The sequence below is a fragment of the Methylobacterium sp. B4 genome (assembly GCF_003201865.1).
Classification (GTDB): Bacteria; Pseudomonadota; Alphaproteobacteria; order Rhizobiales; family Beijerinckiaceae; genus Methylobacterium.
Genome location: NZ_QJJJ01000006.1, coordinates 111,245 through 168,915 on the forward strand (window position 1 = coordinate 111,245; position 57,671 = coordinate 168,915).

Below are 57,671 nucleotides of genomic sequence, written 5' to 3' on the forward strand. Positions count from 1 at the left end.
CTCCGCCGTGGTGCCGAGCGCCCGCATCAGGGCGTGGGCGTTGGTCTTGGTCTCGTCGGAGGTGGCGAAGCCCGGCAGGGTGTAGGCCAGGATGTCCTTTCGCGGCAGCCCGAGCCGATCGAAGGCCTTCGCGACGACGATGAGCGCATGGGTGGAATCGAGCCCGCCGGAAACGCCGATCACCGCGCGCTTGGTGCCCGTGGCCGCGAGCCGCTGGGCGAGGCCGGCGACCTGGATGTTGTAGGCCTCGTAGCAATCCTGGGCGAGGCGGGCCGGGTCGGAGGGCACGAAGGGGAAGCGCTCGACCCGGCGCTTGAGGCCGAGATCGCCCTGCGGCGGATCGAGCCGGAAGCCGATACTGCGATAGGGCCGGTCCCCGCGGTCGCGGGCGTTGTCGTCGAAGCTGCCGGCCTGGAGGCGCTCCTGCGCGATCAGGTCGAGGTCGATATCGGCCAGGGTCACGACCGGACCTTCGGGGAAGCGCGCGCCCTCCGCCAGCCGCACGCCGTTCTCGTCGATGCTGGTCTGCCCGTCCCAGGACAGGTCGGTGGTGGATTCGCCCGTGCCGGCGGCGGCGTAGACGTAGGCGCACAGGCCCCGCATCGAGGCGGCCCGGGTGAGGAGCGCGCGGGACTCCGCCCGGCCGACGGTGATCGGGCTGCCCGACGGGTTGGCGATCACCGTCGCGCCCGCCAGCACGGCCTCCATGCCCGTGGTCTGCGGCACCCAGAGATCCTCGCAGACCTCGATCGCCAGGCGGAAGCGGGGCAGGTCGTCGGCGGCGAAGATCAGGTCGGTGCCGAAGGGGGCCTCCTCGCCGCCGAGGCGGATCGTCTCGCCGGTGATGCCCGCACCGGAGGCGAAGTGGCGCTTCTCGTAGAACTCCCGGTAGTTCGGCAGGTAGCTCTTCGGCACGACGCCCAGCAGCCGCCCGCCCTGGATCGCCAGGGCGGCGTTGTAGAGCCGGTTGCGCCAGCGGCAGGGCGCGCCGACCACGAGCAGGGGCGTGAGCCCGGCGCTCTCGGCGACCAGCCGCGCCACGCCCGCCTCCACCGCGTCGAGCAGCGCGCTCTGCAGCAGGAGGTCCTCGATGGCGTAGGAGGACAGGCAGAGTTCGGGGAAGACCGCCAGCGCCGCGCCGGCCGCGTGGGCCTCCCGCGCGAGCGCCAGGATGTCCTCGGCGTTGGCCGCCGGGTCGCCGGGATGGCTGCGCCCGGTACAGGCCGCCACGCGGGCGAAGCCATGCCGGTAGAGGGAGCGGAAGGCGTCGGGCGAAGGGGGAGTCACCGGGATCTCGAAGCTCGCCTGATGTGGCAGGACAGTCTGCCAGCGCGTTGTGAAAACATCATTTTCCCCGATGCATCCGCGCCGCCGCAGCGGACGCGGCCGGCCCTGCCACCGGGCATCGGGAATGCCGTGCAAAGGTCCAACCGTCCTCGACGATATCCGGTTCGCGCGCCACGTGCACCGCCGGGGCCGGGACGGTCGGAGGAGGGGGAGGGCAAGCGTTCGTTAACGACGATCCGCCTACCGTGAGGGACGAACCGCTCCGCAGGAGCCGGACCTTGTTTCGAGTCATCTCACAGATCATGCGCGCATCGGGACGGCCTCCCTATTCCCATCGTGATCCGTCGCGGCCGAGCCGCGGCGGCGACCGCCTGGACCGGTCGATCGGCGGCTTCGCCCATCGGCTGATGAGTCTGCGCTCCAACCTCGCCCGCCGCATCGCGGGCACGCCCCCGGCCCCGCCGCGGGCGCTCCCCCAATCCCTGCCCCACCCGGCCCTGCCGCAACCGGGCGTCGATGCGTTCGACGCAGGCAGCGTGCCGAGCTGGCTGGTGCCGCCCGGCGCGATGCTCGGGCGCGCGCCCGCGGCGGCGGAGACATGGACCGCAGAGGACGAGCGGGGCCTGTACGCGGCGGGGATGCCGGGCCTCGACCCGCATCAGGCCTTCCCCCCGGAGCCCGCCTGTGACGGGTTGCCGGAGAGCACGTTCGAGAGCCGCATCGACCCCCGGGCCTCCGGCCCCGGCGTCCTGGTGCGCACGCCCCGCCGCCCGGCCGCCATCGCCCCGGAAGCCGGCGCCGTCCCGCTCCACGGGCTGGCCGCGCCGCAGGCATCCCTCCACGCCGCGCCGCAGACGCTTCCCGAGGCGGTGCGCTTCACCCGCACCCCCGACACCGTGCTGATGGAACGCCGCCGGCAGGCGCTGGAGGCCGAGCGCGAGGCGCAGGCCCGGGCCCAGGCCCTGCTCGACGCCCAGGCCGCCGCCGAGGCTGCGGCCCGCGAGGCGGAGCGGGCCCGTGAGGCGGCGGAGCGCGAGGCCGCCGAACGCGCGGCGCAGCTGGCTGCCGAGCGGGCCGAGGCCGCGCGGCTGCGCGCCGAGCAGGCGGGCGAGGAAGTGCCGATCTGGCGCCGCCCCTTCGTGCCGCCGCCGGGCGTCAGCTTCTTCCGCACGCCCGACCGACGCCTGAAGCCCGCCGTTCCGGCGCCGCAGGCCGCGATGCCGGTGGCGGAGCCCGTGATCGAGGCTGCCTACGTCGAGGAGAGCCATGCCGGATCCGCACCGGACGGCCTGCCGCTGACCATGCTGGCTGCCGCGGAATCCGTCCCGGCGATCCTCGGAACCTACGCGCCCTTCATCCCGCCGGTCCCGGCCGAGCCGTCCGACTGGTCGGACGTGCCGGATTGGTCCGCCCTGCACGGCTGGTTCGGCCCCGCCGAATCCGCGGTCGAGATCGCCGAGCCGGTGTCCCGGGCCGCGGCGCAGCCCGCCGCACAGCGCCTCGTGCTGAGCGCCATGGCGGCCCGCGCCGCGATCCGGCCGGCCCGTCCGCTCGTCGCCGCGCCCGCCGCGCAGTCCGCACCCGCGCAGGCCGTGCTGTACGCCGCGCCGTCGGCCCCGGCGGCCGCGCCCTTCGCCGCTCGGCCCTTTACCGCTCAGCCCTTCGCGGCTCGGCCCCCCGCTCCGCCGGTCGCGGCGCAGCCGGTGTCCGTCCCGGCCCAACCCGCGCCGCAGGCCCCCTCCCCTGCGCAGGCGCTGGCGCCGCTGACGATTCCGGCGCGGCCCGTCCTGCTGCGCACCAAGGTCGGTGCCGAGGCCGAAGTGGCCGAGGAGGCCGCCGAGGAGACGGCGCAAGACACTGCGTCCGACACTGCGTCCGACCTCGCGTCCAACTTCGCGCACGACTTCGAAGCCGAGGCTGAGGCCGCGATCGAGACCGTCTCCGCGCAACCCGTCGCGGCAGAGCCCGAAAACCGTCCCCGGGCGATCCTGCCCGAGCGCCCGACACTGATCCCCGCCGGCCGCCACCTGGAGATGTCGTTCGTCGGCAACGCCGACTATTCCCTGCCCTCGCTCGAACTGCTCGCCGAGCCGCCCCTGCCCGACGGCGAGGAGGTCGATGCGGACGAGCTGGAGCAGAACGCCCTCAACCTCCAGCAGACCGTGCAGGATTTCGGCGTGCGCGGCGACATCCTGGCCGTGCGCCCCGGCCCCGTCGTCACCCTCTACGAGCTGGAGCCGGCGCCCGGCACCAAGTCTTCCCGCGTGATCGGCCTGTCGGACGACATCGCCCGCTCGATGTCCGCCGTCTCCGCCCGCGTCGCCGTCGTGCCCGGCCGCAACGTGATCGGCATCGAGCTGCCGAACCCCGTGCGCGAGACCGTGTACCTGCGCGAGCTGCTCGCCTCGGTCGATTTCGTCGAGACCAAGCACAAGCTCGCCTTGTGCCTGGGCAAGAACATCGGCGGCGAGCCGATCATCGCCGATCTGGCCCGCATGCCGCACCTGCTGGTGGCCGGCACCACCGGCTCGGGCAAGTCGGTGGCCATCAACACCATGATCCTGTCACTCCTCTACCGGCTCAAGCCCGAAGAGTGCCGCCTGATCATGGTCGATCCCAAGATGCTGGAGCTGTCGGTCTACGACGGCATCCCGCACCTGCTCTCCCCCGTCGTCATCGACCCGAAGAAGGCGGTCATCGCCCTCAAATGGGCCGTGCGCGAGATGGAGGAGCGCTACAAGAAGATGTCGAAGATCAGCGTGCGCAACATCGACGGGTACAATGCCCGGATGAAGGAGGCGCGCGAGCGGGGCGAGATCATCACCCGCACGGTCCAGACCGGCTTCGACCGCACCACCGGCGAGGCGGTGTTCGAAGAGCAGGAGATGGACCTCTCGGCCCTGCCCTACATCGTGATCGTGGTCGACGAGATGGCCGACCTGATGATGGTGGCGGGCAAGGACATCGAGGGCGCGATCCAGCGCCTCGCGCAGATGGCGCGGGCGGCGGGCATCCACCTGATCATGGCGACGCAGCGGCCCTCGGTCGACGTCATCACCGGCACGATCAAGGCGAACTTCCCGACCCGCATCTCCTTCCAGGTCACGAGCAAGATCGATAGCCGCACGATCCTGGGCGAGATGGGCGCCGAGCAGCTGCTGGGCCAGGGCGACATGCTGTTCATGGCCGGCGGCGGGCGCACCACCCGCGTGCACGGGCCGTTCTGCTCGGACTCCGAGGTCGAGACGGTGGTGGCGCATCTCAAGCGCCAGGGCCGGCCTTCCTATCTCGAGGCGGTCACCGCCGATGACGGCTCGTCCGACCAGCCGGAAAAGCCCGCCAAGGGCTCGAAGGCGGCCAAAGCCGAGAAGGACGACTTCGCGGAGGCCGAGGAGGCCGACGCGCCGGTCTTCGACATCGGCGCCTTCGCGGCCAGTGCGGGCGCGGAGGGCGGCGAGCTCTACGAGCAGGCCATCGCCGTGGTGCTGCGCGACCGCAAGGCCTCGACCAGCTACATCCAGCGCCGCCTCCAGATCGGCTACAACCGCGCCGCCTCCATCATGGAGCGGATGGAGATCGAGGGAATCGTCGGGCCGGCCAACCATGCGGGCAAGCGCGAGATCCTGGTCGAGGGTCTCTCGGGCGCTCCGTCCGGCGGCTACGACGACGAGTAGCACCTGCGATCCCGGTCCCCGTCGCATATTCGCCACAGGGGCCGGGTCTACCCGAACCACGACATCCGGACGCTCCGCCGCAAGGCGCGTCCGCACCGGGGCGGCCCCGGCCCCGCGCGCCCGCAAGCTTTCGGAGATGCCCACACGATGACTGGCCGACGCCTCCGCCCCGCCGCCGGTCCGCTGCTCGTGGTCGCCGCGCTGACGTTCCAGCCGCTTCCGGCGAGCGCCCAGGTCTCCTCGTTCCTCGACGGCCTGTTCGGCCGCAAGGAGGAGCCGGCGCCGCCCCCGGCCGCTGCGCCCGAGCCGGAGGCCGCTCCGGCCCCGGCCAAGAAGGCGGCGCAGAAGCCGGGCAAGGGCACTGAGAAGGCGGCCGAGAAGGGGTCGGACAAGGCCACCGAGAAGACCGGCAGCGTCAAGGCGGCGGCCAAGCCCGGCACGCCCGCCCCCGCGGCGCCGGCCGCGGCTTCCGGCACGCGGGTCGCGGCGGTGGGCGCGCCCAGCCTCGGCGCCTCGCTCCAGGATGCCGACCCGGCCACCATCGTGGCGGGGGCCAACGCCTACTTCAACGGCTTCCAGACCCTGACCGGCTCGTTCATCCAGATCGGCGCGGACGGGCGCCGCATCGGCGGCAAGCTCACGCTGGCCAAGCCCGGGCGCCTGCGCTTCGAGTACGACCAGCCTTCCCCGCTCGAAGTGGTGGCCGACGGCACCTCGGTCGCCGTGCGCGACCGCAAGCTCAACACGCAGGATCTCTACTTCATCTCGCAGACGCCGCTGAAATTCCTGCTGCGCGACAAGATCGATCTCGCCCGCGACCTGAACGTGACGGACGTGTCCAACGATCCGGGCGGCATCCGCATCGGACTGGAAGACCGCTCGACGCTGGGTGGCACCTCGAAGATCCAGCTCTACTTCGACGCCGAGATGAAGACCCTCTCGCAGTGGCGGATCACCGACCCGCAAGGCTACCTCACCACGGTGCAGCTCTCGAACCTGCAGAAGGGCAAGGCCGTCGACGGCGCCCTGTTCTTCATCAATTACGGTCGCGCCGAGGACAAGGCCATGCAGCGTCAGATCCAGAGCCAGAATCCCTGAGCCGAACACCGAGGCTACAGGCGATAACATGGATTGACTTGAACGCTGCGCCGCCGGGCTTTTTCTCGACATCCTATGTTATGGGCGGTGATTATCCTGCAAGAATGTCGGGAATAGGCTCCGAGAGCCGCCGACTTTAAGGATCTGTTGAGGCGGCGAGCGGCCAATGGACGGGCCGTCCACGGGAGGCGGCCCAACGGGACGTTGTCCGGCCGCATGTCCGCCCTCGCCGCTCCATCGCTTCCGGGCCCTTCGCCGTTCGAGGCGGCGCTCGCCGAGATGGCTGCCGCGCTCGTCCTGCTCGACGCGGGCGGCACGGTGACCTTCGCCAATGCCCGCGCGGCGGCGCTGCTGGGCTGCGCCGAACTGGTCGGCCTCCCGATCCGGTCCCTGCCGGCGGCCTGCGGCGGCGCGGAGCCGGAAGGCGCCGCCCTCGCCGAGGCCGTGCGTGCCGGTCGCTCCCTCCGCCTGCACCTCGCGCTCGGCGACGAGCGCCTCGTCGAGACCGCGCTGACACCGCTCTCGACCGGCGGCTTCGCCCTCACCTTCGAGGACGTGACCGAGCATATCCGCGGCGCGGCCCTGGCCCGGCAGGAGCCGCTCACCGGCCTGTGCAATCGCGTCGGCCTGCACGACCACCTCCACGCGGCGCTGGCCGAGGCGGCCCGGACGGGCGCGCCGCTGGCGGTGCTGATGCTCGACCTCGACCGCTTCAAGTCGGTCAACGACACCCTCGGCCACCCGGTCGGCGACGCGCTCCTGCGCAAGGTCGCCGAGCGCCTTCGCCGGGCCACCCGCCGCGAGGATGTGGTCGCGCGGCTCGGCGGCGACGAATTCGCCATCCTCCAGGCTGGCGCCCACGGCGGCGCGGCCCAGCCCGAAGCCGCCGAGGCCCTGGCCCGCCGCCTCGTCGATCTCGTCGGGCGCACCTACGTGGTCGACGGCCACATGCTCAATGTCGGCGTCAGCGTCGGCGTCGCGCTCAGCCCCGCCGACGGAGCCGACGCCGACGACCTCCTGAAGCATGCCGACCTCGCGCTCTACCGGGCCAAGGCCGAGGGCCGGGGCACCTACCGCTTCTTCGAGCCGGCGATGAACGCGCAGATGCAGGCGCGCCGCAGCCTGGAGATCGACCTGCGCCGGGCGCTCGCCCTCAAGCAGTTCGAACTCGCCTTCCAGCCGCAGATCCAGCTGGAGACCGGCGCGGTGGTCGGCTTCGAGGCGCTGCTGCGCTGGAACCATCCCGAGCGCGGCCCCGTCTCGCCGGCCCTGTTCATTCCGCTCGCCGAGGAGATCGGCCTGATCGTCGGCATCGGCGAGTGGGCCCTGCGCGCCGCCTGCCGCGAGGCGGCGGGCTGGACGCAGGCCGCCTCGATCGCCGTCAACCTCTCGCCGGTGCAGTTCCGCGGCGGCCGGCTGGTCGAGACGGTGATGAACGTGCTGGCCCAGACCGGCCTCGACCCGGCCCGGCTGGAGCTGGAGATCACGGAAGGGGCGCTCCTGGAGAACACCGACGGCGTGCTGGCCGTGCTGAACGGCCTGCGGGCGCTGGGCGTCAGGATCTCGATGGACGATTTCGGCACCGGCTACTCGTCCCTGAGCTACCTGCAGAAATTCCCCTTCGACAAGATCAAGATCGACCAGTCCTTCGTGCGCGGCATGGAGGACAACGCCGAGTGCGGCGCCATCGTGCGGGCCATCGCCCGGCTCGGGGCCAGCCTCGGCATGCGCACCACCGCCGAGGGCGTCGAGACGCCCGACCAGCTCGCGGCGATCCGCGCCGAGGGCTGCACCGAGGTCCAGGGCTACCTGACCGGGCGCCCGATGCCCGCGGCGCAGGCCGCCGCGCTGCTCTGCAGACCGGTCGCCCAGACCCCTGTCCGTCCCGCCACTCTTCCCCCTGCCCGTCCCGCCGACACCCTCACCGCGTGATCCGGAGCCTGCCATGAGCCGAGACCTCTGCCGCCTCGTCTATTACAGCCGCAACCGGGTCGCCGGTGCGCCGACGGCGATGGACGAGACGATCCGCGGCATCCTCGCCGTGAGCCGCGTCAACAACGCCCGCGTCGGCGTCACCGGGGCGCTGATGTTCAACGCCGGCTGCTTCGCGCAGGTGCTGGAAGGGCCGAGCGAGGCGGTCGAGACCACCTTCGAGCGCATCCAGCAGGACGAGCGCCACGGCGAGGTCTCGCTGCTCGCCCTCGAACCGGTGGAGGAGCGCCTCTTCACCGATTGGTCGATGGCCTATGTCGGCGCCTCGCAGGCCGACGCGGCGCGATACGGTGACATGGCCGGCGAGAGCGGCTTCGACCTTTCGCGGATGACGGGCGACAAGCTGTGCGCCGTGCTGCACGGCCTCGCTCTGGAGGAGGAGGCCGCCGCCGCGGCCTGACGGTTTGCGAGGCGCGCGGGTTGGGCTAACGGGGCAGCCACCCACGCCACGCTCCGCAGGCAATCCCCGTGCGCCTCACCGTCACGACCTGGAACATCAACTCGGTGCGCCTGCGCATCGAATCCGTGCTGCGCTTCCTCAGGGAGGTGCGGCCCGACGTGCTGTGCCTGCAGGAGACCAAGTGCCCGGACGACCTCTTTCCGCTCAAGGCGTTCGAGGGATCCGGCTACGAGAACATCGTCTTTGCCGGGCAGAAGGGGTATAACGGCGTCGCGATCCTCTCGCGCTTTCCGCTGGTCACCCGCGACGTGATGAGCTTCTGCGAGCGGGCGGATGCGCGCCACATCTCGGCGGCGCTCGGGCGCGAGGCGGGGCCGGCGGCGGGGATCGTGCTGCACGATTTCTACGTGCCGGCGGGCGGCGACCTGCCCCATCGCGAGCTCAACCCGAAATTCGCGCACAAGCTCGATTTCCTGTCCGAGCTGCGGGCCTGGGGCGGGCGGCGCGTCTCCGGCCCGGCGATCCTGGTCGGCGACCTCAACGTCGCGCCGCTGGAGCACGATGTCTGGTCGCACAAGCAGCTCCTCGACGTGGTGAGCCACACGCCCGTCGAGACAGAGGCCCTGGAGACGCTGCGGGGCGAGGCCGGCTGGATCGATGCGGCGCGCCACCTCACCCCGGAGCCGGAGAAGATCTACACGTGGTGGAGCTACCGCTCGCCGGACTGGGCGGCCGCCAACAAGGGCCGGCGCCTCGACCACGCCTGGGTCTCGCCGGATCTCGCCGGCAGCGTGCGCCGGGTCGAGGTCTTCCGCGAGGCGCGCGGCTGGGAGAAGCCCTCGGACCACGCGCCGGTCACGTTGACGTTGGAATTGTGAGCCGGGAACGCCGGGGCCGTTCCGGGCATTGGATCTCCAATCTCGGCTTTCGAAACGGAGTCCCCCGAATGCGCTCGATCCTGCGCCAGATCCTCGTCGTCTTCCTCCTGCCCAAGGCCATTTCCTACCTGCGCCGTCGCTACGGCGGTGGCCGGGCCGCGGGTCAGCATCGCTCGTACTGAGTGCGGGATTCCAAAGGGATCATCCCTTTGGCGGGGGCGCCGGGGCAGAGCCCCGGCTTTCCTTTATCCAGGGCTCTGCCCTGGACCCGCGAAAGGACTCGTCCTTTCGAAACCTGGACTTGCCCCGACCCGCCGCCGGCAATATCCGAACCAGATCGCCAGCCCGAGGCCGAGCCAGACCAGCAGCCGCAGCCAGGTGTCGCCGGGCAGGCTCGCCATCAGGGTCAGGCAGGCGAGGATGCCGAGCACCGGCACGAGCGGCCCGCCGGGCACCCGGAAGGGCCGCGCCCTTCCCGGCTCCGTGCGGCGCAGGATCAGCACGCTGACGCAGACCAGCACGAAGGCGAACAGCGTCCCGATGCTGACGAGTTCGCCGAGGATGCCGATCGGCACCAGGGCCGCCGCTGCGGCGGTGACGAGCCCGATCAGCCCTTGGGCGACGAACGGCGTCCGGCTCGTCTCGCCGATGCGCGCGAAGGCGTCCGGCAGCATCCGGTCGCGGGCCATGGCGTAGCAGATCCGCGCCTGTCCGTAGAGCGCGGTCAGCGCCGCCGTCGTGAGCCCGATCAGGGCGCCGAGCTTGATCACCGTCGAGAACCCGCTCAGGCCCGTCGCGTCCATGGCTTTGGCGATCGGATCGGCCACGTCGAGCTCGCGATAGGGCACGAGGCCGGTCAGCACCGCCGCCACCGCCCCGTAGAGCGCGGCCGTGACGAGGAGCGAACCGATCAACCCCACCGGCGCGTCCCGCTGCGGGTTGCGGGTCTCGCCGGCGGCCGTCGAGACGGTCTCGAAGCCGACATAGGCGAAGAACACCACGCCCGCCCCGCGGAAGATTCCGCTCCAGCCGAACGCGCCGAACGCGCCCTCGTTCTCCGGCACCAGCGGCCGCCACAGCTCGGGCCGCACATGGAGGGCGCCGAGCCCGACGAAGCCCAGGATGATCGCGACCTTGAGCGCCACCAGCACGGCGTTGGTGCGGGCCGCTCCCCGGTTGCCGCCCATCAGCAGGGCGGTGAGGACCAGCACGACGAGGGCCGCCGGCGCGTTGACGAGCCCGCCCTCCCCCGGCGCCGCCGCGAGGGCGGCGGGCAGCCTCACCCCGAGATCGGCGAGCAGGCTCTGCGCGTAGCCCGACCAGCCGACCCCGATCGTCGCGGCGGCCATGCCGAATTCGAGCACGAGGTCCCAGCCGATGATCCAGGCGGGCAGCGCGCCCAGCGTCGCGTGGGTGTAGGAGTAGGTCGAGCCCGCCACGGGGATCATCGCGGCGAGTTCGGCGTAGCAGAGCGCCACCAGCCCGCTCGCCACCGCGCCGAGCAGGAAGGAGAGCATCAGCCCCGGCCCGGCGTAGTTCGCCGCGGCCGTACCCGTGAGCACGAAGATCCCCGCCCCGACCGTCGCGCCGACGCCGATGCAGACGAGGCTGAAGGCCGAGAGATTTCTGGCCAGCGACGGCCCCTCCGCCTCGGCGACGAGGGCGGCGATGGGTTTGCGGGCACCGAGGACGGAACGGGGCATGATCTCTGGCCTGCCTGAGCGGGTCGCGCCCGGCAACGCGAAATCCGCGCCGGGCGTGAGGCCGTGTGAAGCGGATCGGGCCCGGGCGGGCGGCGGCACTGGCGCTTCCCGCGGTTTCGTGTATGGTCCGCGCCGCCTCGACCCGGCTGACGGGCGGGGCTTGTGCCGCTTGCGGCTGACCGTGCTGGACGACATCCCGGCACCGGCCCGACCGCAGGCTTCAAGGCGCCCTGCCCCGTTGCGGGCGGCGCATCCGACCAAACCCCATTCGAAAGGCCTGCGATGTCGATCACGGCAGAGCGCAAGACCGCGCTCATCAAGGAATACGCCAAGGGCAACAAGGACACCGGCTCGCCGGAGGTCCAGGTGGCCATCCTCACCGAGCGGATCACCAACCTGACCGCCCACTTCAAGACCCACGGCAAGGACAACCACTCCCGCCGCGGCCTCCTGAAGCTGGTCTCGCAGCGCCGCTCGCTGCTCGACTACCTGAAGCGCAAGGAAGAGGCGCGCTACCGCACCCTCATCGAGCGCCTCGGCATCCGCCGCTAAGGCAATCCACGCGGTCCCTCGGGGCCGCGTTTTCACACGCAGCGCTCTCAGTCGAAGCGGACTCCGGTTCGGCGTCAGAGAGCGCGGCAAACCAAGAAGGACTGTCCGGGCATGGGGCTCGGCCGGTCCCCCCGGGCGGCTTGAAGGCAAAGGGCGCCAGGGCAGGATCGCGAGACGCTTTCTCTGGAGTGAGAGCGTCTCGCCGTCTTGCCTCTGGCGGCGCCGGGTTCGCCCGAACCGCATGTTCGAAGGCAAGAGACATATGTTCGACGTACAACGTGAAGAGCTGATCTGGGGCGACCGCAAGCTCGTCCTCGAGACCGGCAAGACCGCCCGTCAGGCGGACGGCGCCGTGGTCGCCACCTACGGCGAGACCACCGTGCTCGCCACCGTGGTCGCGGGCAAGGAGCCCAAGGCCGGCATCGACTTCCTGCCGCTCACCGTGAACTACCAGGAGCGCGCCTACGCCGCCGGCCGTATCCCCGGCGGCTACTTCAAGCGCGAGGGCCGCCCCTCGGAGAAGGAGACGCTGGTCTCCCGCCTGATCGACCGCCCGATCCGTCCGCTCTTCGTCGACGGCTGGCGCAACGACACCCAGGTCGTCGTCACCGTCCTCTCCCACGATCTCGAGAACGATCCCGACATCGTCGCGATGGTCGCGGCGTCGGCCGCCCTCACGCTCTCGGGCGTGCCCTTCATGGGCCCGATCGGCGCGGCCCGCGTCGGCTACCTCAACGGCGGCTACAAGCTGAACCCGCTGGTCACCGAGATCGCCGACTCCACCCTCGACCTCGTCGTCGCCGGCACGCAGGACGCCGTGCTGATGGTCGAGTCCGAGGCCAAGGAGCTCTCCGAGGACGTGATGCTCGGGGCCGTGATGTTCGGCCACAAGCACTTCCAGCCGGTGATCGAGGCGATCATCCGCCTGGCCGAGAAGGCCGCCAAGGAGCCGCGCGACTTCTCCCCGCCGGAGAACGCCGACGTGGAGAAGGCCGTCCTCGACATCTGCGAGGGCGAGTTGCGCGAGGCCTACAAGAAGACCGTCAAGCAGGAGCGCTACGCCGCCGTCGACGCCGTGAAGGCGAAGGTGGTCGCCGCCCTCTGCCCGGCCGAGGGCGAGCAGAAGTTCTCGCCTGAGAAGGTCAAGGCCGCCTTCAAGGAGGCCCAATCGAAGGTGGTCCGCTGGAACATCCTCGACACCGGAAGCCGGATCGATGGTCGTGACGTAAAGACGGTCCGCCCGATCGTCTCGGAAGTCGGCGTGCTGCCCCGCGCCCACGGCTCGTCGCTGTTCACCCGCGGCGAGACCCAGGCGCTGGTCATCGCCACGCTCGGCACCGGCGAGGACGAGCAGTTCATCGACGCGCTGGAAGGGACCTACAAGGAGCGCTTCCTGCTCCACTACAACTTCCCTCCCTACTCCGTCGGCGAGACCGGCCGCATGGGCTCCCCGGGCCGTCGCGAGATCGGCCACGGCAAGCTCGCTTGGCGTGCGATCCGGCCCGTGCTGCCGCCCGCCCACGAGTTCCCGTACACGATCCGCGTGGTCTCCGAGATCACCGAGTCGAACGGCTCCTCCTCCATGGCCTCCGTCTGCGGCGGCTCGCTCTCGCTGATGGATGCGGGCGTGCCCCTGCGCCGTCCGGTGGCCGGCATCGCCATGGGCCTCATCCTCGAAGGTGAGCGCTTCGCGGTGCTCTCCGACATCCTCGGCGACGAGGATCACCTCGGCGACATGGACTTCAAGGTGGCCGGCACGGACGAGGGCATCACCTCGCTCCAGATGGACATCAAGATCGCCGGCATCACCGAGGAGATCATGCGGGTGGCGCTCGGTCAGGCCAAGGACGGCCGCGCCCACATCCTCGGCGAGATGGCCAACGCGCTGACCGCGGCCCGTCCCGAGCTCGGCGAGTACGCGCCGCGCATCGAGACGATGCAGATCCCCACCGACAAGATCCGCGACGTGATCGGCACCGGCGGCAAGATCATCCGCGAGATCGTCGAGAAGACCGGCGCCAAGATCAACATCGAGGACACCGGAATCGTCAAGATCGCCTCGTCCGACGGCAAGGCGATCAAGGCGGCCTATAACTGGATCCGCTCCATCGTCGCCGAGCCCGAGGCCGGCACGATCTACGACGGCACGATCGTCAAGATCATGGAGTTCGGCGCCTTCGTGAACTTCTTCGGCGCCAAGGACGGCCTCGTTCACATCTCTGAACTCGCCGCCCAGCGCGTCGCCAAGGTCGGCGACGTCGTGAAGGAGGGCCAGAAGGTCAAGGTGAAGTTCCTCGGTGCCGACGAGCGCGGCAAGATCCGCCTCTCAATGAAGGTCGTCGATCAGGAGACCGGCGAGGACCTCACCGAGAAGCTGAAGGCCGAGCGCGCGGAGCGCGGCGAGCCGGAGCGCGAGGAGCGCAGCGACCGTGGTGATCGGGGCGACCGCGGCCCCCGCCGCGACCGCGGCGAGCGCCGCCGGGAATCGTCGGGCGAGTAAGTCGCCTCCGCCTCACGGCAATCACGACAAGAAGAGCGCGGTCCCCCGGGGCCGCGCTCTTTTCATTTGGCGGCCGGGCCGCGACGGGCACCCGCCTTACCGTGCCGGCTGAGCAGCCGCTCCACTTGCCATTTTTCAATAAGGATTTTTCTCTTTTGGAATAATCAAAATCTATGAAGAGGAGCCTCGGATTACGGCCAAGCTTCCCCCGTCTATTCTAATAAAATAAGGGGGGAATTTTATGAGTGATGCCCGCGGGAGCCGTGGCGTTCTTCTGTTGCGATTGCTTGGCTCGGTCGCCTGCGCGAGTCTCTGCGCCGCGTTCATCCATCCCGCGCAAGCACAAGTCAGCGACATCAACACCGGCCTTCCGACCGCCCAGGCGGTGCATCACCTGCCCCCTTCCGCCTCGGTCCAGGGCATCACCCTCGACATGATCAGCGTGGCCGGCTCCGGCCTCGGGCGGGGCGTCGTGGTCGACAGCTCCGGCTCACAGGTCGGCTATGTCGCCCAGCGCCTGCGCTCCGCCACCAAGACCGATACGCCGCTGATCGACACGCCGCAGGCGATCTCGGTGGTGACGCAGGCGCAGATCCGCGACCAGAACGTTCAGAGCATCGGCGAGGCCCTGCGCTACGTGCCCGGCGTCGCCATCGCCCAGGGCGAGGGCCACCGCGACGAGATCCTGATCCGCGGCCAGCGCACGACGGCCGACTTCTTCGTCAACGGCATCCGCGACGACGCGCGCTACTTCCGCGACCTCTACAACACCCAGCGCATCGAGGTCTTGAAAGGTCCCAACGCGATGATCTTCGGCCGCGGCGGCGGCGGCGGCATCGTCAACCGCGTGCTCAAGGAGGCCGACGGCTCCTCCGTCCGCGAGGTGCTGGTGCAGGGCGGGCAGTTCGCGAACAAGCGCATGGCGGTCGATCTCGGCGACCGCGTCTCCGACACCGTCTTCTTCCGCATGAACGGCGTGTTCGAGGACACGGCGACCTACCGCGACTTCATCGACATCCGCCGCTACGGCGTGAACCCGACGATGACCTTCCTGCTCGGGCCGCAGACAACCCTGCGCCTCTCCTACGAATTCTTCTCCGACAACCGCATCGCCGACCGCGGCATCCCCTCGCAGTTCGGGCGCCCCTGGCGCTATCGTGAGAACACCGGCACGCTGTTCGGCGCGCCCTTCATCTCGAACGGCTTCGTCGATGCCCATATCGGCAACGCGCAGCTCGACCACGTCTTCGAGAGCGGCGTCGTGATGCGCAGCCAGACGCGGATCGCCGACTACGCGAAGTACCATCAGAACGCCTACCCCAACAGTCCGGTCAGTGCCGACGAGACCTCGTTCGTGATGCGCGGCTACGGCAGCCAGACCGACCGCACGAACACCTTCAACCAGACCGACTTCACCTACAAGTTCAACACCGGACCGCTTACCCACACCGTGGTGGCCGGCCTGGAACTCGGTTTTCAGGAAGGGATCGACTTTAGGCGCGACTTCATCTGGAATTCGACCGGCACCCGCGATCTCCTCGTCAATCCCTTCGCGCCGACCACGACCGAGGGGGCGACCCTCCGAAATCTCGCTTCGGGTCGAAACAACACCTATCGGCTCGGCGTCTTCTCTGCCTTTGCCCAGGACCAGATCGAGATCGACGAGCATCTGCAGTTCATCGTCGGCGCGCGCTTCGATCGCTTCGATTTTCAATCGCGCGACCGACGTCCCGACGCCGCGACCGGCCTTCCGGCCCAACCGAACAGCCGCATCGACAATCTCGTCTCGCCACGGGTCGGCGTCGTGGTGAAACCGCTGCCCAATCTGGCCTTCTACGGCAGCTACTCGGTGTCCTTCCTGCCGAGCGCGGGTGATCAGTTCCGCGTGCTGGATCCGACAACCGCCTTGTCCGCCCCTGAGCGGTTCGAGAACGCGGAAATCGGCGTGAAATACGAGATCACGCCGGCCTTGATCCTCACCGCTGCGCTGTTCAACCTCGATCGCGACAACCAGCCGATCCCGTCATCCACCGAAGCGGGCTTCTCCGCCGGCCCGGGCAAGACGAACACCCGGGGCGCCGAGATCGGCATCACCGGCTATGCGACCGACTGGTGGCAGATCTCCGGCGGCTACGCCTATACCGAGCCGCGCATCGTCGCCGACATCGATGACGACGGCGACGTGATCCGGGCCGGCAACCTCGTCGGCGGCGTTCCGCTCAACACCTTCAGCCTGTGGAACAAGTTCGACATCGGCGAGCGATTTTCCGTCGGCGTGGGCTACCTCTACCAGGACGCCAGCTTCGCATCGTCGGACAACTCGGTGCGCCTGCCGAGCTTCTCGCGCTTCGATGCCGGCGTGTTCTACGAGTTCAGCGAGAGCATGCGCGCACAGGTCAACATCGAGAACCTGTTCGACCGGCGCTACGTCATCTCCGCGCATAACAACAACAACATCCTGCCCGGCGCGCCGCGCACCGTGCGCTTCCAATTGATCGCGCGCTTCTGAGGGCCGAGACTTCCTCGGTCGCGCGCCCTCGCCTAACACCGGGACGACGCCCGCCGCGCGGGTGCCTCGCCCCGGAGCCCGCCGATGTCCGACGACCTCGTCTTCTATACCCACCCGATGTCCCGCGGCCGGATCGTGCGCTGGATGCTGGAGGAGGTCGGCGCGCCCTACCGCACGGAAATCCTCGGCTACGGCACCTCCATGAAGGCGCCGGCCTACCGGGCGATCAACCCGATGGGGAAGGTGCCGGCGCTGCGCCACGGGGAGACGGTGGTGACGGAATGCGCCGCGATCCTCGCCTATCTCGCCGACGCCTTCCCACAGGCCGGGCTCGCCCCTGAGCCGGGCTACCGCGACCGCGGTCCCTATTACCGCTGGCTGTTCTTCTGCGCCGGCCCGCTCGAGGCGGCGGTGACGAACGGGGCGCTCAAGGTGAGCGTGCCCGACGACCCGCGCATGCAGGGCATGGTCGGCTACGGCAGCCTGGAGGCCGTGCTCGATGCGCTCGAAGGCGCCGTCTCAGGCGTCGCGTTCGTGGCCGGGGACCGCTTCGGCGCCGCCGACCTCTACCTCGCCGCGCATCTCGGCTGGGGTATGCAGTTCGGCACCATCCCGAAGCGGCCCGCCTTCGAGGCCTATGCCGGGCGCCACGCCGCGCGTCCCGCCGCCGTGCGGGCGCGGGAGATCGACGATCGCCTGCTCGCCGAGGCCGGAACCGCTGCTTGATACCATTCGGCCGGGAAGCCGCCCGAGGGTCGGCTTCCATGCGTCCGGCGGACGCCCGCCGCCCCGCGTGCGTGGGGGCAACCGGCGATGAGGGCTCATCATCGCCGGTCGGTCCGAGCCGCCTTTGCACGGAACGGCGCCGCCCGCCCCGCGTTCGCCCCGCGAACCCGAACGGGCGTCAAGAAGGAACCCACTTCCGTGAACGAGATGATCGAGGACATTTTCTCCGGCGAGCCGAACCTGAGCATGACCGAGCGGGCGGTCTCCGTCGCGCTCGGGCTCGGCATCGCCGCCGCGGCGGCCCAGCCCCGGCCGAACAAGCTCCTGAGCCTCGCTGCCCTGGTGGTCGGCGTCGGGCTGGCCGTGCGCGGCGCCACCGGCCATTGCGCCGTGAAGGCGGTCACCGCGGGCGGGCGCGATCTGACGGGCTGAGCCCTGAAGCCGGCCGCAACGATCGGCGGGGCTTCGGCTGCCGCCGATCGGCAGAAGATTGAACGAAGAAAGGGCGCTCCTCGCGGAGCGCCCTTTCTTCGTTGGAAGGTTTTCGAGGATCAGAGCGAGCGGCTGCTGGTCCGGCCGGCGATGAAGCCGTAGATCGCGAGCACGACGCAGGCGCCGACGATGGAGCCGATGAAGCGTGCGCCCTCGTTGGGCCCGTACCAGCCGACCGCCTGACCGATGAAGGTGGCGACGAAGGCGCCGACGATGCCGAGGATCGTCGTCATGATGAAGCCGGCGGGCTCCTTGTCACCGGGCATGATGAACTTGGCGATGACGCCGGCCACGAAGCCGATGATGATGGTCCAGAGAATTTCCATGTGGCTCCAACCCCGAAAAGCGTCTTCGACCTGTAAATCAGGCCGGAAGACTTGGCCGTATTCGTGGGACAAACGCGCGAGTGACGAAGCCGGTTGCCTCGCGAATCGTGCGAAGACGCAAAAAATGCGCACGCGCGGCGTCAGCCCACGGGGTCCGACGCGGGCAGCCATTTCACCCTCTTTACGCGGAACCGTCCCCGGCGGCAGAAGGGTCCGCCTTCCAACGAATCGAGACCAGCACCCCATGACCATCGAACGCTACGAGACCGGCCCCCGCATGAGCCAAGCGGTGGCCCACGGCGACCTCGTCTTCCTGGCGGGACAGGTGGCCGCCGACGTGGTCGGCACCGGGGTGACGGCCCAGACGCAGCAGATCCTGGAGCAGATCGACCGGCTGCTGATGCAGGCGGGCAGCGACAAGTCCCGCATCCTCTCGGCGACGATCTACCTCGCCGAGATCGGCGGCTTCGCTGAGATGAACGCGGCCTGGGATGCCTGGGTCGACAAGGAAAACCCGCCCGCCCGCGCCACCGTGGAAGCCCGGCTCGTCGCGCCGGAATACCTCGTGGAGATCGCCGTCACCGCCGCGCGAGGCAAATCGTGATCCGGCGGCGCCTGCTGGGAGGGCTCGCCGCCCTCCCCCTCCTCCTCGCGGCTTTCGGCGGCGCGAGCGCTCAGGAGCGCGTCGTCAACATCTACAACTGGTCGGACTACATCGACCCGAAGGTGCTCGACGACTTCACGAAGGCGACGGGGATCAAGGTCGTCTACGACACCTACGACAACAACGAGATCCTCGAGACGAAGCTTCTGGCCGGCAAGTCCGGCTACGACATCGTCGTGCCGTCGGGCCCGTTCCTGCAGCGCCTGATCAAGGCGGGCGTGTTCCTGCCCCTCGACAAGAGCAAGATCCCCAACCTCAAGCACGCTTGGCCCGAGATCAGCAATCGGCTCCAGGCCTACGATCCCGGCAACACCTTCGCCGTCGATTACATGTGGGGCACCACCGGCATCGGCGTGAACGTGAGCGCCGTGCGCGAGCGCCTGGGAGCCAACGCGGCCCTCAACAGCTGGAGCCTCGTGCTCAACCCGAGCTCCATGGCCAAGCTCAAGGAATGCGGGGTGATGCTCCTCGATTCCCCCGAGGACCTGATTCCGTCGATCCTGCCCTTCTACGGCTACAAGTCCGATTCGAAGCGCTGGGACGACATCACCTCCGTGACCGACGCGCTCTACAAGGTCCGCGGCGCGGTGCGGAAGTTCCACTCCTCGGAATACGTCAACGGGCTCGCCAACGGCGATCTCTGCCTCGCGGTCGGCTATTCCGGCGACGTGATGCAGGCCAAGAAGCGCGCCGAGGAATCGAAGAACGGGGTCGAGGTCGCCTACTTCATCCCCAAGGAGGGGGCGCTGATGTGGTTCGACGCCTTCGCGATCCCGAAGGACGCGGCCCATCCGGGCGAGGCCCACGCCTTCATCGACTACATGATGCGACCCGAGGTGGCGGCAGCCAACACCAACTTCGTCTCTTACGCCAACGGCAACCTCGCCTCGCAGAAGTTCGTGAAGCCCGAGATCATGAGCAATCCCGGCATCTACCCGGACGACGCGACCCTGCAGCGCCTCTCCGTCAACACGGCCTGGAACGACTCGACCCAGCGCTTCGTCACCCGGGCCTGGACGCGGGTGCGCACGGGCCGGTGAACCGGAACGGGATCGCCTGGACTGAGGGCGCGATCCCGATCGTCGGCTCAGGGTGAAACGCGGGCGCTGCGAGGCCGGCCCGCAAGTTCGCGGTACGGCGGCGCGTCGAGGGCTCCGCGCTCCACGAAAAAGGCCCCGGCTCTCGCGAGCCGGGGCCTTTTTCGTGTCCGCCCTCCCCGCCCGCGAGCGCGGACGGGTAGGGATCGTTCCAGAGCTTACTCGGCCGCGGCCGGGGGCAGCTCGCTGAGTCCGGCGGCGTTGGCCGCGTTCTCGGCGGAGCGCTGCTGCAGGATCAGGTTGTCGCGGCGGCGCGCGATGGAGCGGATGTCCGCCGCGAGCGAGCCGGTGCCGGCCGGGATGAGCGAGCCGACGATGACGTTCTCCTTGAGGCCTTCCAGCGTGTCGACCTTGCCGTTGACCGCCGCCTCGGTGAGGACGCGGGTGGTCTCCTGGAACGAGGCCGCCGAGATGAACGACTTCGTCTGCAGCGACGCCTTGGTGATGCCGAGCAGAACGGGGACGCCCTGGATCGGCTTCTTGCCCTCGGCGAGGAGCTTCTCGTTGAAGTCGGCCAGTTCGGTGCGGTCGATCTGGTCGCCCGTGAGGATGTCGGAATCGCCGCCGTCGGTGATCTCCACCTTCTGCAGCATCTGCCGGACGATCACCTCGATGTGCTTGTCGTTGATCGACACGCCCTGGAGCCGGTAGACCTCCTGGATCTCGTTGACGAGGTAGGCAGCAAGCTCCTCCACGCCCTTGATCGCCAGGATGTCGTGCGGTGCCGGGTTGCCGTCGACGATGTAGTCGCCGAGCTCGACCACGTCCCCGTCCTGCAGGTGGATGTGCTTGCCCTTGGGGATCAGGTACTCGACCGGGTCCGAACCGTCATGCGGCGTCAGCGTGAGCCGGCGCTTGTTCTTGTAGTCGCGGCCGAACTGGATCGAGCCGGACTTCTCGGCGATGATCGCCGCGTCCTTCGGACGACGGGCCTCGAACAGCTCCGCCACCCGCGGCAGACCGCCGGTGATGTCGCGGGTCTTGGCCGAATCCGTCGAGACGCGGGCCAGCACGTCGCCGGCCTTCACCTTCGCTCCCGGATCGAGACCGATGATGGCATCGACCGGCAGGTAGTAGCGGGCATCCGAACCGCGCGGCAGCTTCACCGGCTTGCCGTCCTGATCCAGCACGAGCATGGCCGGCTTCAGGTCGGAGGTGCGGGACGAACCGCGCCAGTCGATGACGACGCGCTTGGCGATGCCGGTCGACTCGTCGGTGGTCTCGGTGATGGACTGGCCATCGTAGAGATCTTCGTAGCCGACGATGCCGTCCACTTCGGCCACGATCGGACGGGTGTAGGGATCCCACTCGGCGATCCGCTGGCCGCGCTTGATCGTGTCGCCCTCGTCGACGCGCACCTTGGCACCGTATTGCAGGCGGTGGACCGCCCGCTCGGCGCCGTCCGGCCCGACGATCACCACCGCGACCGAACGGCCGGTGGCGATGAGGTCGCCGTCGGAGTTCTTGGCCAGCGACCGGTTGCGGATCTTGATCGTGCCCTCGAAGCTCGATTCGACGAAGGACGAATCCGCGATCTGGGCCGCGCCGCCGATGTGGAAGGTGCGCATGGTGAGCTGGGTGCCCGGCTCGCCGATCGACTGCGCCGCGATGACGCCGACGGCCTCGCCCATGTTGACGGGCGTGCCGCGGGCGAGGTCGCGCCCGTAGCAGGTGGCGCAGACGCCGCTCTTGGTCTGGCAGACCAGCACCGAGCGGATCTTCACCTCCTGGATGCCGGCGGCGTTGATCGCCGGCAGGTGACGCTCCTCGATCGTCTCGTTGGTCTTGACGATGACGGTGCCGTCCTGCGCCACCAGATCCTCGGCCGTGGCGCGGCCCAGGATGCGGATGGAGAGCGGGGCCACGACCTGACCGGCATCGATGATGGCGCGCATCTTGATGCCGTTGGTCGTGCCGCAATCCGTCTCGCGGATGACGGCGTCCTGCGCCACATCGACCAGACGACGCGTCAGGTAGCCCGAGTTCGCGGTCTTCAGCGCCGTGTCCGCGAGGCCCTTACGGGCGCCGTGGGTGGAGTTGAAGTACTCGAGAACGTCGAGGCCTTCCTTGAAGTTCGAGATGATCGGGGTCTCGATGATCTCGCCCGACGGCTTGGCCATGAGGCCGCGCATCGCCGCGAGCTGCTTCATCTGGGCCGGCGAACCGCGGGCGCCCGAGTGGCTCATCATGTAGATCGAGTTGACCTGCTTGTCGGCTCCGTTGTCGTCCTTCTGGACGGCGGAGATCCGGCCCATCATCTCGGCGGCGAGCTTGTCCGAGCACTTGGCCCAGGCGTCGACGACCTTGTTGTACTTCTCACCCTGGGTGATCAGGCCGTCGTTGTACTGCTGCTCGTAATCCTTCACGAGCGCGCGGGTGTCGTCGACGATCGACCACTTGTTCTCCGGCACGACCATGTCGTCCTTGCCGAACGAGATGCCGGCCTTGAACGCGTGGCTGAAGCCGAGCGCCATGATGCGGTCGCAGAAGATCACCGACTCCTTCTGACCGCAGTGGCGGTAGACGGTGTCGATCATCGCGGAGATCTCCTTCTTCGTCATCAGCTTGTTGACGACGTCGAAGGGGACCTTCGGGTGCAGCGGCAGCACGCCGGACAGGATCACGCGGCCCGGGGTCGTGTCGTAGATCTTCGACACGGGCTCGCCATCCGGCCCGAGGCCGCGCCAGCGCCACTTGATCTTCGAGTGCAGCGACACGGTCTTGGCCGCGAGCGCGTGCTCGAGCTGACCGATATCGCCGAACACGCCCTGCATCGGGTTGTTCTTGTCGTCGGGCTTGTGCGCGCCCACCGCGCCGTCGGCGACGATCGACAGGTAGTAGAGGCCGAGCACGATATCCTGCGACGGCACGATGATCGGCTGACCGTTGGCCGGGTGCAGGATGTTGTTGGTCGACATCATGAGGACGCGCGCTTCCAGCTGAGCCTCGAGGCTCAGGGGCACGTGCACGGCCATCTGGTCGCCGTCGAAGTCGGCGTTGAACGCGGCGCAGACCAGCGGGTGCAGCTGGATCGCCTTGCCCTCGATCAGCTTCGGCTCGAAGGCCTGGATGCCGAGGCGGTGCAGCGTCGGCGCCCGGTTGAGCATGACGGGATGCTCGCGGATCACCTCGTCGAGGATATCCCAAACCTCGGGCTTCTCCTTCTCGACGAGCTTCTTGGCCTGCTTGACCGTGGCCGAGAAACCCTTGGCGTCGAGGCGCGCGTAGATGAACGGCTTGAACAGCTCCAGCGCCATCTTCTTGGGCAGGCCGCACTGGTGCAGCTTCAGCTCGGGGCCGACCACGATGACCGAGCGGCCCGAGTAATCGACGCGCTTGCCGAGCAGGTTCTGGCGGAAGCGGCCCTGCTTGCCCTTCAGCATGTCGGCGAGCGACTTCAGCGGGCGCTTGTTGGCGCCCGTGATGACGCGGCCGCGGCGGCCGTTGTCGAACAGCGCATCCACCGCCTCCTGAAGCATACGCTTCTCGTTGCGGATGATGATGTCCGGCGCGCGCAGCTCGATCAGCCGCTTGAGGCGGTTGTTGCGGTTGATGACGCGGCGGTAGAGGTCGTTGAGATCGGAGGTCGCGAAGCGGCCGCCGTCCAGCGGGACCAGCGGGCGCAGGTCCGGCGGGATGACGGGCACGACCGTCAGGATCATCCACTCGGGCTTGTTGCCCGAGAGCTGGAACGCCTCGATGATCTTGAGGCGCTTCATCAGCTTCTTGGGCTTCAGCTCGGAGGTCGTCGTCGCGATCTCCTCCTTGAGCGAGGTCGCGATCCCTTCGAGGTCGAGCTCCTGCAGGATGCGCCGGATCGCCTCGGCGCCGATCATCGCCGTGAACGAATCCTCGCCATACTCCTCCTGCGCGCGCAGGTACTCCTCCTCCGAGAGGAGCTGACGCTCCTTCAGGGGGGTGAGGCCGGGCTCGATGACGACGTAGGATTCGAAGTACAGGATCCGCTCAAGGTCCTTGAGCGCCATGTCGAGCAGGAGGCCGATGCGGGAGGGCAGCGACTTCAGGAACCAGATATGGGCCACGGGGGCGGCCAGCTCGATATGGCCCATGCGGTCGCGGCGAACGCGCGCAAGGGTGACCTCGACGCCGCACTTCTCGCAGATGACTCCCTTGTACTTCATGCGCTTGTACTTGCCGCACAAGCACTCGTAATCCTTGATCGGCCCGAAGATGCGTGCGCAGAACAGGCCGTCGCGCTCGGGCTTGAAGGTCCGGTAGTTGATCGTCTCGGGCTTCTTGATCTCGCCGTAGGACCAAGACAGGATCTTCTCGGGCGAGGAGATCGAAATCTTGATCTGGTCGAAGCTCTGCGGCTGGGCCTGCTGATTGAAAAGGTTCATGACCTCTTGGTTCATGATCCGCTCCTTGCTCGCCGGCTGCCCCGCGCCTGGGCAGTCACGGCTTGATCCTCATGGCGCCGCGCCCGTCCGGAGCGCCGCTGGCCGTCTTCGTCTCTCGGAAGGCCCCACCCCTTCCCGCTCGACCGCGGCGGCACCCGGTGAGGGGCGCCGCCGCGGGAGGTGATGCGGGTCGTTACTCGGCGGCGTCGGCCGGCGGCTCGATCTGGTCGTTGGCCGCCTGCTGCTGCTTGGAGGAGGTGAGCTCGACGTTGAGGCCGAGCGAACGCATCTCCTTGACGAGCACGTTGAAGGATTCGGGGATGCCGGCCTCGAAGGTGTCGTCGCCGCGGACGATCGCCTCGTAGACCTTGGTGCGGCCGGCCACGTCGTCCGACTTCACCGTGAGCATCTCCTGCAGCGTGTAGGCCGCGCCGTAGGCCTCCAGCGCCCAGACCTCCATTTCACCGAAGCGCTGGCCGCCGAACTGCGCCTTGCCGCCCAGCGGCTGCTGGGTGACGAGCGAGTACGGGCCGATCGAGCGCGCGTGGATCTTGTCGTCCACGAGGTGGTGCAGCTTCAGCATGTAGATGTAGCCCATGGTGACCTTGCGGTCGAAGGGCTCGCCGGTCCGCCCGTCGTAGAGCGTCGACTGCGCCGAGCGGTCGAGCCCGGCCATCTCCAGCATCGTCTCGATGTCGGCTTCCTTGGCGCCGTTGAACACGGGCGTGGCCATCGGCACGCCGCGCCGCACGTTGTTGCCGGCCTCCGCCAGAGCCTCGTCGGAGAGCCCCTCCAGCTCGGACGGGGAGTAGATCGCTTCCATCTCGGTCCGCAGCGGCGCGATGTCCTGATTCCTCAGGTAGGCATCGACCGCCTTGGAGACCTTGCGACCCAAGCCCGCAGCCGCCCAGCCCAGGTGGGTTTCCAGGATCTGGCCGACGTTCATGCGCGAGGGCACGCCGAGCGGGTTGAGCACGATGTCGGCATGCGTCCCGTCCTCGAGGAACGGCATGTCCTCGATCGGCACGATGCGCGAGACGACGCCCTTGTTGCCGTGGCGGCCGGCCATCTTGTCGCCGGGCTGGATCTTGCGCTTCACCGCCACGAAGACCTTGACCATCTTCATGACGCCGGGCGGAAGCTCGTCGCCGCGCTGCAGCTTCTCGACCTTGTCGAGGAAGCGCTGCTCGAGGCGCTTCTTCGACTCGTCGTACTGCTTCTGCATCGCCTCGATTTCCGTCATCAGACGGTCGTCGACTACGGCGAACTGCCACCATTGCGAGCGGGGATACTCGCTGATGATCTCGCGGGTCAGCGTGGTGTCCTTGCGGAAGCCCTTCGGGCCCGCCACCGGCGACTGACCGATCAGCACCTCGGCCAGACGGGCGTAGGTGTTGCGGTCGAGGATGGTCTGCTCGTCGTCGCGGTCCTTGGCGAGACGTTCGATCTCCTCGCGCTCGATCGCCTGGGCGCGCTCGTCCTTGTCGACGCCGTGGCGGTTGAACACCCGGACCTCGACGATCGTGCCCGTGACACCGGGGGGCACGCGCAGGGACGTGTCGCGCACGTCGGACGCCTTCTCGCCGAAGATGGCGCGCAGGAGCTTCTCCTCCGGCGTCATCGGGCTCTCGCCCTTCGGCGTGATCTTGCCGACGAGGATGTCGCCGGCATGCACCTCGGCGCCGATATAGACGATGCCGGCCTCGTCGAGGTTCTTGAGCGCCTCTTCCGAGACGTTCGGGATGTCGCGGGTGATCTCCTCCGGACCCAGCTTGGTGTCGCGGGCCATCACCTCGAATTCCTCGATGTGGATCGAGGTGAACACGTCATCCTTCACGATCCGCTCGGAGAGCAGGATCGAGTCCTCGAAGTTGTAGCCGTTCCAGGGCATGAACGCGACGAGCACGTTGCGGCCGAGCGCGAGCTCGCCGAACTCGGTCGAGGGACCGTCGGCGATGATCTCGCCCTTCTTCACCGGCTCGCCGACGCGCACCAGCGGCTTCTGCGTGATGCAGGTCGACTGGTTGGAGCGCTGGAACTTCTGCAGGCGGTAGATGTCAACGCCGGGCTTGGTCGGGTCGGTCTCTTCCGTGGCGCGGATGACGATACGGGTGGCGTCCACCTGATCGACGATGCCCGAGCGGCGGGCGGCGATGGCAGCACCCGAGTCGCGGGCGACCACGGCCTCCATGCCGGTGCCGACGAAGGGCGCGTCGGCGCGAACCAGCGGCACCGCCTGCCGCTGCATGTTCGAGCCCATCAGCGCGCGGTTGGCGTCGTCGTTCTCGAGGAACGGGATCAGCGCGGCGGCGACCGAAACGAGCTGCTTGGGCGAGACGTCCATGAGATCGACGCGGTCGGGGGCGACCACGATGACCTCACCCGCGCGGCGGCAGACCACGAGGTCGTCCGTCAGCTTGCGGCCCTCGTCCATGCCGGCATTGGCCTGGGCGACGTAGTACTTGGCCTCCTCCATCGCGGAGAGGTAGGCGACCTCGTCGGTCACCACGCCGTCCTTCACCCGGCGGAACGGCGTCTCGATGAAGCCGTACTTGTTCACGCGGGCGAAGGTCGCCAGCGAGTTGATCAGGCCGATATTCGGGCCTTCCGGGGTCTCGATCGGGCAGATGCGGCCGTAGTGGGTCGGGTGCACGTCGCGCACCTCGAAGCCGGCGCGCTCGCGGGTCAGACCGCCCGGGCCAAGCGCCGAGAGGCGGCGCTTGTGCGTCACTTCCGAGAGCGGGTTGGTCTGGTCCATGAACTGCGAGAGCTGCGACGAGCCGAAGAACTCGCGCACCGCCGCCGCGGCGGGCTTCGCGTTGATGAGATCCTGCGGCATCACCGTGTCGATATCGACCGACGACATGCGCTCCTTGATGGCGCGCTCCATGCGCAGGAGGCCCAGGCGGTACTGGTTCTCCATCAGCTCGCCGACCGAGCGGACGCGGCGGTTGCCGAGGTGGTCGATGTCGTCGATCTCGCCCTTGCCGTCGCGCAGGTCCACCAGCGCCTTGACGACCGCGAGCATGTCCTCGCGGCGGAGCGTCCGCACGGTGTCGGCGGCGTCGAGGTCGAGGCGCATGTTCATCTTCACGCGGCCGACCGCCGAGAGGTCGTAGCGCTCGGCATCGAAGAACAGCGAGTGGAACATCGCCTCCGCAGTGTCGAGCGTCGGCGGCTCGCCGGGGCGCATGACGCGGTAGATGTCGAAAAGCGCACCCTCGCGGGCCGAGTTCTTGTCCACGGCCAGGGTGTTGCGGATGTAGGGGCCGACATTGACGTGGTCGATGTCGAGCACCGGGATCTCGGTGACGCCGACATCGTCGAGCGCCTTGAGCATCTTCTCCGAGATCTCGTCGCCGGCCTCGGCCCAGATCTCGCCCGTCTTCATGTTGACGAGGTCCTCGGCGATGTACTGGCCGACGAGATCCTCGTCGGTCGCCTTGAGGAACTTGGTGCCCTTCTCGCCGATCAGGCGGGCGTTGCGGGCGTTGAGCTTCTTGCCGGCCTCCAGCACGACCTCGCCGGAATCGGCGTCGATGAGATCGACGGAGGCCTTGAAGCCCTTGAGACGCTCGGCGTCGAACGGCACGCGCCAATCCGCCCCGTCACGCTCGTAGGTGACGCGGTTGTAGAAGGTCGAGAGGATCTCTTCGCCGTCGAGGCCGAGCGCGAACAGCAGCGAGGTGACCGGCAGCTTGCGCTTGCGGTCGATGCGCACGTGCACGATGTCCTTGGCGTCGAACTCGACGTCGAGCCAGGAGCCCCGGTAGGGGATGATGCGGGCAGCGAACAGCAGCTTGCCGGACGAGTGGGTCTTGCCCTTGTCGTGGTCGAAGAACACGCCCGGCGAGCGGTGCATCTGCGAGACGATGACGCGCTCGGTGCCGTTGACGATGAAGGTGCCGTTGTCCGTCATGAGCGGCATGTCGCCCATGTAGACGTCCTGCTCCTTGATGTCCTTGACGGACTTGGCGCCCGTGTCCGGGTCCACATCGAACACGATCAGGCGCAGCGTCACCTTGAGCGGGGCCGCGAAGGTGATGCCGCGCTGGCGGCACTCGTCGACGTCGTATTTCGGCTGCTCGAAGGTGTAGCGCACGAATTCGAGGAGCGCGGTCGAGGCGAAGTCCGAGATCGGGAAGACCGACTTGAAGACGCTCTGGAGGCCCTCGTCGCCGCGCCCGCCCTCGGGCTCGTCCACCATCAGGAACTGGTCGTAGGACGCCTTTTGAACCTCGATGAGGTTCGGCATCTCGGCGACTTCCCGGATCTTGCCGAAGAACTTGCGAATGCGCTTGCGACCGACCAGCGTATTGGCCATGAGACCTCGCTCCACCACCTCAGCGTAGGGTGCCCGGGGAAGGCGGACCGCCTCCCATCACCGGGCTCGAAGGGCCGTCCCGCCGGACGATCAGCCCACCCGAACCGAATTCGTCTCCGTTCGCCGCCCATTCCCGCCCTCAGGAACGACGGCCGCCCGAAGCAGCGTTAGCCCGCGAGCCGGAGCCCGCGGGCGTCTGGCCGGCGCAGCCCCGGGGGACTGCGCCGGATCCGATGGGCCGGGAAACGGCCCATCGACGGATTACTTGAGCTCGACCTTGGCGCCGGCCTTCTCGAGCTGGGCCTTGAGCTTCTCGGCCTCGTCCTTGCTGGCGCCTTCCTTGACGGGCTTCGGGGCGCCCTCGACGAGGTCCTTGGCTTCCTTGAGGCCGAGGCCGGTGATCGCGCGGACCTCCTTGATGACCTCGATCTTCTTGTCGCCGGCCGAAGCGAGCACGACCGTAAACTCGGTCTGCTCCTCGGCGGCGGCGGCAGCGCCACCACCGGCGGCCGGGCCGGCGGCCACGGCGACGGCAGCGGCGGCAGAGACGCCCCACTTCTCTTCGAGCATCTTGGCGAGGTCGGCGGCCTCGAGGACGGTCAGCGACGAGAGATCGTCGACGAGCTTGGCGAGATCAGCCATGTGTCAGTTCCTTCACGTATATCGGTTTGAACGGGTCGGTTTGTAAGGGGGAAACGGCTCAGGCCGCTTCGTCCTTCTTGGCATAGGCCCCGAACACGCGGGCGAGCTTGGCCGCCGGCGCGTTGACGACCTGGGCGATCTTGGTCGCGGGAGCCTGGACGAGGCCCACGATCTTGGCGCGCAGTTCGTCGAGGGACGGAAGCGAGGCGAGGGCCTTCACGCCGTCCGGGTTCAGGGCAGTCGTTCCCATCGCGCCGCCGAGAATCACGAGCTTGTCGTTCGTCTTGGCGAAATCCACCGCAACCTTGGCGGCCGCGACCGGATCGCTCGAGTAAGCGAGCAGGGTCGGGCCTTTCAGGAGGGGCTTGATGGAAGCGACGTCCGTGCCATCGAGAGCGATGCTGGCGAGCCGGTTCTTGGCGACCTTCACGGTGGCGCCGGCCTGCTTCATCTGCGAGCGCAGCTTCTGCATGTCGGCGACCGTGAGGCCCTTGTAGTGGGCCACGACGACGACGGCGCTTGAGTCGAACACGCCGTTGAGCGTCGAGACGAGATCAGCTTTTGCTGTCCTGTCCACTGGTGCTCTCTCCGGTTGGCGGAACCTGAGGCAGGTCCGCCGGTTGCACTTGCCGCCCGGAACGGATCTCGGCGTGAAGCCGGAACCGTCGCCCGGGCGACGTCTCACGGCCCTGTCCCCTTGAAGCGCCGGATGAGGCCCCTCGCGGGTGAGATTGGTTCGAACCGATGCCTCCCCCCGGTGCCTGGCGGCCCCGAAGCGAGGTGCGAAAAAATTCGGTCTTCCCCGTCTGTGCAGGCTGTCGCCGATTAAGCCGGTTGCCCAGCGCCTGCAGTCTCGGACAGGACATAGCCGGAAACGGCGCTCAGAGCGGCTGCCCCGAGACCCTTCCGGCCATCGCCGCCCGGTTGCCCGGGCGACATCTCGAACGGAAACCGACCGATTGGTCGATCCCTTCCAATGGGTGAATTCGTGGAGCGCGGTCTATAGCGGCGTGCAAGCCGCCTGCCAAGTCCCGGCCTGCGACTTTTCCGTCGCAGGCAAGATCGCAAGCACAATCGCAGCGGGATCGCGGGCACGGCACGGATCGGCCGTCCCCTCTCCCCCCAGCACCGCGCCTCTTCACCCCGCATTCACCCTGCCGGCCTCCGCCCGGGCGCCCCTTCGGTCCATGTGCGCCGGCGCATGCCCGCCCGCTCCGAACCGGGCCTAAACCGCCGCGCTTCGAAGCGTGAGAGTTGGTCAGGGCGATGTCCCCGAAGGTGTTGCTGGCGCTGGTCGTGCTCGTCCTCGTTCTGGACGGCCACCTGCCCGGGATGCGCGAATTGCGCAACCCGGACGCCGAGGGCGGCAAGGGCGCGGGCCGCGCCGCCCTCGTGTCGAAGCGCGCCGGGACCTGAAGCCCCGGCCCCCGGCTCAATAGTTGATCTGCAGCTGCCCGCGGAACAGTTCGCCCTCGGCCCGGCCGAGGCGGCCGCTATTGGCCTCGCGGCGCTTCATGTTGGCGTAGGCGAGCGTCAGCTCCACCGACTTGATCGGCTGGAACTCGATGCCGAGCTCCAGCTCGTCGGTTTCGAGGCGCGGTGCGTTCGTGGCCACCTTCCAGCCGCCGTCGTAGGTCTGCCAGCGGATGTAGGGCATGAACGGGCCGACCGGCGAATGGTCGACCTTGTACATGGCCTGGACGTAGCCGCCCTGGAGCGGCTTGGTCTGCACGGCCCGGGCGATGGGATCCCATTCGGGGCCGCGGCCCCAGTTCCAATCGGCCTGGAGGCCGAAGGGTTGCGGGTACAGGATCGCGTGCAGGCCGACGCGCTCGTCGTCGTAGGCGTTGCCCAGGGTGGTGGTGGAGCCGAAGGTGGCTTCGGGCCGGAAGCGGTTGCGGTAGGCCGAGCCGCCGACCTCCAGCACCTGCCCGCGGAAGGCTTCGCCGAGGCCGTCGAGTTCGAACGGCCAGGTCGCCATCACCACCGTCATCAGGTCGTTGTTGGCCTCGACCCGGTTGATGGTCTGGCCGTTGTAGATGCCGACGCCGAAGGCGCCGTAATTGCCGAACAGCTTCTGGCCGCCCTTGGCGAGGCGGTCCCAGATGCGCTGCACGTGCCAGGGCGTGTAGTAGAACGAGATGCCGATGTCGCGCTCGCCGGGCACGGCGCTGTTGATCGCGTCGGAGCGGTCGAGCGTCAGGCGGTTCTGCGAGGATTGCAGGTTTTCCCAGCCGTAGGGCACCTTCTGCTGGCCGAAGCGCAGCCGGGTGCGGCGCTCGTCGTCGAGGAACACGTCGGCATAGGCGTCGCGCAGCTGGGTGTAGTGCTGGCGCGACTCGCTGCCCGCCTGGTTCGAGACGTTCACCGCGAAGTCGGGCTGGATGTAGATGAACACCCGCTCGTGGATGTCGCCCTGAAGGACCAGGCGCACCCGGCGGAAGGTGAAGTTGTTGCGGTCGGTGATGCCGCTGTCATGGACCGAGCGCAGGCGCGAGAGGCCCGCCGGGGCGGTGTCGTCGCCGGACAGGAACTCGTTGCCGCGCAGCTGCGTGTAGCCGCGCAGCGACAGGCGCTCGAACCAGGTCTTGGGCCGGCCCGCGCGGCTGGGATCGTCCGCGAGCAGCTGCGGCGCGGGCGGCACCAGCGCGTCGTACCACGTCTCCGGCTCGTCGATGGCGAAGCGGTGCGGGACCTGGGCCGGCGCGGCCGGCTGCCCGATCGCGGATTCCTTCGGCCGGCCGGCCGCCGGGAAGGTGCCGGCATCGGTGTTGCGGGCCGTCGCCTGCCGCAGGGTGGCGCCCCGCGGGCCCCTGCCCTGCGCCTCGGCCTGGGCCTTGATCATCGCCTTGAGCTCGTTGATCTGGCGCTGCAGCTCGGCGACCGTCTGGGCCTGAGCCGGAGCGCAGGGCAGCACCAGAGCGCTCGACAGCAGCAGCGCGGTCAGAAGACGTCGTCTCATCACTCGAACCCCCTTTGCCGCGTTCCGGGCCGGCGTGATCACGCTCGCCGTGTTGTGTTGGAACGCGCCCAGTCTTCGGTTGCGGATCGTCAGGCGCAGCGCGAACCCCGGATGGCCGCTCGAACCGTCCCCGCCCTCCGATCCGCACGGCATGCGGCACCCGGCGAAGTCGTTAGTCGGCTCAATCGCTTAGCGACCCCGGCGGCGCACCCCACAGCCATGCTTGGCCGATAGCACTCCACCGGGAGGATTCAAAGTAATGTGGAGTAAAAATAGACGTATTTTCGAACTCAGTATTTATATAACGGCTGTAGATTCGTATTAATCCAGAGATACTCAAGCTTTTTGCGTCATAAAAACGACGTCACATTGTGATTTACTCGATCGATTACCATCAACCAAGTCGTGCTCAGCGCGGTTGCGAGCCCTCGCTCCGCCGAGAGGACTTCGTGGCCGCTCCCGGGATCGGGGACGAGGCATCGTCGCGTGCCCTCGGAAGGAGGGGCGCACGGCGCCGGTCGAGGCCCTCCTTCATGCACCCACCGCATGGCGGTACCGACGAGGCGCTCGAAGACCGTTGCTGCGCCCCAGAGGCGCCCCGTGGCGCGGGTGGGGCTTCTGCCCCCGGGCGGCCCTCCGGTGAGGGCTGGACCGCACGGGGTCTTGAACGCGCGCGGGGATGGAAAGAGGGGACGCCAACGGGCCGGGCTGTGCTAGATAAGGGGGCATGCGATGCTCCCTTCCCATCTCGTCCCGCCGGCGCATCCTGTGCGTCTTTCCGGCCTACACGCCGTCCTTCGGGACCTTCTCCCACGCCTACCCACTGATGGGCGGCGTGAAGGCGTTCATGCCGCCCCAAGGGCTCCTGGTGATCGCGGCCTACATGCCCGAGTCCTGGGAGTGCCGCTTCATCGACGAGAACATCCGACCCGCCTCGGGCAAGGACTTCGCCTGGGCCGACGCGGTGTTCGTCTCGGGCATGCACATCCAGGAGGGCCAGATCCACGACATCGGCCGGCGGGCGCACGAAGCCGGCAAGGTCGCGGTGCTCGGCGGCCCCTCCGTCTCGGGCGCGCCGGAGAAGTACCCGGATTTCGACTACCTGCATGTCGGCGAGATCGGCGACGCCACCGACCGTCTGATCGAGATCCTCGACCGCGACCTGTCGCGCCCCGCCGCCCAGGTCGTGCTCGACACCAAGGACCGGCTGGCGCTCGCCGACTTCCCGGCCCCGGCCTACGAGGCGGCGCCGCTCAAGCGCTACCTGATCGGCTCGCTGCAATTCTCATCGGGTTGCCCCTATCGCTGCGAGTTCTGCGACATCCCGCAACTCTACGGACGCCAGCCGCGGCTGAAGACCCCAGAGCAGATGTGCGCCGAGCTCGACGCGATCGTCAGCCAGCCGGGCCACCCGGCGGTGGTGTACTTCGTCGACGACAACTTCATCGGTAACCGCAAGGCGACCCGCGAGATGCTGCCCCACCTCGTGGAGTGGCAGAAGAAGAACAACTACCCGCTCCAGTTCGCCTGCGAGGCGACCCTGAACATGGCCAAGCAGCCCGAGATCCTCGAGCTGATGCGGCAGGCCAACTTCATGACGGTGTTCGTCGGGATCGAGACGCCGGAGGCCGACGCGCTCAAGGGCATCGACAAGACCCACAACGCCGCCGTGCCGATGTACGAGGCGATCGAGACGCTGAATTCCTACGGGCTGGAGGTGACGTCGGGCATCATCCTCGGCCTCGACACGGATTCCGACAAGTCCGAGCAGAACCTGATCGACTTCATCGACAAGTCCGCGATCCCGGTGCTGACGATCAACCTGCTCCAGGCGCTGCCCAAGACGCCGCTCTGGGACCGGCTGGAGCGCGAGGGCCGGCTCCTCCACGATGCCAGCCTCGAATCGAACGTGCTGTTCAAGCGCCCGCACGACACGGTGGTGAGTTCCTGGCGCCGGGCCATCGCCCACGCCTACGAGCCCGAGCATCTGTTCGAGCGCTTCAAGCACCAGTGCGACGTGACCTACGGCAACCGCATCGTCACGCCGACCGCGGGCAAGCTCACCAAGACCAACCTGCGCCGCGGCCTGATCCTCGGCTTCAACATCATCACGCGGGTCGGGCTGTTCTCCGACTATCGCCGGCCGTTCTGGCGGGCGGCGGGCCACGCCCTGAAGCGCGGGCAGATCGAGGCGGTCTTCAACATGGGCTTCGTCGCCCATCACCTGATCCGCTTCACCCGCGAGGCCCTGCGGGGCGAGCACAACGCTTCCTTCTACGCCGCCAAGGCGGCGGAGGCCGAGGCGCAGCGCCAGCGCAGCTGGTGGGAGAACGCCCGCCGCCGCCTCGTGCCGGAGCGGGAAGCGGCCTGATCGAGTCTCGTCGGCGGGGGAGGCGGGGCGCCCTCTCCGCCCCTCTCGCCCTCGGGCCCGCTCTCAGGCGCAGGCCCGGGTCGGCGGCTCATCGTGGAACAGCGCCCTGAGCCGCGCCCGCTCCCCGTCGGAGGCGCCCGTCACGGGCGCGGGCCGGGCGAACAGGTAGCCCTGCATCTGGTCGCAGCCCAGCTCGCGCAGGACGGCGAGCTGCTCGGGCGTCTCCACGCCCTCGACCGTGACCTGAAGACCGAGATTGTGCCCGAGCGTGGCGATCGCGCGCACGATCGTCAGCGAATCCGCGTGCTGCCCGAGCCGGCGCACGAAGGACTGATCGACCTTGAGTTTGTCGAACTTGAACTGCTGCAGGTAGCTCAGGGACGCGTAGCCCGTGCCGAAATCGTCGAGCGCGAGACGCACGCCGAGGATGCGCAGGGCGGTGAGCACCTCCACCGCCAGGGCCGCATCCTGGATGAACACGCTCTCGGTGATCTCCAGCACCAGCCGCCCCGGTTCGAGCCCGTGGCGGGCCAGCGTCGCCGCCACGCCGGCCGCGAAACCCGGCTGCCGGAACTGCTTGGGCGAGACGTTGACCGAGACCCGCAGGGGCCGGGCCCAGCCGGCGGCTGCGGCGCAGGCCGTGTCGAGAACCCAGGCCCCGATGCGCCCGATCTGGTCGGTCTGCTCGGCCAGCGGGATGAAGTCCGCCGGCATCACGCAGCCGCGCTCCGGATGGTGCCAGCGGATCAGCGCTTCGAAGGTCTCGATCTCGCCGGTGCGGCCGTTGACGATCGGCTGGTAGTAGAGCTGCAGCTCGTCGCGCAGGATGGCCCCGCTCAGCTCGTGCTCGATCCGGCGTCGGGCCTGGAGCTGCTCGTCCATCGCCGCCTCGAAGAAGCGCACCGCCCCGCGCCCCTCGTCCTTGACCCGGTAGAGCGCGGTATCGGCGGCCCGCATCAGGCTTTCGGCCGTGCTGCCGTCGTTGGGGTAGAGGGCGACGCCCGCCGAGGCGCCGATGCAGACGCGCTGGGCCTCGATCTGGAAGGGGCGGGCCAGCGCCGCGATCATCCGCTCCGCGGTCTCCGCGACCTGCTCCGGCGTGCGGGCATGGACCAGCACGACCACGAACTCGTCGCCGCCGATCCGGGCCAGCGTGTCGGTCGGACGCAGCTCGGCCAGCATCCGCTTGGCCGCCTGCACCAGCAGCGCGTCGCCCGCGGCGTGGCCGTAGACGTCGTTGACGGGCTTGAAGTGGTCGAGGTCGAGATAGACGAGCGCCAGGCCCGTCCCGTTCTCCGCCGCCGCCTCCAGGGCCTGGCCCAGGCGCTCTTCCAGCAGGGTGCGGTTGGGCAGGTCGGTCAGCGCGTCGTGCAGGGCGAGGTGGCGGATGCGCGCCTCGTCCCGGCGGCGACGGCTGAGGTCGCGCAGGGCCACCGCCGTGGCGGGACGACCGAGATATTCGATCGAGCGGCAGGAGAGTTCGACCGGGATGAGCGTGCCGGCGCTGCTGCGGATCTCGAACTCCTCCGGGCCCAGTTCCTCGGAGCGGCAGCGGTTGCGCCGGAGCAGGGCCGGCCGGTCGGCCTCGGCGAACAGGGAGACCAGCGGCTGACCGATGACCGCCTCCGCCGAGGCTTCCAGAAGGCGCAGACCCGCTTGGTTGATCTCCAGGATCCGGCCCTCGCGATGGATGAGCAGGCCCTCGTAGGCGAGGTTGCCGAGCAGGCGCATGCGGCTCAGCTCGTCCAGGCGGCGCTGCATCAGGTGCCGCTGCATCACCAGGGCGCCGAGACCGGCGGCGAGGACGGCGAGGCTGACGAACCCGACGGCGAGCCCGAGCTGGGTCGAGCCGAGGACGTGGGCGCCCGCCTCCGGCCCGATGGGCGCGACGGTGAGGCCCGCCATGCCGGTGAAGTGCAGGCCGCAGACCGCCAGGGCCAGCCACAGGGTGACTTCGAGGCGCCGCGCGAGCCCGGTGAGGTCGCCGGCCCGGGCGAGCGCGAGCACCGCCAGGGCGGCGCAAAGGCCGAGCGAGGCCGTGACATGGGCCGGATCGAAAGCGAGCAGGCTGCCCGCCGCCATCGCGCCGACGCCCGTATAGTGCATTCCGGCAATGCCCGCCCCCAGCACCATGCCGGCGGCCGCGATCCCGAGGGGGTTCCGGCCCGCCCGGTGGCGGATCAGCAAGGCGGTCCAGGCTCCCGCGACGGCGATCCCGATCGAGGCGACGGTCGGGGCGAGACCGTAGGCGGCCTCCGCCCCGGGATGGAAGGCGAGCATCGCGACGAAGTGGAGCGACCACACGCTGCAGCCGAACACGGTGGCGGCCGCGGCCGCCCACGGGAAGAAAGTCCGGCGCTCGGTCCCCGCCGCCTCGGCCATCAGGGTCGCGGTCGAGAAGCAGCCGAGCAGGCAGATGCCGGCCGAGATCGCGACGAGCCCGAGATCGTGCTGCCGGGTGATACAGTCGACGATGGTGAACATGGTGGATTAAGGATCCCGAAACCGGACGTATCCTCAGTCATGCCGGCTTAATTCAGCGTTTCTGCATCGCTTTCGATCCACACAACTTACGCGACCGCAAGATAAAGCCTGCAAAGATAGATCGGTGAATCCATCTTTTGATATCGAAATTCGGTCCCTTTCTCCGATGAGCGCAAGACGTTCGTAAGCGTATTCGCCAAAAGCCCCCCAGAACGCCCGCTCGCGCTGCCGCGTTGACGGCAGGGCGGCGTCCGGCCTACAGGCACCCCATCATGACGGGCCCCCGCCTCCTCTCCGGATCGTATCGCACGCCGCTCCCATAAGCGGCGCCGTGCTTGTCATGCCTTGTGCCGCTGCGTCGTCGGCGGCTCGAGGAGGATCGTGGAACATCCCGCAACGGACCGCCGGCCTCGCCTGAATCCGAGGTCACACCGTGTCTGCTTCGCCCCTCCCCTGCCCCCGCCCGCGGGTCGGAATCGTCGGCTTCGGCGCCTTCGGCCGCCTGATCGCCGAACACTTGGCACCGCATGCCGACCTGACCGTCTACGATCCGCAGCAACCCGTGCGACCGCCCCCTTGCGTGGTCGTGGCCGATCTCCCGGAGGTGGCGGCCTGCCCCGTCGTGATCCTCGCCGCGCCGGTGGCGCGTCTGGCCGAGGTGGTCGGCGCGCTCGAACCCCATTTGCGGCCGGGCACGCTGGTGGTCGATGTCGGCTCGGTGAAGCTGCGGCCCGCCGAGATCCTGCGCGAGAGCTTGCCGGACCATGTCGCGATCCTCGCGACCCATCCCCTGTTCGGCCCCCAGAGCGCGCGAGAGGGCATCCGCGGCCTCAAGATCGCGGTCTGCCCGATCCGTGGCCGGTCGGGTCGGCGGGTCGCCGCCTTCCTGCGACGGGGGCTCGGCCTCGATGTCATCCTGACGACGCCCGAGGCGCATGACCGGGCGATGGCCTCGGTCCAGGGGCTGACCCACCTCATCGCCAAGGTGCTGGTGGCGATGGAGCCGCTGCCGACACGCATGACCACGCGCAGCTTCGACCTGCTGATGCAGGCGGTCGGCATGGTGCGCCACGACGCGCCGGAGGTGTTCCACGCCATCGAGCGCGAGAACCCCTACGCCGTCCCGGTGCGGCGCCGCTTCTTCGCGCTGGCCGATCAGCTCGACGCGGAGCTGGCGGCACGCGGCGAACGGGTGGATCGGCCCTCCCCCGTCCTCGCTCCCGTCGGCCACCGGGCAGCAAGCCCGGCAGCCTAGGAGAGGCGGCGATCGCGCCGAGCGGCGCGGTCGCCGCCCCGCCGGTCCTCAGTACTTGCGCACCAGCGGGGCCGGGGCGACGGCGGCCGGGGCATCCCACTGGTAGCGGAACCCGACCGAGGCGACGTCGGCGCTGGCATCGGCGTAGGCCGCGAGCGGGATACCGCCGATGTCGTAGTTGCGCCCGGGGCCCGTCAGGAGGCGGCTGCGCCCCAGGAAGACGTGCGAGTAGCTCGCCGTCAGGAGCACGTGATCGCTCCAACGGTAGCTGCCGCCGATCGAGACGAGGTAGCGGTCGCTGTCGGGCAGGCGCGCCGTGCGGTTCTGGAAGTCGATCGGCCCGTTGTCGTAGCCGAAGCCGGCCCGGAGGGTGAGGTTCGGCGACCAGTCGTACTCGGCGCCGATCGAGTAGAAGAACGAGTCCTTGAAGTTGAGCGGCAGGTGGTTGACCGGCACGCCGAGCGCCTTCGAGACGATGGCGATGTCGCCGAGCCTCGACCAGTTGTCCCACTCGAAGCCGAGATTGATCCGCGTGACCGGGTTGATCGCCTGGGTCAGGCCGACGCTGATCTTCTCGGGCGTGTTGAGGTTGGCCTTCACCTGCCCCAGGGCGATGGCCTGCCGCGGGTCGGGGAAGCCGATCGAGCCCTCGATGTCGTGATGGACCGAGGAGCGGTAGCCGATGCCGATCACCGTGCCGGCGGCGGGGGTGATCGTGGCGCCCGCGGTGAAGCCGACGCCCCAGGACTCGCCCTTGATGAAGCCCGACGGGTAGAGGCCCGGGAACACGCCGGGCACCGGCACCGCCTGGCGCAGGGTCAGGCGGAAATACTCGATGTTGGGGCCGGCGGCGACGGAGAGCCAGTCGTTGACCTTGAAGCCCACCACCGGGTTGAAGGCGAGCGAGAAGATCCGCGAGGAGCGGGCGTAGGGCGAACCCGCCCAGTCCTGGCGCGGCTTGGTGACGAGGCCGTAGGGGGCGCCGGTCTGAAGCCCGACCCAGAGCCGGTCCGTGAGCTGGTAGGAGGTGGCGCCGGAGGGCAGCACCGCGCCCTGGCCCATCTCGCCGGAGGAGCCGAAGGGCAGGAGCCCCGGCGCCGTGCCGACCGTCGGCGTGATCTCGGCCGAGAGGTTGACGAAGCTCAGGTTCTGCTCGGTGACGAAGCCCGGCCGCATCGTCACGGTCGCGGGGTTCCAGAAGAGCGACGAGACGCCCGCCGCGCCCGAGGCCGAACCGGCGAAGGCGAGGCCGAGGCCCTGCGCACTCTGCTCGCGCAGGCCGAAGGCGCCGGCCTGCGCCGCCGTCGCGGACACCAGCGAAGCCGCCGCGACGGCTCCCGCGAGCCTGAGCGCGCGGATGGTCCCCCCAGACATGTTTCTCTCCGAAGCGTTTCTTGATGAGGCGCTGCCTGGGAAACCCGAGGCGCACCGCCATCGAAGTGGATCGCGCGGGCGCCGTCCAGAGGCTTGGCCGTGACATTTGAATTATATGTATGGCGAGGAATTTTTGCCACGGAACCACGGTGCAGGGGCCAAGCTTAGGCTCGCAGGACCGTGCCTGGAGGGACCCGCTTGCACCGCGCGCGGCGTGCGGCGATGCTCCTCGGGTCCTTCGGGGTGGTTCGGGACAGGCAGGACGGGACGATCCGACGATGAAGCTGATCCGGCACGGCGCGAGCGGCGACGAGAAACCGGGCCTCGTGGACGCGAAGGGCGGTTTGCGCGACCTCTCCGGGACCCTGCGCGACATCGCGGGGGCGGGCCTCTCGCGGGAATCGCTCGACCGGCTCGCGCGGATCGATCCGGAGAGCCTGCCGCTGCTGCCGCCCGGCACCCGCCTCGGCCCCTGCGTCGGCGGCACCCGCAACTTCGTGGCGATCGGCCTGAACTACGCCGACCACGCCGCCGAGACCGGCGCGGCGATCCCCGCCGAACCGATCCTGTTCAACAAGGCGCCCTCCTGCATCGTCGGCCCCAACGACACGGTGATCCTGCCCAAGGGCTCGGCCAAGACCGACTGGGAGGTGGAACTCGCCGTGGTGATCGGCGCCCGCGCCTCCTACGTCCACGCCAACGAGGCCCTGCGCTACGTGGCGGGAGTCTGCATCTGCAACGACCTGTCCGAGCGCGAATTCCAGATGGAGCGCGGCGGCACCTGGACCAAGGGCAAGGGCTGCCCGACCTTCGGCCCGCTCGGTCCCTGGCTCGTGACGCTGGACGAGATCCCGGACCTGAAGAACCTCTCCATGAGCCTCGACCTGAACGGCCGGCGCATGCAGACGGGCTCGACGGCGACGATGATCTTCGACGTGGCCCAGATCGTGGCCTACGTCTCGCACTTCATGATGCTGGAGCCCGGCGACATCATCACCACCGGTACCCCGCCGGGCGTGGGGCTCGGCATGAAGCCGCCGCGCTACCTCAAGAGCGACGACGAGATGGTGCTGCGCATCGACGGTCTCGGCGAGCAGCGCCAGCGGGTCGTGGCCTTCGACGACTGGACCGCCAAGGTCGCCGCGGGCGAGCCCACGAACTGAACGGACGACACGCCCCGACGATGAGCGCCTCTCAGCAGGACCGGCAGCCCCCGGTCGTCTTCCTCGGCGGCGGCCCCGGCTTGCCCGTCACCTACGCCGAGGGTCCGCTGCGGCGAACGGATTTCGCCGCCGATTGGGCCTTCTTCGAGCAGCCCGGCTGCGCTGGTTCGGGCACGTCGCAGCCCGTGACGGCGGACAGCGTCATCGAGTCCGCCGCCGCCTTCGTCGCCGAGCGGGCGGCGCGGGGTCCGGTGACGCTGGTCGCGCATTCCTGGGGCGCCTGGCTCGCCCTCGCCCTGCTCGACCGGATGCCGGACCACATCGCCCGCACCGTGCTGCTCCACCCGGCTCCGCCGACCCGGGCCGGGCTCGACGCGGCCGTGGCGGCCCTGTTCGGCCGGCTCCCGCCCGAGGCGATGGAGCGGGCCGCCCCCCTGATGGCCCGCTCCGATGCGGAGGCCGGCCGGGCGATCATGCAGATCCTGCTGCCGGCCTATTGCGGCCGGGACACCGATCTACCCGACCTCGACCTCGCCCTGGTGCCGCCGGTCTATCACGGCGTCTCGGCGAGCCTCGGCGATTACGACCAGAGCGGGATCATCGCGGCGCATGCGGACCGTCTCACCCTGGTCTTCGGCGATACCGACGCCTTCGCGCCAGACCTCTTCGCGCGCCATTGCGAGACCTTCGAACGGCTCGATCGCGCCAGCCTGCCCGGCGGCCATTTCGGCTTCCTCGAAGACGTCGCCGGCTTCGAAGCGCTCCTGCGCGGGCGGGGTGCGATCTAAGCCCCACCCCCGATGGCGACCTCCTCCCTGCCGCTGCCGGACCGGCCCTCGGTCGCCGTGCTGCCCTTCGCGAACCCGGAGGGTGATTTCGACGCCCAGGCCCTGGCCGACGGCTTGTCCGAGCACGTCACCGACGCGCTCGCCTGCACGCCCGGCCTGTTCGTCAGCGCCCGCAACTCCGCCTTCACCTTCAAGGGCCGCACCGTCCCCCCGGAGGTGGTGGCCGGGCGGCTCGGCGTCGCGCACGTTCTCACGGGCACGCTGTCGCGCATCGGCACGCGGCTGCGCGTCCAGGCCCGGCTGCACCGGGCGGCGGACGAGCGGCCGATCTGGCTGCAGGATCTCGACGAGGACGAGGGGGCCGTCCACGCCCTGCGCGGCCGCATCGTCGCCGGGACGGTGGCAGCGATCGCGCCCGACCTGACGCGCGCCGCCGCGCCCGAGCGGACGGAGCCCCCCCTCGACGCCGGCGTCTACGGGCCGTTCCTCTCGGCCTATTCCAACCACGCCATGCCGAGCCCCGAGAGCGTGGAGTTGCGCATCGCCTCGATCGAGGCCGTGCGCCGCCTCGTGCCCGAGCACCCGCTCCCCTACGCGCTCCTGGCGCAATGCTACACCAACCGTGTCGTCCAGGGCTGGAGCGCCGACGCGGCCGCCGATTGCGCCGAGGGCGCCCGTCTGGCCCGCCTCGCCCTGGAGCGGGACGAGGGCGATCCGGCGGTGCTGATGATGGCCGGCCACACCCTGGCTTTCCTGGCGCAGGACTACGACACCGCACTCGGCCTGCTCGACCGCTCGCTCGCCCTCAACCCCAACGCGGCCGCCGCCTACGAGCGCAGCGGCTGGGTGCGCTGCTACGTCGGCGAGCCGGAGCTGGCGGCCGATCATTTCCACGCGGCCAAGCGGCAGAGCCCGCTCGACCCTAACACCTTCCGCTTCGATTCCGGCCTGGGGCTGGCCCTGTGCATGGCCGGCGCCCACGAGGAGGCCCTGGCCTGGCTCGACCGCTCCATGGCCGAGGATCCGGGCTGGACCAGCACCCACCGCGTCCGCGCCGCGAGCCTCGCCCTGCTGGGCCGGCAAGAGGAGGCGCAGGCGGCCGCCGACCGGTTCATGGACCTGGAGCCGAGCTACCGGGTCGCCCGCGCGATGCGGCTCTACCGGCCCTCCCCGGGAAAGGACCGGTTCGTCGAGGGGATGCGCCGGGCCGGCGTGCCGTTTGACTAGCCAGGCTTGATTTTTCCCCCGCCTTCGCTCTCAAAGAAGCGCATGAGCGATACCGTGGTCTCCCTCGCCGCCTCTCAGGCGCCCGCCGCCATCCGGCACGATATCCGGCACGACTGGACCCTGGCCGAGATCCAGGCGATCCACGACATGCCCTTGCTCGATCTCGTGCATCGGGCGGGCGTCGTGCACCGGGCACACAACGACCCCGCCGACATCCAGCGGGCAGCGCTCCTGTCGATCAAGACCGGCGGCTGTCCCGAGGATTGCGCCTACTGCCCGCAATCGGCCCACCACAAGGGCGCGAACCTTCCCCGCGAGCGGCTGATGCCGGTGGAGGCCGTGCTGAAGGAGGCTGCCGCGGCCAAGGCCAACGGCGCACACCGCTTCTGCATGGGCGCGGCGTGGCGCAAGCCCAAGGACGGGCCGGATTTCGACGCGGTGCTGGAGATGGTGCGCGGCGTGCGCGGGCTCGGCATGGAAGCCTGCGTGACGCTCGGTATGCTGACGCAGAGCCAAGCCCAGCGCCTCGCGGAAGCCGGGCTGACCTCCTACAACCACAACCTCGACACCGGCCCCGAATTCTACGGCGACATCATCTCGACCCGCACCTACGACGACCGGCTCCAGACGCTGGAGCATGTGCGCGAGGCCGGCATCGGCGTCTGCTGCGGCGGCATCGTCGGGATGGGCGAGCGGGTGCGCGACCGGGCCGAGATGCTGCTGGTGCTCGCCAACCACGCGCCGCACCCGGAGAGCGTGCCGATCAACGCGCTGGTGGCCGTCGAGGGCACCCCGCTGGAGGACCGTCCGCCGATCGATCCGCTCGACCTCGTGCGGATGTGCGCCACCGCCCGCATCGTCATGCCCAAGGCCCGCGTGCGCCTCAGCGCCGGCCGCAAGAGCCTGACCCGCGAGGCGCAGATCCTGTGCTTCCTCGCCGGTGCCAACTCGATCTTCTACGGCGAGCGCCTGCTCACCACCGCCAACAACGAGGCGGATGCCGACGCCGAGCTGCTGCGCGACATCGGCGTGCCGGTGCCCGAGGTGACGCTGGCCGCCGCGGAGTAGGGGCACGGCAAGCCGGCCCTCACCTTGACTTGAAACGCCTCCCGTGAATGGTGCCGGCTCATTCTCAAGAGCCCGCCATGCACCGTTACCGTACCCATACCTGCGGGGCGATCCGCCCATCCGATGTCGGGCAGACCGTCCGCCTGTCCGGCTGGTGCCACCGCATCCGCGACCATGGCGGCGTGCTCTTCATCGACCTGCGCGATCATTACGGCCTGACGCAGTGCGTGATCGATTCCGACTCGAAGGCCTTCAAGGCCGCCGAGACCGCGCGCTCCGAGTGGGTGATCCGCATCGACGGCCGCGTGCGCACGCGGCCCGCCGGCACCGAGAATGCCGAGCTGCCGACCGGTAGCGTCGAGGTCTATATCGACGATCTCGAAGTGCTCGGCCCCGCGGGCGAGCTGCCGCTGCCCGTCTTCGGCGACCAGGAATATCCGGAAGAGACCCGGCTCAAGTACCGCTTCCTCGATCTGCGCCGGGAGAAGCTCCACGCCAACATCATGAAGCGCGGCGCGATCGTCGACAGCTTGCGCCGCCGCATGCGCGAGGGCGGCTTCTTCGAATTTCAGACTCCGATCCTCACGGCCTCGAGCCCCGAGGGTGCCCGAGATTATCTGGTGCCTTCCCGCGTGCACCCCGGAAAATTCTACGCGCTGCCGCAGGCCCCGCAGCAATTCAAGCAGCTCACGATGATCGCGGGCTTCGACCGCTACTTCCAGATCGCGCCCTGCTTCCGCGACGAGGACGCGCGGGCGGACCGCAGCCCGGGCGAGTTCTACCAGCTCGACATCGAGATGAGCTTCGTCACGCAGGAGGATGTGTTCCAGGCGGTCGAGCCGGTGCTGCGCGGCGTGTTCGAGGAATTCGCGGGCGGCAAGCGCGTGACGAAGGAATTCCCGCGCATCACCTACGCCGACGCGATGCTCAAATACGGCGTCGACAAGCCGGACCTGCGCAATCCTCTGATCATCGCCGACGTGACGGACGAGTTCGCCGACGACGCCGTCGAGTTCAAGGCGTTCAAGGGCGTCATCAAGTCGGGCGGCGTGGTGCGCGCCATCCCCGCCACCGGTGCCTCCGGCCAGCCGCGCTCGTTCTTCGACCGGCTCAACGACTGGGCCCGTTCGGAAGGCGCGCCGGGGCTCGGCTACATCGTGTTCGAGGAAGAGGGCGGGGCGCTCATCGGCAAGGGACCGATCGCCAAGTTCATCCCCGCCGCCATCCAGGCGCGGATTGCCGAGAAGGCCGGCGCCAAGGCGGGCGACGCGGTGTTCTTCGCCGCCGGCACCGAGGCGAAGGCCGCCGCGCTCGCGGGCAAGGCGCGCATCCGCATCGGCGACGAGCTGAAGCTCTCCGATACGGACCAGTTCGCCTTCTGCTGGGTCGTCGACTTCCCGATGTACGAGTGGAACGAAGAAGACAAGAAAATCGACTTCTCCCACAACCCGTTCTCGATGCCGAACTACGATCGCGACGCATTCCTCGCCCTGGGCGAGGAAGACTCCCAAGAAATCCTCGGGATCAAGGCGTTCCAGTACGACATCGTCTGCAACGGCATCGAGCTGTCCTCGGGCGCGATCCGAAACCACCGCCCCGACGTGATGGAGAAGGCCTTCGCCATCGCCGGCTATGGGCGGGACGTGCTGGAGGAGAAGTTCGGCGGCATGCTGAACGCCCTGCGCCTCGGCGCCCCGCCGCACGGCGGAATCGCGCCGGGTGTCGATCGCATCGTCATGCTGCTGTGCGAGGAGCCGAACATCCGCGAGGTCGTGCTGTTCCCGATGAACCAGCGCGCCGAGGATCTGATGATGGGCGCGCCCGCCGAGGCGACGGCCAAGCAGCTGCGCGAACTGCACATCCGGCTCAACCTGCCCGAGAAGAAGGGGTGATACGGGACCGCGCCGCTCCAACCGCTCCCGCCGTCATCGCGAACGGCAGCGAAGCGATTCAGGGCCGCGACCTTTCCGGAAAGCGCTGCGCCCTGGATCGCTTCGGCTCCGCCTCGCGATGACCGGGCGTGAAAGCCGTAGGGAGGCGACGGAGCGCGCCTGCCCCGGAGACGGGCAAGGCGTCGCTCCGTCTGGCCTGCGGGCAGCCGCATGTCGCTGACCGCCATCGTCGTCAGCCACGACAGCGCGGACGCCCTGCCCGCCTGCCTCACGGCTCTGGCCCGCGAAAACATCCCGGCGATCGTGGTCGACAACGCCAGCCGCGACGGCTCGGTCGCGGTGGCGAAAGCCCAGGGCGCGCGGGTGATCGCGCATCCCCGCAACGAGGGCTACGGACGGGCCAACAACATCGGCGTGCGCGCCGTCGACGGGGCAGGGCATGTCCTCATCCTCAACCCTGATCTCGTGCTGCAACCGGGTGCCGCCGCCGCGCTGCTGGCCGCGGCGCGGGCCTGGCCCGATGCCGGGCTCCTGGCGCCGCGCATCCACGAGCCGGACGGGCGCTTCTTCTACCAGCCGCGCTCGCTGCTGGCGCCCTACCTCACCAATCCGAAGGGCCGGCTCGCCCTGCCCGAGGGCGACGCCTGCGCCCCGTTCCTGTCGGGCGCCTGCCTGATGATCGAGCGGGCGCTCTTCCTCGACCTCGGCGGCTTCGACGAAGAGATCTTCCTGTTCTACGAGGACGACGACCTCTGCCGCCGGGTGGCCGATGCGGGGCGCGCCCTGGTTCACGTCCACGGCGCGGTGGCGCTGCACGGGCGCGGGCGCTCCTCGGCCCCGGCACCGGGCCGGGTGTTTCGCACCCGCTGGCATCAGGCGTGGTCGCGGGCCTACGTCTCGCGGAAGTACGGCCTGCCCGATCCGAGCCCGGGGATGCTTGCCACCAACGCCCCGAAGGCGGCGTTGGCCGCCCTCGCCTTTCGCCGCTCGGGCCTGGAGCGCTACGGCGGCTCGGCGGCCGGCGCGCTCGCCGCCCTGCGGGGGCAAAGCGCGCTGGCCCGCGAAGGACTGGCCCCGTGAGCGGCGCCCTGTCCGGCCCCACGATCGCGGAAGCGCTGGCCCGACCGCACAACGCCTTCTCGGGCCTGCGGCTGGCGCTCGCCCTGATGGTGGTGATCAGCCACGCCTTCAGCGTCGTCTCCGGCAACGCGCTGGACGAGCCGCTGGCCCGCGCCACCGGCTTCTCGCTCGGCGAGCACGCGGTGAACGGCTTCTTCGCCGTCTCCGGCTTCCTCGTGACCATGAGCTACGACCGGCGGGGTTGGCGCGACTATGCCATCGCCCGGACCCTGCGCATCCTGCCCGGGCTGGTGGCCGCGACGCTCGTAGTGAGCCTCGGCCTCGGCGCGGCGCTGACCCGGCTGCCGCCGGCCGAGTACTACGCGTCGCCCGAGCTGTGGCGCTTCGTGCGCGGCACGCTCCTGTCCTTCAAGAGCAACGCGAGCCTGCCCGGCCTCTTCGAGGCCAACCCCTTCCGCAGCCCGCTCGGCACGGTCTGGACCCTGAAATACGAGACGATCTGCTACGCCGGCGTGCTCGCCGTCGGGCTTCTCGGACTCCTGCGTCGGCGCTGGGCGGTGCCGGCGCTCACCGCGGCCCTGGCCCTGTCGCTGGCCGGCCTGGAAGCGGTCCGGCCCGAGATGTCCAAGGGCACCGAGACGGCCCTGCGCCTGCCCCTGATCTTCGCCGTCGGCGCCTGCCTCTACCTCTGGCGCGATGCCGTCCGCCTCACGCCGTGGCCGCTGCTCGCGGTGGCGGCCGCCCTCCTCCTCCAGGGCCACGCGCCCGCCCGGACGCTGCTCTTCCTCGGCGAGAGCTACGCGGCGATCTGGCTCGGCCTCCTACCGGCACTGGCCCGCCCTTCCCTCGATCCGCCCGCCGACCTCTCCTACGGGGTCTATCTCTACGGCTGGCCGATCCAGCAGAGCCTGCACGCGCTCTGGCCCGCGGCCTCCGCCCTGACCCTGCTGGTGCCGGCCCTTCTGCTCGCCGGGCTCGTCGCGGCCGCCTCCTGGTACGCCGTCGAGAAGCCGGCCCTGCGCCTCAAGGCGCGGGCGCTCGGGCGGCGCACGCTGGGCACCATCGAACCCGCCGGCCCCTGAGAGCGAATATGATCCTCTCGCGGTCCCGGCTTGTTCGAAGCACGCGGGGCGTGTCGACGCGCCGCCGTGGTGGGGCGCTCCACGCGCCCTAGCTACGGTGTCAGGCCCCTCAGCCACCGTCGGGCCGCCCCCTCTCCCGGAAACCCGGATCACTGCCCACCATGAAGGTCGTCGTGGATCTCAACCGCTGCCAAGCCTACGCGCAGTGCATCTACGCGGCCCCGGACCATTTCGCCCTCCACGGCAAGGAAGCGCTGGTCTACGACCCCTCCCCCGGCGAGGCGGCGCGGGGCGCAATCGAGCGGGCCGTCCATGCCTGCCCGGTTCGGGCGATCACGGCTTATCCCGACACCGACACGAAGGTCGGAGAAACCCGGTGACGGTCCGGCCCGAGCGCATCGTCGTCGTCGGCGCCTCGCTGGCGGGTCTCACCGCCGCCCACGCCCTGCGTGAGCGGGGCTTTGCCGGCGCGCTGACCCTGGTCGGCGACGAGCCCCATGCGCCCTACGACCGGCCTCCGCTCTCCAAGCAGGTCTTGCGCGGCCTCTTCTCCACCGACACCACCCTGCCCCGCCATCCCGACCTCGCGGCCGACTTCCGCCTCGGCACGCCCGCGACCCGGCTCGATCTCGACGCGCGCCGCGTCGAACTCGGCGACGGCAGCCGCCTCCCCTATGATCGCCTGCTGATCGCCACCGGCACCCGGGCGCGGCCCTGGCCGGACCGGGAGGAAGCCGCGCTCGCGGGCGTCTTCACCCTGCGCGGGCGGGACGATGCGCAGCGCCTCGGCGCCCAGCTTCAGGCGAAGCCGCGGCGGGTGGTCCTCGTCGGCGGCGGCTTCATCGGCTTCGAGGTTGCCTCGACCTGCCGCGACCTCGACATCCCGGTCACGCTGCTGGTGCGCGATGCGGTGCCGCTGGCCGCGGCGCTCGGCCCGCGCCTCGGCGGCCTGATCGGCGAGGTCGCCCGCGAGAAGGGGGTCGACCTGCGGCTCGGCGCCGAGATCGAGCGGATGGAAGCGGAAGCCGGGCGCCTGACGGCGGTGGTCCTGAAGGACGGCGAGCGGATCGAGGCCGATTGCCTCGTGGCTGCGATCGGCACGCTGCGCAACGTCGAATGGCTCGACGGCTCGGAGCTCGACGCCGACGCCAAGGGTCTGCGCTGCGATGGCTATTGCCGGGCGCTGCGAGCGGACGGGGGCGTCGCCGAGGGCGTGTTCGCTGCCGGGGATGTCGCCCGCTGGCCGAATCCGCACGACGACGGCGCCCTCGTTGCGGTCGAGCACTGGGGCAATGCCCGGGCGCAAGCGGCGATCGCGGCGGCCAACATGCTGGCGGGCGACGCCTCGGCGATGCGCCGGCACGATCACCTGCCCGATTTCTGGTCGCAGCAATTCGGCCTGACGATCAAGCTCGTCGGCCTGACCGAGGGCGCCGACGCCTTGGCGGTGGTGCACGGCTCGCTCGAGGAGCGGCGCCTCGTGGCCGCCTTCGGCAAGGCGGGCCGCACCGTCGCGGCGGCCGCGATCGACAGCGCCCGCTGGCTGCCCGCCTACAAGGCCGCGATCCGGGAGCGCGCGCCCTTCCCGCCGATCGAGGGGGCCGTCGATCAGCCCCGCATCCGCGTACAGGAGCCGTAACCCCGTGAGCGGAAGCACGCTGTTCGAACAGATCCTCGACCCGGCCAACCGGGACAATCCCTATCCGCTCTACGCGGAGATGCGCAAAAACCCGGTCTCGCGGCAGGAGGACGGGACCTATGTCGTCAGCACGCACGCCGAACTGGCCCGGTTGATCTCCGATCCCCGGATCAGCTCGGACGACCTGCCCGACCCGCAGAAATTCCGCTGGACCGGCCACCCGGTCACCGACCTGCTGGTGCGCCCGGTGCGCGCGGAGATCCGCAAGCGCCACCGCCCCTTCATCTTCCGCGATCCGCCCGACCACGACCGCCTGCGGGGCCAAGTGATGCGCTGCTTCACGCCCGAGCGGGTGCGCGGCATGCGGGCGAAGACACAAAAGCTCACCGACGACCTGATCGACAAGATGTGCGGCAAGACCCGCATCGACCTCGTCGACGACTTCTCCTACCCCTTGCCCGTCACGGTGATCTGCGAACTGCTCGGCGTTCCGCCGGAGGACGAGCCGCAGTTCCACGGCTGGGCGACGCAGCTCGCGACCGCGCTCGAACCCAACCAGCGCGGCGACGAGGAGACCCAGGCCAAGAACGAGGTCTGCTTCAACGAGATCGCGGACTACATCCAGTGTCTGATCAAGGAGAAGCGCAAGGACCGCCAGGAGGACATCCTCTCCGACCTCGCCAACGACGCGGACGGGATGAACGACTTCGACCTGATCGCCACGGCCGTGCTGCTGCTGGTGGCGGGCCACGAGACCACGGTGAACCTGATCACCAACGGCATGCTGACGCTGCTGCGCTTTCCCGAGCATTGGCAGCGCCTGCGCACCGAGCCGGACCTCGCGCCGCGCCTGATCGAGGAGTTGCTGCGCTACGAGCCGCCGGTCCACTACCGCACCCGGCTGGCGCTCGCCGACATTCCGGTGGCCGGGATCACGATCCCGAAGGACGCGCCGGTGATCTTTCTGCTCGCGGCCGGCAACCGCGATCCGCTCCGCTTTCCCGACCCCGACCGCTTCGATCCGGACCGGCCCGACAACCGCCATCTCGGCTTCGGCGGCGGGCTGCACTACTGCGTCGGCGCCCCGCTGGCGCGGATCGAGGCGGAGGTGGCGCTGGTCAGCCTCGTGCGGCGGCTGAAGGGCGTGTCGCGGATCGAAGACCCGCCGCCCTACCGCCCGGGCGCCTCGCTGCGGGGCCCGCGGCACCTGCGGCTGACGCTGGAAGGCGTGGCGGAGTGCTGCTGATCCCTCCCCGTCAGTGCGAGCGGAGCGAAGCAATCCAGCGGCGCGACCTCTTTGAACAAGGCAGCGTACAGGTGGCTTCGCCTCGCCATGACGAGGAGAGGCTCGGGCCAAAAGAAAAGCGCCCGGCCTCTCGGCCGGGCGCTTTCCCAAACGTCCCTGCGGACGCGTCTTAGGCGGTCAGAACCGTGGAGGGCTCGACCTTCACGCCCGGGCCCATCGTCGAGGTGACGGCGATGCGCTGGATGTAGGTGCCCTTGGCGCCGGCGGGCTTGGCCTTGGCGACCGCGTCGGCGAAGGCCTTGATGTTCTCGACGAGCTTCTGCTCGTCGAAGGACACCTTGCCGATGCCGGCGTGGATGATGCCGGCCTTCTCGACCCGGAACTCGACCGCGCCGCCCTTGGCGGCGGCAACCGCGCCCTTCACGTCCATGGTGACGGTACCGACCTTCGGGTTCGGCATCAGGCCGCGCGGGCCCAGCACCTTACCGAGACGGCCGACCAGCGGCATCAGGTCCGGGGTCGCGATGCAGCGATCGAACTCGATCTTGCCGCCCTGGACGATCTCGAGGAGATCCTCGGCCCCGACGATGTCGGCACCCGCCGCCTTGGCGTCGTCCGCCTTGGCGCCGCGGGCGAAGACCGCCACGCGGACCGTCCGGCCGGAGCCGTTCGGCAGGTTGCAGACGCCGCGGACCATCTGGTCGGCGTGGCGCGGATCGACGCCGAGATTCATCGAGATCTCGACCGTCTCGTCGAACTTGGCCGAAGCCTTCGACTTCACGAGCTTGATCGCCTCGTCGATGGCGTAGAGCTTCATCGGCTCCAGACCCTCGCGGGCGGCGCGGATGCGCTTTCCTTCGCGTGCCATATCGCCCTCCCCTTACGCGACGATTTCGAGGCCCATGGCTCGCGCGGAGCCACGGATCATCGCGACCGCCGCATCGACGGAGTCGCAGTTCAGGTCGGGCATCTTCTTCTCGGCGATCTCGCGAAGCTGGGCTTCGGTGATCTTGCCGACGGTCGGGCCCTTGCCCGGGGTCTTGGAGCCGGAGGCCGGCTTCTTGCCGATCTTCAGGCCTACCGCCTTCTTCAGGAAGAAGGTGACCGGGGGCTGCTTCATCTCGAAGGTGAAGGAGCGGTCCTGATACGCGGTGATGATCACCGGGATCGGGGTGCCCTTCTCCATCTGCGCGGTCTTCGCGTTGAAGGCCTTGCAGAATTCCATGATGTTGAGGCCGCGCTGACCGAGCGCGGGACCGATCGGCGGCGACGGGTTGGCGGCGCCGGCCGGGACCTGAAGCTTCACGTAGCCCGTGATCTTCTTCGCCATGGGACTTCTCCCAATGATTGCCCATCGCCGCGCTGCCTAGGCACGGACGGACGGGCAGTGACAGGTCGCGGTGCGATCCCGTGGATCCCGGAGGCGAAGCCGGGCGGATCTCCCGCGGATGATGCCCTGCCGGAGCAGGGGCTTATCCGGCAAAGCCGGATTTCGATGAGACGACCACGCTCACCAGGAGCGCTTATGGACGTCTCGAAAACGCATGCGGCCATGAATCAGCCGCCAGAAGAACAGGCCAGGACGCGGACAAACCAGCAGATCGAGACGAAACCGAGTGCCGTCCTTCCGTATGGGAAGACGGCACTCGCGTCGATCGTCGGCGTCAGACCTTCTCGACCTGCCCGTATTCCAGCTCGACCGGGGTGGCGCGTCCGAAGATCGACACTGCCACCTTGAGGCGCGAGCGGGCGTCGTCGATCTCCTCGACGGTGCCGTTGAAGGAGGCGAAGGGGCCGTCGGAGACGCGCACCGTCTCGCCGATCTCGAAGGAGACCGTGTGCTTGGGGCGATCCACGCCCTCCTGCACCTGCCCCTTGATGCGCTCGGCCTCCGCGTCCGGAATCGGCACGGGCTTGGCCTTGTCGGCGCCGAGGAAGCCCGTCACCTTCGGAGTGTTCTTGATGAGGTGGTAGACCTCGTCCGTCAGGTCGCACTTCACCAGCACGTAGCCGGGGAAGAACTTGCGCTCCGCTTCGACCTTGCGGCCGCGGCGCACCTCGGTGACCTTCTCGGTCGGCACCATGACTTCGTCGAACAGTTCGGTCAGCCCGCGCTGGGCCGCCTGATCCTTGATGGACTGGGCGACCTTGTTCTCGAAGTTCGAGTAGGCGTGGACGATGTACCAGCGCTTCGACACGGGGCTTCCCAACTCCTCAGGCCCTCCCGGCATCGGCCCGACGCGGGGGACTCAATCTGCGTCGGCCGCGCCCGGCGCCGCCCCCTCGGGGGTCGTCACCGGGGCGACCGATCAAAAACTTCAGGCGCCGATGCCCAGGATGAAGCCGACGCCGACGCGCATGACCTGATCGACGGCGACGAAGAACAGGCTCGCGAGCACCACCATGATGAACACCATGACGGTGGTGATGGTGGTCTCCTTGCGGGTCGGCCACGTGACCTTGCGGGCCTCGTCGCGAACCTCGCCGAGGAACTCCACCGGACCGACCCGCTTGGGCGCGGGGCGCGCGGGCGGGGTCGCGCGCTGGTTGGCCGCGGCGGCCGGGCCGCGATTGGGTCCGCGCGCCGCGTCGGTCTTCTTGGTCGCTTCGTTCGATGCCATGGCGCAACTGAAACCGGACAGGGCTCCGGGAACCGCCGATCGCGGTGCGGGGACATTGCGTCCCACACCGACAGCATCTGAGGATCTCGGAATGCGCCCGCTCTAGCGCAAGTGATCCGGCTTGTCGATGGGTCGGGAAAGGACCGCGGCGGGCCGGATGCGAGGTCGGGTGCAGGGGGCGCCGTGGCAGGAGTGGAGGGACTCGAACCCCCAACCCCCGGTTTTGGAGACCGGTGCTCTGACCAGTTGAGCTACACTCCTACGGCGCGCGCGGCGCGGCTCGCGTCATGCCGCAACCGGCGGCCCAAAGCAAGGGCGGAACACCGGAGCCCCGTCACGGCCCCGCTTCATCGGGCGGGAAACCGCCTGCAGCGAAGGGATAGGCCGCCTCGACGAGGTAGGGGCCGCCGCCCCGGGAGGTGCGGGCGGAGAACAGGGCGGCGCGGCGTGCTACGAAGATCAGGCGGGGAAACACCCCCGCCTCCGTCAGCCTTCGCGCCACGGCCTCGGGGGAGGCCCCGCGGTTGAGGCGGGCCAGCGTCACGTGCGGCGTGAACTTGCGCCGCTCAGGCGCGGCGCCGGCCCGGCGGGCGATGCGCTCGTGCTCCTCCTGCAGGTCGATGAGCTCCGGCGTGGGGACGACCGAGGCGTAGAGTGCCCGCGGCCGGTCGCCGCCGAAGCTCGCCAGCCCGTCCAGCGTCACGGTGAGGGGCGCGCGCACCCTCGCCTCCTGCAGGCCGGCATCGACATCGGCGGCGAGCCCGTCGTCGACCTCGCCGAGGAAGCGCAGGGTGACGTGGTAATCCGAGGGCTCGATCCAGCGCGCGCCGGGCAGCCCGCCGCGGAAGAAGGCGAGGCGCTCGGCCACCTCCGCCGGAATCTCGAGCCCGGTGAACAGGCGCGGCATCGTTACGGACCCTTCCTCGGCTCCAGGCGGGCCAGAAAGGTCTCGACGCTGGGCAGGATGCCTTCGACGACCCGCTCGATGCCCTTGGCGGTGGGATGCAGCCCGTCGTCCAGGGTGTAGCCGCGCTGGCCGGCCACGCCGTCGAGGAAGAACGGGTAGAGCACGAGGTCGTGCGCCCGCGCGAGGTCGGAATAGATCGCGTCGAAGCGGGCGCGGTACTCCGTGCCGAGATTGGGCGCGGCGAGCATGCCGGCGAGCAGCACCGGAATACCGCGCTCCTTCAGGCGCACGATGATCGTCTCCAGCGCCTTGCGGGTCACCGCCGGATCGGTGCCGCGCAGCATGTCGTTGGCGCCGAGTTCGAGGATGACCCCCTGCGTGCCGTCCGGCACCGACCAGTCGAGCCGGTCGAGCCCGCCCGTGCTGGTGTCGCCGGAGACGCCCGCATTGGCGATCTCGACCCGGTGCCCCTTGGCCTTCAGCGCCCGCTCCAGCACCGCCGGGAAGGCGGCGTCGGCCGGCAGGCGGTAGCCCGCGGTGAGGCTGTCGCCGAGGGCCACGAGCTTGATGGGCGCAGTCTCCGCCTTCGCGGGGCGGGGAAGCAGGCTCGCGGCGCCCGCGAGCGTGGCTGCGGCGAAGAGGAGCATCAGCGCGGCCCTGCGCCGGGGATGCACAGACCCCACATCGGTCCCGTCCGTCTCGCGCCGGACGCCTGAGCGTGACACAAGCCGGGACACGAACCCCCGGCCGGATGCGGCCTCCGCCTCGCCTGCGTGGTGCAACGCCGTATCCTCCCGCTCGAACCTGTCCCCGTGCTTGCCAAGATCGGTCGGTGCCTGATGTCGAACAAGGCCGTCTCCCTGTCGCAGATCGAGCTGAGCCTCGGCCGGGGCCCCGCGCGGGTGCATGTCCTGCGCGGCATCTCGCTCGATGTCGAGCGCGGCGAGGCGGTGGGGCTCGTCGGTCCCTCCGGCTCGGGCAAGTCGACGCTGCTGACCGTGATGGCCGGGCTGGAGCGGCCCGATACCGGTCGCGTCACCATCGCCGGCACGGATCTCGGTGGGCTCGACGAGGATGGGCTCGCCCGCTTCCGGGGCCGGAACATCGGCATCGTGTTCCAGGCCTTCCACCTCGTGCCGACCATGACGGCCCTGGAGAACGTGGCGCTGCCCCTGGAGCTGGCGGGCGCACCCGATCCGCACGGGCGGGCGACGGCGGAGCTGGAGGCGGTGGGCTTGAGCCACCGGCTGCGGCATTATCCGGCGCAACTCTCGGGCGGCGAGCAGCAGCGGGTGGCCATCGCCCGGGCGCTGGCACCCGATCCGGCGATCCTCGTCGCCGACGAGCCGACGGGCAACCTCGACGAGGCGACGGGCCGGCAGATCGTCGATCTGCTGTTCGGCTTGAAGCGCGACCGCGGCGCGACGCTCGTGCTGGTGACGCACGATCCCGGCCTCGCCCGACTCTGCGACCGCACGGTGCGCCTGCGCGCCGGCCGGATCGAGGCGCCCGCCGAGGTTTGACGGGCCTGAGGAAAGACCATGCCTTCCGACGCCGTCACGGCGCCGAAAGGCATGGCGTCCGTTGGGGTTGGAGCCGCGTCCTCGCGCGCCGCCTCAGGACGGCGCGGCGCGAGACGGGCGGGACATCAGGCGCTGAGCGGGGCGCCGATGCGGGCACGCAGCTGCGCCCGCAGATTCTGGTTGGCGGCGTTGCGGTCGGCCTCCAGCGCCCACATCAGGCGCAACAGCCGGCTGATGGGCAGCGCCCGATCCTCGATGGCCTCGGCGACCTGCTGCTGAAGGGATTTCGACGTCGTCACGAGCGCCTCGGCCGTAAGCTGCATGGTGTTGCCATCCGAAAGCGGGCTACCGCCCCCCGCGGGGCGCGCTCTTAAACGGTTCCAATCCGCGAGGCTATAGGTTTGCCGGCTTGGGGTTACCCGTCCCTTCAGGGGAGGTTCCGGCCCCTCACAGCTTTTTGAGGAGAAACGCCTGCTCAGCCCAGGGGCGAGCGGGCGTAGCCATCGAGCAGATCCTGGGGGTCCCGGTAGATCGCCACGCAGCCGGCCGCCGACAGTTCCGCTTCCGGGAAGCCGCCGCATAGGACGCCGATCGTCGAAAGCCCAGCCTTTGCAGCGGCTTGCACGTCGTAAGGCGTATCACCCACCACCATCACCGCCTCCTTGGGCAGGCCGGAAAGCTTGCTCAGAACCGCCTCGAAGATGTCGGGATGGGGCTTGGAGCGCTCGGCGTCGTCGGCAGTGGTGACCACGTCGACGAGATCGGTGATGCCGAGGATCTTCTGGTAGTTTTCGACCTCGGAGGCTTTGCCCGAGGAGGCGAGGGCGACGATCTGGCCTGCGTCGCGGACATGGCTCAGCAGCACGCGCACGCCGGGGAATGGCCGGGCGAGGGGCAGGTAATCCCGCTTGAACAGATCCGAGCGATAGGACTCGATGGCCTCGCCGTCGCGAGCGAGGCGCGCCTCGTCCACGAAGACCGGCAGGAGCTGGTCGCCCCCCTTACCGATCTGGCGGCGGACCTGGGCCTCCTCCGTCTCGATGTCGAACTGGGCGAAGGCCTCGACCCAGGCCCGGGCGTGCAGGTCCACGCTGTCGAGAAGCGTGCCGTCGATGTCGAACACCACGGCCCTGATGCGGGTGCTCATCCGAAGACCGGTCCTCAGCGCGGGAAGATGTGAAGGCCGTCATCCGGCAGCAGGTTGCGGGCCGGCCCGCCCGTCTGCTGGCCGCGACCCTGCTGGTAGTAGGGCAGTTCGGGGCGGCGATCGTTGTCGCTGCCGGAATCGTATTCCCAGGGTGCGTTCCAGGGCGCCCGGCCGTCCACCGCCGGGACGGCGGGTCCGACGAAGACGGGCGCGCCCGCGCGCAGCGGCCCCGCCGTCGCGCCGCCTGCCATCAGGGCCGCACCGACGAGGGCGCCCGCGAGACTCACTCCGATCCGCGCCCGCATCGCCATCCCGTCCTCGATCTCGCAAACACCGCCTCGCGCGGCACGAAAGCCAACGGCCGAGCCCGACCCGCGTTCCCGGCCGAATCGTCCGGCGCCTCTCGATGCGGAGACGTCCGGAAACGACGAAGCCCGCCATCCCCAGGGACGGCGGGCTCTCGAATCGCGCGCGGGGCGACGATTCAGTGCAGGACGACGGCCTCGGCGCTCGAAGCGGCCTTGGCGCGGCCGGCGGCCGGCTTGGCCTTCGGCGCGGCCTTCACGGCCTTGGCGGCGGGGGTCTCGGCGGCCTTGGCGGCCGACTTCGCGCTCGAC

General features: G+C 69.5%; 46 protein-coding genes and 1 tRNA gene (2 of these 47 running past the window's edge). 26 read left to right on the top strand and 21 right to left on the bottom strand.

The window, feature by feature from the left end; translation table 11 throughout:
• On the bottom strand, window positions 1–1,287 hold the 5' portion of the coding sequence (locus tag BY998_RS10675; protein WP_245421550.1) for an NAD(+) synthase. It extends 771 nt beyond the left edge of the window; the window shows 1,287 of its 2,058 coding nt (coding positions 1–1,287); its start codon is at window positions 1,285–1,287; its stop codon lies off the left edge, out of view.
• A 407-nt stretch (window positions 1,288–1,694) separates the two neighbouring features.
• On the opposite strand from BY998_RS10675, the gene BY998_RS10680 reads away from it, so the two are divergent.
• From BY998_RS10680 to xth, 5 genes are all read left to right on the top strand, one after another.
• A complete protein-coding gene (locus BY998_RS10680) occupies window positions 1,695–4,961 on the top strand; it encodes a DNA translocase FtsK (protein WP_110351692.1) in 3,267 nt (1,088 codons plus the stop codon).
• A gap of 147 nt (window positions 4,962–5,108) precedes the next feature.
• Window positions 5,109–6,059, top strand: coding sequence for an outer-membrane lipoprotein carrier protein LolA (locus tag BY998_RS10685; RefSeq protein ID WP_110351605.1), 951 nt, complete (start codon window positions 5,109–5,111; stop codon window positions 6,057–6,059).
• Window positions 6,060–6,275: 216 nt separating this feature from the next.
• Window positions 6,276–7,991: a GGDEF domain-containing phosphodiesterase gene (locus BY998_RS10690; RefSeq protein ID WP_110351606.1), complete on the top strand. Its 1,716-nt coding sequence runs from the start codon at window positions 6,276–6,278 to the stop codon at window positions 7,989–7,991.
• 13 nt (window positions 7,992–8,004) lie between these two features.
• On the top strand, window positions 8,005–8,451 hold the full coding sequence (locus tag BY998_RS10695) for a BLUF domain-containing protein (protein WP_110351607.1): 447 nt from the start codon (window positions 8,005–8,007) through the stop codon (window positions 8,449–8,451).
• 68 nt (window positions 8,452–8,519) lie between these two features.
• Complete coding sequence (gene xth / locus BY998_RS10700) at window positions 8,520–9,329, top strand: exodeoxyribonuclease III (RefSeq protein WP_110351608.1); 810 nt, start codon at window positions 8,520–8,522, stop codon at window positions 9,327–9,329.
• A gap of 245 nt (window positions 9,330–9,574) precedes the next feature.
• Here xth and BY998_RS10705 read toward each other — a convergent pair whose 3' ends face one another.
• Window positions 9,575–11,032 carry an amino acid permease gene (locus BY998_RS10705; protein ID WP_110351609.1) on the bottom strand — a complete coding sequence of 486 codons (1,458 nt, stop codon included), beginning with the start codon at window positions 11,030–11,032 and terminating at the stop codon, window positions 9,575–9,577.
• 282 nt (window positions 11,033–11,314) lie between these two features.
• On the opposite strand from BY998_RS10705, the gene rpsO reads away from it, so the two are divergent.
• From rpsO to BY998_RS10730, 5 genes are all read left to right on the top strand, one after another.
• Window positions 11,315–11,584, top strand: coding sequence for a 30S ribosomal protein S15 (rpsO, locus tag BY998_RS10710; protein ID WP_110351610.1), 270 nt, complete (start codon window positions 11,315–11,317; stop codon window positions 11,582–11,584).
• A gap of 262 nt (window positions 11,585–11,846) precedes the next feature.
• Window positions 11,847–14,084: a polyribonucleotide nucleotidyltransferase gene (pnp, locus tag BY998_RS10715; protein WP_110351693.1), complete on the top strand. Its 2,238-nt coding sequence runs from the start codon at window positions 11,847–11,849 to the stop codon at window positions 14,082–14,084.
• Between the two features lie 241 nt (window positions 14,085–14,325).
• Entirely contained in the window at window positions 14,326–16,593 is a 2,268-nt protein-coding gene (locus BY998_RS10720) for a TonB-dependent siderophore receptor (protein ID WP_110351611.1), read from the top strand.
• An 84-nt stretch (window positions 16,594–16,677) separates the two neighbouring features.
• Complete coding sequence (locus BY998_RS10725; RefSeq protein ID WP_110351612.1) at window positions 16,678–17,319, top strand: glutathione S-transferase family protein; 642 nt, start codon at window positions 16,678–16,680, stop codon at window positions 17,317–17,319.
• Window positions 17,320–17,517: 198 nt separating this feature from the next.
• Window positions 17,518–17,751: a YgaP-like transmembrane domain gene (locus tag BY998_RS10730; protein WP_003597547.1), complete on the top strand. Its 234-nt coding sequence runs from the start codon at window positions 17,518–17,520 to the stop codon at window positions 17,749–17,751.
• Between the two features lie 119 nt (window positions 17,752–17,870).
• On the opposite strand, the gene BY998_RS10735 is transcribed toward BY998_RS10730, so the two are convergent.
• A complete protein-coding gene (locus BY998_RS10735; RefSeq protein ID WP_012456206.1) occupies window positions 17,871–18,137 on the bottom strand; it encodes a GlsB/YeaQ/YmgE family stress response membrane protein in 267 nt (88 codons plus the stop codon).
• Between the two features lie 244 nt (window positions 18,138–18,381).
• Here BY998_RS10735 and BY998_RS10740 point away from each other — a divergent pair, with 244 nt between their 5' ends.
• The gene (locus tag BY998_RS10740; protein ID WP_110351613.1) at window positions 18,382–18,741 is read left to right on the top strand and encodes a RidA family protein; all 360 of its coding nucleotides are present in this window, start codon (window positions 18,382–18,384) and stop codon (window positions 18,739–18,741) included.
• A complete protein-coding gene (locus BY998_RS10745) occupies window positions 18,738–19,841 on the top strand; it encodes a polyamine ABC transporter substrate-binding protein (RefSeq protein WP_110351614.1) in 1,104 nt (367 codons plus the stop codon). The genes BY998_RS10740 and BY998_RS10745 overlap by 4 nt, the downstream gene beginning before the upstream one ends.
• 215 nt (window positions 19,842–20,056) lie before the next feature.
• Here BY998_RS10745 and rpoC read toward each other — a convergent pair whose 3' ends face one another.
• The 4 genes from rpoC to rplJ form a co-directional block, all read right to left on the bottom strand.
• Window positions 20,057–24,274 (bottom strand): DNA-directed RNA polymerase subunit beta', encoded by a 4,218-nt coding sequence (gene rpoC / locus BY998_RS10750; RefSeq protein WP_110351615.1) that lies wholly within the window; start codon window positions 24,272–24,274, stop codon window positions 20,057–20,059.
• Window positions 24,275–24,452: 178 nt separating this feature from the next.
• The gene (rpoB, locus tag BY998_RS10755; RefSeq protein WP_110351616.1) at window positions 24,453–28,583 is read right to left on the bottom strand and encodes a DNA-directed RNA polymerase subunit beta; all 4,131 of its coding nucleotides are present in this window, start codon (window positions 28,581–28,583) and stop codon (window positions 24,453–24,455) included.
• Window positions 28,584–28,844: 261 nt separating this feature from the next.
• A complete protein-coding gene (gene rplL, locus BY998_RS10760) occupies window positions 28,845–29,225 on the bottom strand; it encodes a 50S ribosomal protein L7/L12 (RefSeq protein WP_110351617.1) in 381 nt (126 codons plus the stop codon).
• Window positions 29,226–29,283: 58 nt separating this feature from the next.
• Window positions 29,284–29,802 carry a 50S ribosomal protein L10 gene (gene rplJ / locus BY998_RS10765; protein WP_110351618.1) on the bottom strand — a complete coding sequence of 173 codons (519 nt, stop codon included), beginning with the start codon at window positions 29,800–29,802 and terminating at the stop codon, window positions 29,284–29,286.
• Window positions 29,803–30,491: 689 nt separating this feature from the next.
• Between rplJ and BY998_RS24310 the strand changes: the two genes are divergently transcribed.
• A complete protein-coding gene (locus tag BY998_RS24310; protein WP_181425485.1) occupies window positions 30,492–30,641 on the top strand; it encodes a hypothetical protein in 150 nt (49 codons plus the stop codon).
• Between the two features lie 16 nt (window positions 30,642–30,657).
• Here the strand turns inward: BY998_RS24310 and BY998_RS10770 are convergent, their stop codons facing one another.
• On the bottom strand, window positions 30,658–32,187 hold the full coding sequence (locus BY998_RS10770) for a porin (RefSeq protein ID WP_110351619.1): 1,530 nt from the start codon (window positions 32,185–32,187) through the stop codon (window positions 30,658–30,660).
• 727 nt (window positions 32,188–32,914) lie between these two features.
• Here BY998_RS10770 and BY998_RS10775 point away from each other — a divergent pair.
• Window positions 32,915–34,558, top strand: coding sequence for a B12-binding domain-containing radical SAM protein (locus tag BY998_RS10775; protein WP_110351620.1), 1,644 nt, complete (start codon window positions 32,915–32,917; stop codon window positions 34,556–34,558).
• A 63-nt stretch (window positions 34,559–34,621) separates the two neighbouring features.
• Here BY998_RS10775 and BY998_RS10780 read toward each other — a convergent pair whose 3' ends face one another.
• The gene (locus BY998_RS10780; RefSeq protein ID WP_110351621.1) at window positions 34,622–37,042 is read right to left on the bottom strand and encodes an EAL domain-containing protein; all 2,421 of its coding nucleotides are present in this window, start codon (window positions 37,040–37,042) and stop codon (window positions 34,622–34,624) included.
• A gap of 433 nt (window positions 37,043–37,475) precedes the next feature.
• On the opposite strand from BY998_RS10780, the gene BY998_RS10785 reads away from it, so the two are divergent.
• Window positions 37,476–38,297: a prephenate dehydrogenase gene (locus BY998_RS10785; RefSeq protein ID WP_110351622.1), complete on the top strand. Its 822-nt coding sequence runs from the start codon at window positions 37,476–37,478 to the stop codon at window positions 38,295–38,297.
• A gap of 48 nt (window positions 38,298–38,345) precedes the next feature.
• Here the strand turns inward: BY998_RS10785 and BY998_RS10790 are convergent, their stop codons facing one another.
• Entirely contained in the window at window positions 38,346–39,671 is a 1,326-nt protein-coding gene (locus BY998_RS10790; RefSeq protein ID WP_110351623.1) for an outer membrane protein transport protein, read from the bottom strand.
• 278 nt (window positions 39,672–39,949) lie between these two features.
• Here BY998_RS10790 and BY998_RS10795 point away from each other — a divergent pair, with 278 nt between their 5' ends.
• The 10 genes from BY998_RS10795 (at window position 39,950) to BY998_RS10840 (ending at window position 50,856) form a co-directional block, all read left to right on the top strand.
• A complete protein-coding gene (locus BY998_RS10795) occupies window positions 39,950–40,834 on the top strand; it encodes a fumarylacetoacetate hydrolase family protein (RefSeq protein ID WP_110351624.1) in 885 nt (294 codons plus the stop codon).
• 20 nt (window positions 40,835–40,854) lie between these two features.
• Complete coding sequence (locus BY998_RS10800) at window positions 40,855–41,622, top strand: alpha/beta hydrolase (protein WP_110351625.1); 768 nt, start codon at window positions 40,855–40,857, stop codon at window positions 41,620–41,622.
• A 12-nt stretch (window positions 41,623–41,634) separates the two neighbouring features.
• On the top strand, window positions 41,635–42,849 hold the full coding sequence (locus tag BY998_RS10805) for a transcriptional regulator (protein WP_110351626.1): 1,215 nt from the start codon (window positions 41,635–41,637) through the stop codon (window positions 42,847–42,849).
• A 42-nt stretch (window positions 42,850–42,891) separates the two neighbouring features.
• Window positions 42,892–43,917 (top strand): biotin synthase BioB, encoded by a 1,026-nt coding sequence (bioB, locus tag BY998_RS10810; RefSeq protein ID WP_110351627.1) that lies wholly within the window; start codon window positions 42,892–42,894, stop codon window positions 43,915–43,917.
• 77 nt (window positions 43,918–43,994) lie between these two features.
• Entirely contained in the window at window positions 43,995–45,809 is a 1,815-nt protein-coding gene (gene aspS / locus BY998_RS10815; RefSeq protein WP_110351628.1) for an aspartate--tRNA ligase, read from the top strand.
• 210 nt (window positions 45,810–46,019) lie between these two features.
• On the top strand, window positions 46,020–46,889 hold the full coding sequence (locus BY998_RS10820; RefSeq protein ID WP_110351629.1) for a glycosyltransferase family 2 protein: 870 nt from the start codon (window positions 46,020–46,022) through the stop codon (window positions 46,887–46,889).
• Window positions 46,886–47,971, top strand: coding sequence for an acyltransferase (locus tag BY998_RS10825; RefSeq protein WP_110351630.1), 1,086 nt, complete (start codon window positions 46,886–46,888; stop codon window positions 47,969–47,971). The genes BY998_RS10820 and BY998_RS10825 overlap by 4 nt, the downstream gene beginning before the upstream one ends.
• Before the next feature lie 161 nt (window positions 47,972–48,132).
• Window positions 48,133–48,351, top strand: coding sequence for a ferredoxin (locus BY998_RS10830; RefSeq protein ID WP_110351631.1), 219 nt, complete (start codon window positions 48,133–48,135; stop codon window positions 48,349–48,351).
• Window positions 48,348–49,610 carry an FAD-dependent oxidoreductase gene (locus BY998_RS10835; protein WP_110351632.1) on the top strand — a complete coding sequence of 421 codons (1,263 nt, stop codon included), beginning with the start codon at window positions 48,348–48,350 and terminating at the stop codon, window positions 49,608–49,610. Before BY998_RS10830 ends, BY998_RS10835 begins: the two co-directional genes overlap by 4 nt.
• Before the next feature lie 4 nt (window positions 49,611–49,614).
• On the top strand, window positions 49,615–50,856 hold the full coding sequence (locus BY998_RS10840) for a cytochrome P450 (protein ID WP_110351633.1): 1,242 nt from the start codon (window positions 49,615–49,617) through the stop codon (window positions 50,854–50,856).
• Between the two features lie 169 nt (window positions 50,857–51,025).
• Here BY998_RS10840 and rplA read toward each other — a convergent pair whose 3' ends face one another.
• The 7 genes from rplA to BY998_RS10875 all read right to left on the bottom strand — a co-directional run bounded on the left by rplA (window position 51,026) and on the right by BY998_RS10875 (window position 55,031).
• Window positions 51,026–51,724 (bottom strand): 50S ribosomal protein L1, encoded by a 699-nt coding sequence (gene rplA / locus BY998_RS10845; protein ID WP_110351634.1) that lies wholly within the window; start codon window positions 51,722–51,724, stop codon window positions 51,026–51,028.
• Between the two features lie 12 nt (window positions 51,725–51,736).
• Entirely contained in the window at window positions 51,737–52,186 is a 450-nt protein-coding gene (gene rplK / locus BY998_RS10850) for a 50S ribosomal protein L11 (protein ID WP_110351635.1), read from the bottom strand.
• Window positions 52,187–52,520: 334 nt separating this feature from the next.
• Window positions 52,521–53,054: a transcription termination/antitermination protein NusG gene (gene nusG / locus BY998_RS10855; protein ID WP_110351636.1), complete on the bottom strand. Its 534-nt coding sequence runs from the start codon at window positions 53,052–53,054 to the stop codon at window positions 52,521–52,523.
• Between the two features lie 120 nt (window positions 53,055–53,174).
• Window positions 53,175–53,477, bottom strand: coding sequence for a preprotein translocase subunit SecE (gene secE / locus BY998_RS10860; protein WP_110351637.1), 303 nt, complete (start codon window positions 53,475–53,477; stop codon window positions 53,175–53,177).
• Between the two features lie 184 nt (window positions 53,478–53,661).
• A tRNA-Trp gene (locus BY998_RS10865) sits at window positions 53,662–53,738 on the bottom strand.
• 73 nt (window positions 53,739–53,811) lie between these two features.
• The gene (gene thpR / locus BY998_RS10870; RefSeq protein ID WP_110351638.1) at window positions 53,812–54,384 is read right to left on the bottom strand and encodes an RNA 2',3'-cyclic phosphodiesterase; all 573 of its coding nucleotides are present in this window, start codon (window positions 54,382–54,384) and stop codon (window positions 53,812–53,814) included.
• Between the two features lie 2 nt (window positions 54,385–54,386).
• The gene (locus BY998_RS10875) at window positions 54,387–55,031 is read right to left on the bottom strand and encodes an arylesterase (protein ID WP_110351694.1); all 645 of its coding nucleotides are present in this window, start codon (window positions 55,029–55,031) and stop codon (window positions 54,387–54,389) included.
• A 192-nt stretch (window positions 55,032–55,223) separates the two neighbouring features.
• Between BY998_RS10875 and BY998_RS10880 the strand changes: the two genes are divergently transcribed.
• A complete protein-coding gene (locus BY998_RS10880) occupies window positions 55,224–55,907 on the top strand; it encodes an ABC transporter ATP-binding protein (protein WP_110351695.1) in 684 nt (227 codons plus the stop codon).
• 125 nt (window positions 55,908–56,032) lie between these two features.
• Here the strand turns inward: BY998_RS10880 and BY998_RS10885 are convergent, their stop codons facing one another.
• The 4 genes from BY998_RS10885 to BY998_RS10900 all read right to left on the bottom strand — a co-directional run.
• Complete coding sequence (locus tag BY998_RS10885; protein ID WP_110351639.1) at window positions 56,033–56,230, bottom strand: hypothetical protein; 198 nt, start codon at window positions 56,228–56,230, stop codon at window positions 56,033–56,035.
• Between the two features lie 152 nt (window positions 56,231–56,382).
• Window positions 56,383–57,054 (bottom strand): HAD family hydrolase, encoded by a 672-nt coding sequence (locus BY998_RS10890; RefSeq protein WP_110351640.1) that lies wholly within the window; start codon window positions 57,052–57,054, stop codon window positions 56,383–56,385.
• Window positions 57,055–57,068: 14 nt separating this feature from the next.
• Window positions 57,069–57,359 (bottom strand): hypothetical protein, encoded by a 291-nt coding sequence (locus BY998_RS10895; protein WP_110351696.1) that lies wholly within the window; start codon window positions 57,357–57,359, stop codon window positions 57,069–57,071.
• 179 nt (window positions 57,360–57,538) lie between these two features.
• Window positions 57,539–57,671: the 3' portion of a DUF2934 domain-containing protein gene (locus BY998_RS10900; RefSeq protein WP_110351641.1), read on the bottom strand. Its footprint extends 290 nt past the window's final position; 133 of the gene's 423 nt are visible here — the last part of the coding sequence; the start codon falls outside the window, past its right edge; the stop codon is at window positions 57,539–57,541.

Coding starts and splice junctions, on each gene's coding strand:
- BY998_RS10680 (WP_110351692.1), top strand. CDS start 1,695: ATGAGTCTGCGCTCCAACCTCGCCCGCCGCATCGCGGGCACGCCCCCG.
- BY998_RS10685 (WP_110351605.1), top strand. CDS start 5,109: ATGACTGGCCGACGCCTCCGCCCCGCCGCCGGTCCGCTGCTCGTGGTC.
- BY998_RS10690 (WP_110351606.1), top strand. CDS start 6,276: ATGTCCGCCCTCGCCGCTCCATCGCTTCCGGGCCCTTCGCCGTTCGAG.
- BY998_RS10695 (WP_110351607.1), top strand. CDS start 8,005: ATGAGCCGAGACCTCTGCCGCCTCGTCTATTACAGCCGCAACCGGGTC.
- BY998_RS10705 (WP_110351609.1), bottom strand. CDS start 11,032: ATGCCCCGTTCCGTCCTCGGTGCCCGCAAACCCATCGCCGCCCTCGTC.
- rpsO (WP_110351610.1), top strand. CDS start 11,315: ATGTCGATCACGGCAGAGCGCAAGACCGCGCTCATCAAGGAATACGCC.
- pnp (WP_110351693.1), top strand. CDS start 11,847: ATGTTCGACGTACAACGTGAAGAGCTGATCTGGGGCGACCGCAAGCTC.
- BY998_RS10720 (WP_110351611.1), top strand. CDS start 14,326: ATGAGTGATGCCCGCGGGAGCCGTGGCGTTCTTCTGTTGCGATTGCTT.
- BY998_RS10725 (WP_110351612.1), top strand. CDS start 16,678: ATGTCCGACGACCTCGTCTTCTATACCCACCCGATGTCCCGCGGCCGG.
- BY998_RS10735 (WP_012456206.1), bottom strand. CDS start 18,137: ATGGAAATTCTCTGGACCATCATCATCGGCTTCGTGGCCGGCGTCATC.
- BY998_RS10740 (WP_110351613.1), top strand. CDS start 18,382: ATGACCATCGAACGCTACGAGACCGGCCCCCGCATGAGCCAAGCGGTG.
- rpoC (WP_110351615.1), bottom strand. CDS start 24,274: ATGAACCAAGAGGTCATGAACCTTTTCAATCAGCAGGCCCAGCCGCAG.
- rpoB (WP_110351616.1), bottom strand. CDS start 28,583: ATGGCCAATACGCTGGTCGGTCGCAAGCGCATTCGCAAGTTCTTCGGC.
- rplL (WP_110351617.1), bottom strand. CDS start 29,225: ATGGCTGATCTCGCCAAGCTCGTCGACGATCTCTCGTCGCTGACCGTC.
- BY998_RS24310 (WP_181425485.1), top strand. CDS start 30,492: ATGTCCCCGAAGGTGTTGCTGGCGCTGGTCGTGCTCGTCCTCGTTCTG.
- BY998_RS10770 (WP_110351619.1), bottom strand. CDS start 32,187: ATGAGACGACGTCTTCTGACCGCGCTGCTGCTGTCGAGCGCTCTGGTG.
- BY998_RS10775 (WP_110351620.1), top strand. CDS start 32,915: ATGCGATGCTCCCTTCCCATCTCGTCCCGCCGGCGCATCCTGTGCGTC.
- BY998_RS10780 (WP_110351621.1), bottom strand. CDS start 37,042: ATGTTCACCATCGTCGACTGTATCACCCGGCAGCACGATCTCGGGCTC.
- BY998_RS10790 (WP_110351623.1), bottom strand. CDS start 39,671: ATGTCTGGGGGGACCATCCGCGCGCTCAGGCTCGCGGGAGCCGTCGCG.
- BY998_RS10795 (WP_110351624.1), top strand. CDS start 39,950: ATGAAGCTGATCCGGCACGGCGCGAGCGGCGACGAGAAACCGGGCCTC.
- BY998_RS10800 (WP_110351625.1), top strand. CDS start 40,855: ATGAGCGCCTCTCAGCAGGACCGGCAGCCCCCGGTCGTCTTCCTCGGC.
- BY998_RS10805 (WP_110351626.1), top strand. CDS start 41,635: ATGGCGACCTCCTCCCTGCCGCTGCCGGACCGGCCCTCGGTCGCCGTG.
- bioB (WP_110351627.1), top strand. CDS start 42,892: ATGAGCGATACCGTGGTCTCCCTCGCCGCCTCTCAGGCGCCCGCCGCC.
- aspS (WP_110351628.1), top strand. CDS start 43,995: ATGCACCGTTACCGTACCCATACCTGCGGGGCGATCCGCCCATCCGAT.
- BY998_RS10820 (WP_110351629.1), top strand. CDS start 46,020: ATGTCGCTGACCGCCATCGTCGTCAGCCACGACAGCGCGGACGCCCTG.
- BY998_RS10830 (WP_110351631.1), top strand. CDS start 48,133: ATGAAGGTCGTCGTGGATCTCAACCGCTGCCAAGCCTACGCGCAGTGC.
- rplA (WP_110351634.1), bottom strand. CDS start 51,724: ATGGCACGCGAAGGAAAGCGCATCCGCGCCGCCCGCGAGGGTCTGGAG.
- rplK (WP_110351635.1), bottom strand. CDS start 52,186: ATGGCGAAGAAGATCACGGGCTACGTGAAGCTTCAGGTCCCGGCCGGC.
- secE (WP_110351637.1), bottom strand. CDS start 53,477: ATGGCATCGAACGAAGCGACCAAGAAGACCGACGCGGCGCGCGGACCC.
- thpR (WP_110351638.1), bottom strand. CDS start 54,384: ATGCCGCGCCTGTTCACCGGGCTCGAGATTCCGGCGGAGGTGGCCGAG.
- BY998_RS10875 (WP_110351694.1), bottom strand. CDS start 55,031: ATGCTCCTCTTCGCCGCAGCCACGCTCGCGGGCGCCGCGAGCCTGCTT.
- BY998_RS10880 (WP_110351695.1), top strand. CDS start 55,224: ATGTCGAACAAGGCCGTCTCCCTGTCGCAGATCGAGCTGAGCCTCGGC.
- BY998_RS10885 (WP_110351639.1), bottom strand. CDS start 56,230: ATGCAGCTTACGGCCGAGGCGCTCGTGACGACGTCGAAATCCCTTCAG.
- BY998_RS10890 (WP_110351640.1), bottom strand. CDS start 57,054: ATGAGCACCCGCATCAGGGCCGTGGTGTTCGACATCGACGGCACGCTT.
- BY998_RS10895 (WP_110351696.1), bottom strand. CDS start 57,359: ATGCGGGCGCGGATCGGAGTGAGTCTCGCGGGCGCCCTCGTCGGTGCG.